The organism is Nonomuraea diastatica (genome assembly GCF_004349015.1).
Taxonomy (GTDB): Bacteria; Actinomycetota; Actinomycetes; order Streptosporangiales; family Streptosporangiaceae; genus Nonomuraea; species Nonomuraea diastatica.
Genome location: NZ_SMKP01000001.1, coordinates 1 through 54370, shown reverse-complemented (window position 1 = coordinate 54370; position 54370 = coordinate 1). Strand labels below are relative to the sequence as shown.

The window sequence follows — 54370 nt, the reverse complement described above, 5'->3', positions numbered from 1 at the left end:
GCCACGGTGCCGCCGAGCACGACGGCCACGGCGGCGACGGACAACAGCGCGACCCGGCCCTTGCCGCCGCTCGACGAGGCGCCGGGGAGCAGCTCGTCGTCACGGCGGGCCTTGCGGCGGCCGCGGGGCCCCTCAGGGCCGCCGGGGCCGGAGTCGGCCGACCAGCCGGAGCCCAGGAACCCGGTTTCCGTGTTGGCCCAGGCCGGCGCCTGGGCGGCGGTCGGCGCTCCGGCCACCTTGACGTCGCCGGGCTCGGGCGGGCCGCTGCCGTGGACGGGGCCGGAGGGTGCGTCGAACCTGGCGGTACGGTCATCGGGCTCGTCGAAGAACCCGGAACGATCCGCGGGGGCGTCGAAGGATGCGGTCCGGTCGTCCTGCTCCCCTGATGGCCCCCCGAACGGCCCGGACCTGTCGCCCGATGCGAACGGATCAGGACGGTCTCCTGGCGCGCCGAGCGGGCCAGGCGGGTTCGCAGGGCCGCCGAACGGCTGGTGGGCCGGGTCGCCGAACCGCCCGTCGTCCGCGGGACGGCTGAAGGCGCTCGCATGGCCCGACCCCGGGGCCCCGGGAGCCGGCATGCCGGCGGGGCCGCCGAACACGGCCGTCTGGTCGGCGGGATCGCCCATCGGGCCTGCGCCAGGTCCGTTGAAGGGTCGGTCGGCGGGCGGGCCCCACTCGGACGGGCGGGCGAACGCGCCCGTCGTCTCCATCGGCCCGGCCTCGTCGCCCCTCTGAGGCGGCTGGAACGGGCTCCTGGAGTCGGTGGCCGGCGGGAAGCCGGCGGGGGTTGCGGGCAGCGCGAAGGCTCCGGTGGTCTCGAAGGGCTCGGACTGCGGCGTGCGCGGCGGCGGTGCGTCCGTACGCCGTGGCATGGGAGCCCACTGGCCCGTCACCTCGGGCTGATCCGGCAGAGAAGGCCAGCCTGGCTGCTCGACCTCCTCGTCAGGACCCCAGAATGCGCTGCCGTTCCCCCGTTCGTCCCCGTCTTCGGATCCACCTGTGCCGTGGCGGCCCATGGCTGCCCTTTCTCCCGGTTACAGTGGCCGCCAATCTTCATAACACCTTCACTACGCCGCTGTCACAACAATCCCGTTAGTCACGCCCTAAATCCGGAAACTTTCACGCAAATCGGGACAAGTAATCACTCAAAGTGATCCCAGCCGCGACGCCCGACCTCCCGGCCATACACCACGACGCCGGAACCTTCGACCACGCGGCCCACGACCTGCCACGATTCGGGCAGGCGTACCTCTGCGGGGAATACCGCCGCGAGCGCGTGATCCTCACCCCCCGTGAGCACCCACTCCAGCGGATCGGCCCCCACCTCCTTAGCCGCCACCGCCACGGGCTCCGCCACGGCGAACGCCTGGGGATCCAGCTCGATCCGCACCCCACTGGCCTCGGCGACGTGGCCGAGGTCCTGCAGCAGCCCGTCACTGACGTCGAGCATCGCGCCGGCCCCCAGCTCGGCCGCCCGCGGCCCCATCGTGTAGGGAGGGGACGGCCTGCGATGCGCGGCCACGACCTCCTCCAAGGCCGCAGAGCCCGCCGGCGGGCCCTTCTCCAGCAGCGCCCATCCGGCCGCCGCGTAGCCGAGCCGGCCCGTCACGGCCACCACGTGCCCCGGCCTGGCCCCCGAGCGGAGCACGGGAGCACGCCCCTCCAGATCGCCCAGCGCGGTCACCCCGATGACGACCTGGTCACACCGGGTGACGTCGCCGCCGGCCACACTGGCGCCGACCACGGCACACTCGTCGCGAAACCCGTCGGTCAGCTCGTCGAGCCAGGTCAGGGGCAGGTCGGCGGGGATGCCGAGCCCCACCACGATCGAGGTGGGGACGGCGCCCATGGCGGCGACGTCGGCGAGGTTCTGGGCCGCGGCCTTGCGCCCCACGTCATAACCGCCGGACCAGTCACGGCGGAAGTGCCGGCCCTCCAGCAGCAGGTCGGTCGAGACCACGACACGCCTGTCGGGCGCCGCCACCACGGCGGCGTCGTCACCCGGCCCGAGTATCACCGCCGCACCCTGGGGAAGGCGTCCGGTAATACGATTTACCACACCGAATTCGCCGAGATCTCCGACTGTGATGACGCACCTCCTGACGCACACAGGGTACGGTTACCCATCGGCGTGATCCAATCGCCCGGGAGGACGTAATGGTGCAGGCCTACATCCTTATTCAGACCGAGGTAGGCAAGGCCGCTGCCGTGGCCCACGAGATTTCCGGCATCCCCGGGGTCACTCAGGCAGAAGACGTGACAGGGCCCTACGACGTGATCGTGCGCGCGGAGGCCAACAACGTCGACGAGCTGGGCAAGCTCGTCGTCGCGCAGATTCAGGCGGTGGAGGGGATCACGCGTACCCTGACGTGTCCGATCGTCCACATCTGAAGGTAGTAGTCGTCGCATGCGTGCCGCCGCCGTCCTGTTCGTTCTCCTGACGCTCGCCGGGTGCGGCACGGTGCGGGTCGATCCGCCCACGCCGCAGGGGGAAGCGGTGGCCGCGTGCGACAAGCTGGCCGGGCTGCTGCCCGAGACCCTCGACGGTGACGAACGCGGCACGTCCACGCCCGAGTCACCATACGTCGGCGTCTGGGGCGAAGGAGCCATCGCGCTGCGCTGCGGGGTGGGCCGCCCGGTCAGGATGGCACCCACCGACCAGCTCCAGGAGATCGGCGGCGTGGGCTGGTTCGCCGATCCCGAGAGGCCCACGTTGTTCACCGCGGTGACCGACACCGCGTACGTGGAGGTCACCGTCGGAGGCGAGCACGTCGCCGCCGAGGTGCTCACGGACCTGTCGAAACCGATAGCCCAGATGTCGCCTCGATGACCCGCCAGGTCCACGTCGTCGTTCAGCGAAGCCCCGCCGACCGGGCCAGCGCGAGCTGGATGAGCCGGTCGACCAGCGCCGGGTAGGGCAGGCCTGAGGCGGCCCAGAGCTGCGGCGCCACCGACAACGACGTGAACCCCGGCATGGTGTTGATCTCGTTGAAGACCAGCCCGCTGTCAGGCGTGTAGAAGAAGTCCACCCGCGCGAGCCCTTCGCATTCGAGCGCCTCGAACGCGCGCACCGCCATCGCCCGAAGCTCCTCGGCCGTCTCGGCCGGGATGCCGGCGGGCACGGTGAGCGACATCTGGTCGGGGTAGTATTTCGCCTCGAAGTCGAAGAACTCCTGCCCGCCCTCGACCCTGACCTCGCCGGGGATCGACGCCGCGGCCGGCTCGTCGCCGGGCGACTCCAGCACCGCGCACTCGATCTCGCGGCCGGCGATGGCGGCCTCGATGAGCACCTTCGGATCGTGCTGCCTGGCGGCCTCCACCGCCGCCTCCAGCTCGGACCGGTCGGACGCCTTGGAGATGCCCTGCGAGGAACCGGCCCTGGCGGGCTTGACGAACACCGGGAAACCGAGCGACTCGGCCTCCTTGACCACACGCTCCCGGTCGAGCCGCCAGTCGCGGTCGCGGACGACGACGTAACGGCCGATGGGCAGGCCCGCGGCGGCCATCACGGTCTTCATGTGAGCCTTGTCCATGCCGACGGCGCTGGCCAGCACACCCGAGCCTACGTAACGCACACCGGCCATCTCCAGCAGGCCCTGGATCGTGCCGTCCTCGGCGAACGGGCCGTGCATCACCGGGAACACCACGTCGACCGAGCCGAGCTCCACCGGGATGCTGCCCGCATCGTACGCCACCAGCGCGTTGCCGCCCGACGGCAGTGCCAGCGCCGCGCCCGCGCCGTCGACGACCGGCAGCTCGCCCGACTCGATGGCGAACCGCTGGTCGGAGGTGGCCAGCACCCATCTGCCGTCCTGAGCGATCCCAATGGGGATCACCTCGTATTTGCTCCTGTCGATCGCATCCAGAACGCTGCCCGCGCCCATCAGGGACACGGCGTGCTCAGAATTGCGACCTCCGAAAACGACGGCGACGCGTGGCTTACTCATGGTGTCCGAATCTACCGGGGTGTCCCTGTCACAGCGAGCCGAGCACGCCGTAATCAGGCCTTTCTCTTATACGCCGTAACGCTCGGGTTTGGGCGAGCGTGACATCAGCAACATGCCCGCCTCCGCCGGCGACATGCCGTCGTGCACCACTCCGACGACGACCTCGGTGATCGGCATCTCCACGTCGTGCTTCCTGGCCAGCTCCAGCACGGACTCGCAGGACTTCACGCCCTCCGCCGTCTGCTTGGTGGCGGCGACGACCTCGTCGAGCGTCATGCCCCTGCCGAGGTTCTCGCCGAACGTACGATTACGCGACAGCGGCGACGTGCACGTGGCCACCAGATCGCCCATCCCGGCCAGCCCCGCGAACGTGTGGGCGTCGGCGCCGAGCGCCGCGCCCAGCCGGGAGATCTCGGCCAGCCCTCTGGTGATGAGCATGGCGCTGACGTTGTCGCCCATGCCCATGCCCGCCGAGACGCCGACGGCCAGCGCGATCACGTTCTTCACCGCGCCGCCCAGCTCCACGCCGACGACATCGGGATTGGTGTATGGGCGGAACCACGGCGGAAGGTGGCAGGCCGACTGGAGACGGGCGGCGACGGACTCGTCAGCGCATGCGACGACGGTGGCGGCGGGCTGACGCATGGCGATCTCCTTGGCCAGGTTGGGCCCGGAGACGACCGCGACGCGCTCTTCCTGCACCTCGGCGACTTCGCGGATCACTTCGCTCATCCGCTTGGTCGTGCCCAGCTCGATGCCTTTCATCAGGCTGACCAGCACCGCACGAGGCGGGAGGTGCTCGCGCCAGCGGGCCAGATTGGGCCGAAGCCGCTGTGACGGCACGGCCAGCACCACGAAGTCGGCCCCGTCGAGCGCCCGCGCGGCGTCGGTCGTGGCGCGCAGCGTCGCCGGCAACTCGATGCCCGGCAGATAGTCGGGGTTGCCGTGATCACGGTCGATCGCCTCGACCAGCTCCTCCCTGCGTCCCCACAGCGTCACCTCGTTGCCGGCCTCCGCCAAGATCATGGCGAACGTCGTGCCCCACGAGCCTGTGCCGAAAACGGCCACCTTTGTCATGCCATCACCGTCCGGCGGGGTCGTAGGGAGTTTCCGGTGCCTTCTCGCCGCGCAGCTCCGCGAGCTGCACAGTGATCGCCGCCATGATGTCGGCCGTCGCCTCACGCAACACGGCCGCGTGCGGTGGCCGGCCCGCGTATTTCGACAGATCGACCGGCGGCCCCACGCTGACGCGGAACGTCTTGCGCGGGAACAGCCTGGGCTTCTTCTCCCCGTAGGGGAGCAGCTCATGCGCTCCCCAATGGGCGATTGGGATGACCGGCGCGCCGCTCTGCAACGCCAGCCGGGCCGCGCCCGTCTTGCCCACCATGGGCCACAGGCCGGGGTCGCGGGTGCAGGTGCCCTCCGGGTAGAACATGATCGCGCACCCGTCGGCCAGCCGCTCGGCCGAGACCTGCAGCGACCTGGCCGCCTCGTTGCTGCCGCGGTCGACCGGGATGGCCAGCAACGCCGCCACGGCCCGGCCCAGGAACGGCACCCTGAACAGCGCGGACTTGGCGAGGATTACCGGCCAGCGCCCGTTGTTGTAGAGGAGGTGCGACAGCAGAACAGGGTCGGCCCAGGAGAGATGGTTGGTCGCGATGATCACGCCGCCGGTGCGGGGGATGCGCTCCCCGCCGCGCCAGTCCTTCTTGACCAGGAGCCGGGAGAGCGGTTTCACCACGACTACGGCCAGGGTTTCCCAGAAACGCGACGGTCGCGTGGGGCGGCTCATGGTCTCCTCCAACACCTGCGGGATGCGCCCCAAGTCTCCCGGTTGGCCGCTCGGGATGTCGAGGCGCGATGCTTAAGCGTATGAGCATCCGGTGGTCACTGGTGATTCCGGTGAAGACGCTGGTCGCGGCGAAGACCCGGCTCGCCGCGGCGACAGGGCCGCATCGCACCAGGCTGGCCGTGGCCGTCGCCTGCGACACCGTGGCGGCGGCGCTTTCGTGCCCGCGGGTGGCGCGGGTGATCGTGGTGACCGCCGACCCGGCCGCCGCGGGCCCCCTCGCCGGGCTCGGGGCCGAGGTGGTGCACGACCCCGATCGCGGGCTGAACACCGCGCTCCGCACCGGAGCCGCCCACGCCGTACGCGTCGCGCCCGGCGACGCGGTGGGCGCGCTCCAGGCCGACCTGCCCGCCCTGCGGCCGGCCGAACTCGGCCTGGCGCTGAAGGCAGCCGCCGAGTTCGACCAGGCTTTCGTGCCCGACGCGCTCGACGTGGGGACGACCTTCTACGGTGTGCTCCCGGGGACACCGTTCACCCCCAGGTTCGGCGGAGAGTCGCGGGCCAAGCACCTGGCCGCCGGGGCCAAAGAGCTGGCCGTGCCGGGAATCGACTCGGTGCGCCGCGACGTCGACACACCCAATGACCTGCGCGCGGCCGTCGCCCTCGGGCTCGGCCGGCACACTGCGGCGGTGGTCAGGGAGCTGTGGCCGGACACATGACCGGGACGGCGGTCAGGGAGCGGCGGCCGTCCTCATGACGGCGGGCGCGGTGACCACCGCCAGGTGCGACAGGAAGCGCATGCTGGCGTTGGCCCGGCCGAGCAGGTGACCTGGGGTGATGCGCTGGCGGTAGCTGAGCTGGGCGATGCCGAAGATCGCGCTGACCACGCCGAACAACGACGCGGCCACCGGGAAGATCAGCAGCCGCCAGCCGGGGCCGGTCGCCAGCGCGGGCAGGTAGAGCACGGTGGCCAGTGCCGCGGAGCCGTACAGGGTGCGGCCGGTGCCGAGGCAGGTCGTGACGCGGGCCACCAGCGCGGCGCCCGCCAGTGAGCCCACGGCGGCGGCCGACTGCAGCAGGCCGTACTGCGCTGCGCCGACACCGAACTCCTTGACCAGGTAGAGGGGCAGGCCGACGAGGCAGACGGAGTTGGCGGTCATGGCCAGCGCGCCGCCTACCGCGATCCTGCGCAGCACCGGCTCTCCCGCGACGAATCTCAGGCCCTCCGCGACCTCGTGGCGCAGGGATCGTTCGCTGCGCCGCGCCGCCTCCCTCGCCCGTACGCCCGTCAGCAGAAGCGCGGAGACGAGATAGCTGACGGCGTGGGCGAGCAGGGCGATCGGGGCGGTGAGCGCCGCCACCGCCCAGCCGCCGACGCCGGGCCCGGCGAGCAGGGAGACGTTCTTGGTGATCTCCAGTACGCCGTTGCCGCGTTCGAGCCGCTCCTTGGGCACGATGGCGGGCAGCAGGCTCATGTGGGCGACGTCGAAGAACACCGTGCCGGCACCGAGCACAGCGCGACGGCGTAGAGCTGGGGCAGCGTGAGCACGCCCAGCCAGGCGGCCACGGGGACCGACAGGAGCGCCACGCCGCGTACGACGTCGGCCCAGATGATGATCGGGCGGCGCCGTGACCAGTCCACCCACACGCCGGCGGGCAGCCCGATCAGGAGGAACGCGAGCATCTGGGCGGCCGACAGCAGGCCGAGATCGAAGGCGCCGGCGTCGAGCGTGAGCAGCGCGGTCAGCGGCAGGGCCACCACGGTGATCTGGGTGCCCATCTGGGTGATGCCATTGGCCCAGGCGAACAGCGCGAAGTCGCCTCTGCGTTCCATGATGGGCGATCCGCGCGACCTGCGCGGGCGGGGACAAACGATTATTGGACCGCCTGGCGTGGCCGCCTTACGCTGGTCCTCGTGCAGGCGACGGTGCGTAGTTTCGACGAGGCCACTCGCTCGGGCACGGTGTTCCTCGATGACGGAACCGTGCTGGAGTTCGGCAAGCCCGCCTTCGACGCGGGGCCGCTGCTGTTGCTGCGCACGGGGCAGCGGGTCAATCTCGTGACGTCCGGCGGCGAGATCACTTACATCACGCTCTCCACTTTCCCGGTGCCCGGCGCTTAAATGCGGACGCCCGGGCCGGACGGCCCGGGCGTGGTCCGCTGAGTTTACTTTTTCTTGCCGATTTTCTTGCCGCCCTCGTTCACCAGCTCTTTGAAATCGGAGCCGGGACGGAACTTCGGCGCCCAGCTCTCCGCGACGTTGATTTCTGCGCCGGTCGACGGATTGCGCGCCGTGCGGGCGGGCTTGTTCACCATCTCGAACGCGCCGAAGCCGGTGATCGAGACCTTGTCGCCGCTGGCCACGGCCTTCTGGATGGCGTCGACGACCGCGTTCACGGCCTCGGTGGCCGTCTTCCTGTCGCCCACCCGATCCGCGATGGCCTCGACGAGTTCACGCTTGTTCATGAAAGTCCTGCTCCCCCAGTTACGGCTCGGGGCTCCAGTTTACGTGTTTGACGGAGAAACCCCTTACGGGCTCGAAAGTAGGCGGGATCGCAGGGGAACTCAATCACCGGGCGCGTTTTCCGCACTTCGTGGCGTGTCGGGAGGCTCGTCAAGGGAGGCCAGAAACGAGTCGAGGCGGAGCGCGGCCCTTTTCGGATCGCGCTTCGCAAGGTCACAAATCGACAGATAGCGGCGCGCTATCCGTTCCTTGCCGGCGGCGGGGAGCATGCGGACGCGGCGGTGCGCCTCGCGCAACCGCCGCGCCAGTTCGTCGTCCTCTAGACGGTCGTCGGCAGCCATGGCTGCCGACCATTCTCGTATGCCGCCACATCGCCGGCGTGACGCAGGGTCAACCCGATGTCGTCGAGGCCCTCCATGAGCCGCCAGCGGGTGTAGTCGTCGATCTCGAAAGCGATGACCTCGTCCGCCCAGCGGACCTGGCGTTCCCGCAGGTCGACGGTGATTTCGAGCTTCGGGTCCGCCTCGACGGCCGACTGCAGGCCCGCCACCTTGTCGCCGGGCAGGACGACCGGCAGCAGGCCCATCTTGGTGGAGTTGTTGCGGAAGATGTCACCGAACCTGGCGGCGATCACGACGCGGAACCCGTACTGCTGGAGCGCCCAGACAGCGTGTTCGCGCGAGGAGCCGGTGCCGAAGTCGGGGCCGGAGACCAGGATCGAGGCGCCCTCGTAAGCGGCGTCGTTGAGGACGAACTCCGGGTCCTCACGCCAGGCCGCGAACAGGCCGTTCTCGAAGCCGGTGCGGCTGACCTGCTTGAGCCAGACGGCCGGGATGATCTGGTCGGTGTCGACGTTGCTGCGGCGCAGCGGCACAGCCGTACCGGTGTGGGTGATGAAGGCTTCCATCGATTTTCCTTACGGGTCTACAGGTCTGAAGGTCTGCGCGGGAAGTGCGTCGGTGAGGCGGCCTGGCCGGATCACCGTGACCGCGTCAGAGGTCTGCACCGGGAAGTGCGTCGGTGAGGCGGCCTGGCCGGATCACCGTGACCGCGTCAGAGGTCTGCACCGGGAAGTGCGTCGGTGAGGCGGCCTGGCCGGATCACCGTGACCGCGTCAGAGGTCTGCGGGAGCGGTGAGGCGGCCGGTCACCGCGGTTGCGGCGGCGACCTGTGGCGACACCAGATGGGTGCGGCCACCCTTGCCCTGGCGGCCCTCGAAGTTGCGGTTGGAGGTCGAGGCGCTGCGCTCGCCCGGCTTGAGCGTGTCGGGGTTCATGCCCAGGCACATCGAGCAGCCTGCCTCGCGCCACTCGGCGCCCGCGGCCTTGAACACCTCGTGCAGCCCCTCCTCCTCGGCCTGCAGCTTGACCTGCATCGAGCCGGGGACGATCAGCGTGCGGGTCTTCACCTGGCGGCCGCGCAGGATCTCGGCGGCCGAACGCAGGTCCTCGATGCGGCCGTTGGTGCACGAGCCGACGAACACCGTGTCGACCTCGATCTCGCGCAGCGGCGTGCCCGCGCTGAGGCCCATGTAGTCGAGCGCGCGTTCGGCCGCCGAGCGGGCGACCGGATCGGCGAAGGAGCCGGGACTCGGCACGGACTCGGCGAGCGGCAGGCCCTGGCCGGGGTTGGTGCCCCACGTGACGTAGGGGGTCAGCGTCGAGGCGTCGATCTCCACGACCTTGTCGAACACGGCGTCGTCGTCGGTGCGCAGCGACTTCCAGTATTCGGCGGCCTGGTCCCACGCCTCGCCCTGCGGCGCGTGCGGGCGCCCCTTGAGGTAGGCGAACGTGGTGTCGTCCGGCGCGATCATGCCGGCGCGGGCGCCCGCCTCGATCGACATGTTGCACACCGTCATGCGGCCCTCCATGGAGAGCTTGCGCACCGCCTCGCCGCGGTATTCGACGATGTAGCCCTGGCCGCCACCGGTGCCGATCTTGGAGATGATCGCCAGGATCAGGTCCTTGGCCGTGACGCCGGGAGGCAGCTCGCCCGAGACCTCGATGGCCATCGTCTTCGGCCGGTAGGCGGGCAGCGTCTGGGTGGCCAGCACGTGCTCGACCTCGGAGGTGCCGATGCCGAACGCGATGCCGCCGAACGCGCCGTGCGTCGAGGTGTGGGAGTCGCCACAGACGATCGTCATGCCCGGCTGCGTCAGGCCGAACTGCGGCCCGATGATGTGCACCACGCCCTGCCCGGCGTCGCCCATCGGGTGGAGCCTGATGCCGAACTCGGCGGCGTTCTTGCGCAGCGTCTCGACCTGTTTCTTGGACACCGGGTCGGCGATCGGCCCGAGCACGGTCGGCACGTTGTGGTCTTCGGTGGCGATCGTGAGATCGGGACGCCGCACCTTCCGGCCGGCGAGACGGAGCCCGTCGAACGCCTGCGGGCTGGTCACCTCATGGATGAGGTGCAGGTCGATGTAGAGCAGGTCGGGCTCGCCGTCGGCGCGCCTGACGACGTGCTGCTCCCAGACCTTCTCGGCCAGTGTGCGGCCCATGTGATCTCCTCCTGCATAGAGCGATGCGACGCATCGCGGCTCAGTCGCTCGGATCCGGTCTCTTCCCTCGTCGCTGCGGTCGCCCCGTTCCCTGCGCTCCTCAGTCCAGAGACCGGTGCTCCCTCGCGGGAGAACCTTTGTGACTTGCCTTCTCACATGTCGAGACGGCAGTATCGTCCTATGGACAACTCTAGCGGAGTCGGAGTACTCGACAAGGCAGTTCTTGTACTCAATGCTCTCGAAGCGGGACCCGCTTCACTGGCGCAGCTCGTCCAGGCCACCGGTCTGGCCCGTCCCACGGCCCATCGGCTGGCCGTCGCACTTGAGCACCACCGCATCGTGAGCCGCGACACGCAGGGCCGTTTCGTGCTGGGCCCGCGGCTCTCCGAGTTGTCCACCGCGGCCGGCGAGGACCGGCTGCTGGCGGTGGCCTCCCCCGTGCTGATGCAGCTCAGAGACCTGACCGGGGAGAGCGCGCAGCTCTATCGCCGGCAGGGCGACGAACGCGTCTGTGTCGCGGCGGCGGAGCGGGCCAGCGGCCTGCGCGACACGGTTCCCGTGGGCTCGGCGCTGCCCATGACGGCGGGCTCGGCGGCGCAGATCCTGCTCGCCTGGGAGGAGCCCGACCGGCTGCACCGCGGGCTGCGCGGTGCGAAGTTCACCGCCGCCACGCTCGCGTCCGTGCGCCGCAGGGGCTGGGCCCACAGCGTCGGTGAGCGGGAACAGGGAGTGGCCAGCGTCTCCGCTCCCATAAGGGGCAGCGGAGGCAAGGTGATCGCGGCCGTGTCGGTCTCCGGGCCCATCGAGCGGCTCACGCGGGCCCCCGGGCGGTTGCACGCGGTGCCCGTCATGGCGGCGGCCGAACGCATCACCGAGGCGATGCGCCGCACGTCATGATCGGCTGTCATGATCGGCGAAACCAGGTATTTCTGGGGCCGACAGCCTCGCGGGCGCATTAGCCTGAGTGCGTGACAGATCGCATCGAGGTAGCCGCCACTGAGCTGCGACCCCTGCTCGAAGAGTTCATCATGTGGGCGCGTGCGAACGCGCCCGGAAGCGACCCCGAGCTCGTGGGGCCTGCCGCACTCTGGCACCGTCTCGCCTTCTCGCAGGATCTCGGCACGTGGAAGCGTGCCGACCTGCGTAACCTGCTGCTCGACCGCATGCCCAAGGTCGTGGAGGATCCCGACGCCGCCGCCGACGGGATGCTCCCGGCCGTCGACGCCTACCTCACGTTCCTCTCGCAGACCGGCAGGCTCGCCAAGGGCTCCGACTCCCTCGCCGATCTGCAGGCCGAGCTCGACGACGTCGAAGACGAGTTCGTCGACCTGATGGAGGAGCTGATCGACGACACCGAGGGCGAGGAGGACGAGGAGGAGACCGGCGATCTCGGCGACTTCGAGATGTTCGCCGACGAGCTGGCCGAGCTCGACACGATCAGGCTGCGGCCCGACTCCGAGCTGGCCGCGGCCGCCCGCGAGGCGCCGCTCATCGCCAAGGCCCGCGACCTGGCCGTGTGGGTGGGCTCGGGCCGCCGCGTGGGCGAGGACACCCTGCTCAGCGACGCCGAAGTCGAGGAGGCGCTGGCGGCCGTCGGGCTGCCCAGGCCCGAGACCGAGGGCCCGGTCGCCGAGTCCGTCCCCTACCTGTGGAACATCTGGAACCTGGCCGTCGATCTGGAGTTCCTCGAGCCGGGTGACGCCAACACGGTGGCGGTCCAGGACGACACGTCGGAGTGGCCGTTCGACGACGACGAGGACGTGCTCGACGCCTGGATGCTCGGGCTGCACTCGGTCGACTACGGCGATCCTGAGCTCGACGACGACGATCTCACGATGGCGCTGGCGGGCCTGACCCGCGGCCTGCTGGTCAGGCTCCTGCTGGCCGGCGGCTCCCGCGACCTCGACGAGCTGGGCCAGGAGCTGGCCGAGGCCGCCGCCGACCTCGACGAGCTCGGATCGGACGCGTGGGAGGCGGCGGGCGACCCGCTGGCGCCCGCGATCGACTGGCTGATCGGCTACGGCATGGTCGAGGTCGACGGCAAGGCCCTCAGGCTGACACCGCTCGGCACCGAGGGGGTCGTCCACCTGGTCGACGACGCCGACATCGAGGTCGACGCCAGACCGGCGATCGAATCCATGAGCGCCCACGAGCTGCTGGCACTCAGCGCCGAACTGCCCGAGGACGAGGCCGACGCCGAGTTCGCCGCCTGGATGCGGCTGCGCGAGCCGGGAAGGGCCGCCGAGGAGCTGCTGGAGGCGGCGGGCGAGGACGAGAGCGACGCGCTGATCAGGGTGCAGGCGGCCAGCGTGGTCGGCACCCTGGGCGAGGCCGCCATCCCGGCCTGGCGGGAGGCGCTCAAGCAGCCCACGCTGCGCCCGTACGCGGCCACCCACCTCAGCCAGCTGGAGGTCGAGGGGGCGCCCGAGCCGACACAGGACGACACGCACTGGCTGATCCTCGACATGTGGACCATCTCGGCCGGGCTGGGCCGGTCGGAGTTCGTGAGCAGCCTGCAGGACATCGGCCCCGACATGGTCGGCAACCTGCTGGAGGTGATCTGGAAGATCCCGCACGCGCACGTGGAGGAGCTGCTGGATCTGATCTCGCAGGTGCATCCGGACAAGCAGGTGGCCAAGGCCGCCCGGCGAGCGCTCTTCAAGGCCCGCTCCCTGTGACCTGCCCGCCCGCCGAAGGCCCTCACCCCACGGTGAGGGCCTTCGGCGTCCGCGATGGGCCCTTCCTACCGCGGTTGAGCCCTCCCGACCGTGGTGGGGCCCTCGCCGTTCCGTGGTGGGCCTTCCGCTCGATGCGGCCCGTGGCTGGACGATCGCTTTCCGCGCAGCACAGCCGTCGCTCCCGACGTGCCCCTGGCAGGACGCCGCACCTGGCCGGACGATCAGGCGGCACCACACCTGGCCGGGTGAGCAGGCGGCGCCGCACGTGGCCGGGGCACCTCCCAGCCTTTACGCTGACGGCGGCCGCCCCCACCCGCCGCACGGGGCCGGCCCCCGTCCGGGGGAACGCTCCTGCGGTTCGCGGGGCGGGCACCGTGACGTGCGCGCTGTGGGCCGATCGCGTGAGAGCCGGCGACCGGCGGAATATCCCCGGAGCGAAACCTCGGCGGAAAAGAAGAACTCCGGAGCGAAATCGCGCCGGAGCGATGATGCAGACGTAGTCCCGACCGGATTCGAACCGGCGCTACCGCCTTGAGAGGGCGGCGTCCTGGGCCACTAGACGACGGGACCTTCGCTGGCTTGTGACAGTGGTAGTCCCGACCGGATTCGAACCGGCGCTACCGCCTTGAGAGGGCGGCGTCCTGGGCCACTAGACGACGGGACCCTGTCCACAAGCGGATGTGCCGGGATTCCCCGGCGACGCGCGTAACTCTACCGCACCCCGGAGACCACAACCAAACCACTTAGCGGCCCATCAGATCGGGCCTGTGGTGGCGTACCCAGTCGCCCATCCGGCCGCGCTGCCACAGCGCGTCGAACTCGCCGAGCGGGATCGTCACCTCCGGACGGCCCGTCGCCGGGTCAACGGGGACGCGGGACAGCCGGTCGCGCATCCAGCCGGGGATCTGGGGCGGGACCATGCGTTCGCCCCAGCCGATGAGCCCCACCGAGCGCAGCGCCGGGGCGCGCACCCGCACCCCACCCGGCCGGCCGACGCTCCGGGGGTTGGCAAGCTGGGTGTCGACGACATCGATCCGGGTGATGTCGGGCCAGCGAAGGTGCACGCGGAAGCCGAGCGAGTCGGTCAGCTCGACGCCCTCCGCGGTGAAGCGGACGACGGTGCCCGAGCTCACGCGGCGATGTTTGGCGGCGAGGACGGCGAACAGCGCGCCGGTGCCCAGCGCGCCTATGGCGATGCCCAGCAGGGTGCTACCGGTGAAGATGGCTCCGAGCAGCAGGATGACGACGAAGAAGAGCACGAGGGGCGCGGCGAACGGGGCGACGAAGCGGGGGAAACTCCCCGCGCGAATCCGAAATTCCTCCATAAGCCGGGCGACTTTACCGCACCGGCTTGGTGCCTCATTGGTCTCTGATCACCCCCTCCAACCATCCCCCGAATCACCACCGATCCGGCGCGATCCCCACCCCTCGCCCTACATCACCACCCAAACCTTGCTGATCCCACACATCACCACCGAACCACGCGCTCGTCCGTCAACCGACGCCACATCACCATCAGCCCTGGCTTCACCCGGCCGTCGCACCGCGTCGCCGTTCCAACGGCTGATCCGTCAGCCGTTGAGCAGCCCGCGGCGGTATGCCTCGGCGACGGCGGAGGCGCGGTCGCGGACGTCGAGCTTGGCGTAGACGTGCAACAGGTGTGTCTTGACGCTGGCCTCGCTGATGAACAGGTCGGCCGCCGCCTCCTTGTTCGTCGCTCCCCCGGCAACCAGGCGCAGCACCTCGAGTTCGCGCTTGCTCAGCCTGCCCCGGGTGGGCCTGCGCAGGTCGTTGGCCAGACGCCCGGCCACGGAGGGCGCGAGCACGGTCTCGCCCTCGTGGGTGGCGCGGACGGCTCGGACCAGTTCGTCGGGCGGGGCGTCCTTCAGCAGGTAGCCGCTGGCTCCGGCTTCGAGGGCCGGCAGGACGTCGGTGTCGAACGTGGTGAGCACCAGCACCCGCGGCCCGGTGCCGGAGAGCTCGCGGATGGCGCTGACGCCGTCCATGCCGGGCATGCGCAGATCCATGAGGACGACGTCCGGCCGGAGCTCGGCGGCCAGGCGCACGGCCTGTGCCCCGTCGGCCGCCTCTCCGACGACCTCCATGTCGGGCTCACCCCCGAGGGCCGCGCGCAGGCCGTCGCGCACGATCGGATGGTCGTCCGCTATCAGCAGCCTCAGCCGCATCGTGCTCCCTTCGTGGGGTGGTCGTCCGCCGTCAACGTGGATCATCCTTCCCCCGCGGGATGGCGGGCACGGACACGGCGACGGCCGTGCCCTGGCCGGGCTCGGACTCGATCGCCAGCGTGCCGCCCACGCCGCGCGCCCGCTGACGCATGCCGTCGAGGCCGAACCCGTCAGCGGGCGTCTGCGGGTCGAAGCCGGCTCCATCGTCCCGGATGTCGAGAAGCACGGATTCGTCGGTGTAGGAGAGCGTGAGGGCCGTTCTGGTGGCGCGTGCGTGCTTGGCGACGTTGGCCAGCGCCTCCTGGGCGACGCGGAACAGCGCCGCCTCCACGTCGGCGGCCAGCGCGACCGGGGTGCCGGTGATCTCCAGGGCGAGGCCGACGCCCGACGACTCGGACCAGGATCGGGCCATGCGGTCGACGGCCTCGGGCAGCCGGGAGTCCTCCAGCTGCTCGGGGCGTAGGGCGCGCACGGACCTGCGGGCCTCGGACAGGCTGCGGCGGGCCAGTTCGGCGGCCTGGTCGAGGTGGCGGCGGGCGGGGCCGTCGGAGACGCGGGCGGCGGCGTGGAGCCGGCCGATCAGCGCGACGAGGTCCTGGGCGACCGTGTCGTGGATCTCACCGGCCATGCGGTGCCGCTCGTCCAGCACGCCGGCGCTCCTGGCCCGGTCGAGCAGGCGGGCGTTCAGCTCGGCGTTCTCCTCCATGGCGGCGCGCAGCCGCTCGACCAGGCGGCGGCGTTTGTCGTGCTCCGCGGAGACGTACCAGCCGGCGATGGCCAGCGGCAGGGCCACGGCGGCGATCACGCTGAGCTGGGAGCCACGGGCGCCAGGGCTCGCCTGCGCCGCCACGCTGACCACGGCGGTCACCGTCACGCCCAGCATGACCAGCCGGGCGGGCAACATCCCGATGGCGAGCGGGTAGCCGACCGAGGCGAACACCATGAAGGCGGCGTGTCCGGCGGCCAGGGCCCCGGCGAGGGCGATGAGCACCAGGTAGTGGCCCACGACGAGCACGCGGTGCGTGTCGCGGCGCGAATGGAGCCAGGCGATCGGCGCCAGCCACACGGCGGCGGCCGGCACGAGCACGGGCCAGCCGGGCATCCACGCCGGGGCGGGGCCGTCGCCGCCCATGACGGCGGCCGCGATCGCGGAGACCGCGAGCAGTGCGTAGGCGAGCGCCAGAAAGACCCAGCGCTCACGCCCGTCGAGCCGGCTCATGGGTCAAGCCTGGCATGACATCAACCGATCGGTGGATGCCGGGCGTCGACCGCACGTCGAGCCTGGCGGGCGATGTGCGGGCCGGCGCGCTCGGGGAGCATCGCCTCATGAGCAATCCGAGCAGACGAAAGATGTTCCAGTACGCCGCGGTCGCGGGTGCGAGCGCCGCCACCGCAACGGCCGGCGCCACGATCGCGCCCAAGCGTGAGGAGGTGACCACGTTCGTCTTCGTGACCGGCGCGAACGGCACGGCCTCGGCCGATGCGGAGCTGACGATGCGCGGCCACCGTTCCGTCGGCGTGAACCTGCCCGGGCACGGCCCCGCCGAGCAGTTCACCCGCGCCTACCAGACGCCGCAGGACATGAACAAGCTGGCCACGATGCCGTCGCCGGTGGCGGGCGTGACGCTGGACGACTACGTCGAGGCGACGGTGGACACCGTGCGCAGGGTCTCCGAGTACGGGCCGGTGATCCTGGTCGGCGGCAGCCTGGGCGGCGCGGCGATCACGAAGGCGGCCGACGAGGTGCCCGACCTGATCGACCGGCTCGTCTACGACACGGCCTACTGCTGCACCAACCTGAAGTCGCCGGCCGAGTATCTGGAGACGCCCGAGGGCAAGCCGAGCCTGTCGGGCAACATCGTGCCCGGCGTGATCGCCGACCCCCGGGTGATCAAGGCGATCCGCGTCAACTGGCGCACGAACGACAAGAAGTTCCTGGACGGCGTCAAGGCGGCGTACATGGCCGAGGCCGGCGATGGCGAGTTTCTCGCCATGCTGAACTCGCTGCTGCCCGACGAGTCCATGCAGGTGCCGAACGCCGACGGCCGGGGGCACAAGGACAAGTGGGGGCGGGTGCCCCGTGTCTACATCAGGCACTCGCGTGACCGGGTGATCCCGATCGCGCTGCAGGACCGGATGATCAGGGAGGCGGACGCCGCGACGCCGAAGAACAGGTTCAAGGTCTTCACGGTGAACACCTCGCATGCGCCGACCGCCAAGGCGTATCAGCAGATCACCGAAATTCTGCACCGGCTGGCGAAATAAAAAGGACGCCTCACGGGAAGGCGTCCATCAATGCTGGGGTACCAGGACTCGAACCTAGACTAACTGAACCAGAATCAGTCGTGCTGCCAATTACACCATACCCCACCGTGGCGAACCCTCTGGGGCGCGCTCCGGCGATGTCCGAAAGAATAGCCCAGCCAGAGGGGTAAGACCAAAACGAACGGCCAACCCGTCCTCCGCCGCCTGCGGCACCGGCCCGGTCATGCCAAGCTGAAGGGGACAAAACACCACGTGGAGGAGCCCGAGCGTTGGCCGAGAATCCGTTCTTCGCCCCTAGTGATCTGCCCTACCAGCTGCCGCGGTTCGCGGACGTTCGCGAGGAGCACTACGTGCCCGCTTTCGAGCGGGGCATGGTCGAGCAACTGGCCGAGGTCGACGCGATCGCCGGCAGCCCAGAGCCGCCGACCTTCGACAACACGATCGCCGCACTCGAACGATCGGGGCGGATCCTCGATCGCACGGCCACGACCTTCTTCAGCATCGCCGCCTCCAACTCCACCGACGGCATCATGGGGATCGAGAAGCAGATCTCCTCTCAGCTGACCAGGCACAGCGACGCGATCCGGCTCAACCGGGCGTTGTGGGCGCGCATCAAGCGGGTGGCCACGGACGACCCGGAGGAGTCCTGGCTGCTGGAGAAATACCGCGACGACTTCATCAGGGCCGGCGCCGACCTGTCGGAGACCGAGCAGGGCCGGCTGCGCGAGCTCAACGAGGAGTTGTCGAAGCTCTCCACGGAGTTCGCGCAGAGCCTGCTGAAGGCGTCGACCAAGTCGGCGCTGGTGGTGACGGACCGCAAGGAGCTCGACGGCCTTGACGAGGCCAAGATCGAGTCGCTGCGCAAGGACGACGGCACGTACGCCCTGCCGCTGCTGAACTTCACCAACCAGCCGGGCCTCGCCCAGCTGACCAACCGTGACGTACGCCGCAGGCTGTACGACCTGAGCGTGGGCCGGGCGCCGGGCAACTTCGGCCGGGCCACCAGGATGGCGGCGCTGCGCGCCGAGCGGGCGGCGCTGCTCGGCTTCCCCGACCACGCCGCCTACACGGTGGCCGACCAGACCGCCAAGACCGTCGAGGCGGTCGAGGAGATGCTCGGCCAGCTCGTCGGCCCGGCCGTGCGCAACGCGTACAAGGAGGCGGAGGCGCTGGCCGAGCAGGCCGGATTCGCGATCGAGCCGTGGGACTGGTCGTACTACGCGGAGAAGGTCCGCCAGGCCCGCTACGACTTCGACGGCGCCGCGATGCGGCCCTACTTCGAGCTGGGCCGGGTCTATCGCGACGGCATCTTCTTCGCCGCCGGCAAGCTGTACGGGATCACCTTCACCGAGCGGCCCGACCTGAGCGGTTACCACCCCGACGTGACCGTCTTCGAGGTGTTCGACGAGGACGGGAGCGGGCTGGGGCTGTTCGTGCTCGACCCGTACGCCAGGGCGGGCAAGCGCGGCGGCGCGTGGATGAACAACCTGGTCGACCAGTCGTTCCTGTTCGGGCAGCTGCCCGTGGTGATGAACAACCTCAACGTCACCAAGCCCGCCTCGGGGCCGACGCTGCTGACGTACGACGAGGTCAACACGGCCTTCCACGAGTTCGGCCACGCGCTGCACGGGCTGTTCTCCCACGTGCGCTACCCGCGCGTGTCCGGCACCAGCGTGCCCCGCGACTTCGTGGAATATCCGTCGCAGGTCAACGAGATGTGGGTGACCTGGCCCGACGTCCTGGCCAACTATGCCAAGCACCACGAGACGGGCGAGCCCATGCCGGCGGAGCTGGTGGAGAAACTGACGGCGGCGGAGAAGTTCAACCAGGGCTTCAAGACTGTCGAGTATCTGGCCGCCACGCTGCTCGACTGGGCCTGGCACAGGCTGCCGCCGGGAGAGACCGTCGACGACCCCGAGGCGTTCGAGGCCGCCGCCCTGGAGGCCGCTCAGGTCGCCGTGCCGCTGATCAAACCGCGTTACCGTACGAACTACTTCGCGCACATCTTCGCCGGCGGCTACAGCGCCGGCTACTACTCCTACATCTGGAGCGAGGTGCTCGACGCGGAGAGCGTGGAGTGGTTCAAGGAGAACGGCGGGCTCACCAGGGCGAACGGAGACCATTTCCGCCGTGAGCTGCTCTCCAGGGGCGGGAGCATCGACCCGCTGACCGCGTTCCGCAACTTCCGCGGCCGCGAGCCGAGCATCCAGCCGCTGCTCGCCCGCCGCGGGCTCGTCTAGCCGAGGCGCGCAGTGGGCCTGACCGTCTCGGCGGCCCACTGCGCGCCTCGCGTTCCGGCTCCGATCCCCGGGCCGCGCGGGCGGCGCCGAGGCCCCGGGCGGCCGGTGCCCTGGGGCAGCCGGTGCCCTGGGGCAACCGGTGCCGCCGGGGCCGGGGGCCCGCTGGGCCCGCCGGGGGCTCTGCGCCGCCGTCAGCCTCGCAGGCGCGCTAGTGCGGCGCGCAGGCGCTCCTGGCTGCGCTCGCGGCCGAGCACCTCGATCGACTCGAACAGCGGCAGGCCCACCGTCCGGCCCGTGATCGCCACGCGCACAGGGGCCTGGGCCTTGCCCAGCTTGAGCCCCTGGGCCGCGCCGACCTCCTCCAGCGCCTGCTTCAGCGACTCAGGGTCCCAGCTCACCGGCTCAAGGCGGTCGAGATAGCCGGTGAGGATCTCCAGCGGGGAGTTCTTCATCGCTTTGTCCCAGGACGCCTGGTCGAAGACCGGCTCTTCGAGGAAGAGGAAGTCGACGTTCTGCCGGATCTCCGACAGCACCGCGATGCGGGTCTGCGCCAGCGCGGCGACCCTGCTGAACAGCTCGTGGTCCCACGACGGGTCGAGGAAGGGCTCGCAGCGCTCCTCGAAGACCTCCAGCGGCAGCGCACGGATGTATTCGCCGTTGAACGCCCGCAGCTTCTTCTCGTCGAAGAACGCGTTGGACGGGTTGACGTCCTCCAGGCTGAACAACTGCACCATCTCCGACCACGGCATGATCTCGCGGTCGTCCCCCGGGCCCCAGCCGAGCAGCATGAGGTAGTTGACCATGGCCTCGGCGAGGTAGCCCTCCTGGCGGTAATCCTCCAGGGCCACCTTGTCGCGGCGCTTGGAGAGCTTTTTCCGCTGTTCGTTGACGATGACCGGCAGGTGCGCCCAGACCGGCGGCGTCGCGCCGAGCGCGGGCCACAGAAGCTCCTGCCGGGCCGCGTTGGGCAGGTGCTCCTCGCCGCGGGCGACGTGGGTGATGGACTGCGTGATGTCGTCGACGGCGTTGGCCAGCACGTAGAGAGGCGAACCGTCGCTGCGCGCGATCACGAAGTCTTCCTGGGCTTTGTTGGGGAACTCGACCCTGCCCCTGACGACGTCGTCGACGACCGTGACGCCCTCGTCGGGGGTGCGGAAGCGGACCGCGCCGGCGGCGAGCCCGCGCTCGCGGCAGTGGCCGTCATAGCCCTTGTCCTTCGAGCCGGTGCGCTCCTGCACCTGCTCACGGGTGCAGTCGCAGTGGTAGGCCTTGCCGTCGGCCAGCAGCTTGGCCACCGCCTCGCGGTGTTGCGGCTCGTTGGCCGACTGGAAGTAGGGGCCCTCGAACACCGGGTTGGTGCCGTTGATGCCGAGCCAGTCGAGCGCCGCGATGATGCCCTCGGTCCACTCGGGCCGGTTGCGGGAGGCGTCGGTGTCCTCGATGCGCAGGATGAACCGCCCCTGGGCGCGTTCGGCGACCGCCCAGTTGAACAGCGCGGCGCGGGCGCTGCCCACATGGAACATGCCGGTAGGGGAAGGGGCGAACCGCACCCGTACGTCAGTCACGGGATACCACCTTGTTCGTGAGTGTGCCGATGCCTTCGATGCCGACGCTGACCTCGTCGCCGATCTCGAGCGGGCCGACGCCGGCCGGGGTGCCGGTCAGGATGACGTCGCCGGGGATCAGTGTCATGACCGCGCTGACGTAGGCCACCAGCGCAGGGATGTCGTGGATGAGCTGGCTGGTGCGCCCGCTCTGCCGGATCTCGCCGTTGACCGTGGTCGTCAACGCGAGGTCGGCCGCGTCGAGGTCGGTCTGGATCCACGGCCCGAGCGGGCAGAACGTGTCGAAACCCTTGGCCCTGGTGAACTGCACGTCCTTCTTCTGCAGGTCACGGGCGGTGACGTCGTTGGCGCACGTGTAGCCGAAGATGACGTCCTTGACCCGCTCGACCGGCACCTCGCGGCAGAGCCGGCCGATCACCACGGCCAGCTCGCCTTCGTAGTCGACGCGGTCGGACAGCGTCGTCGGGTAGGCGATGTCCTCGCCGTGGCCGATCACGGAGGTGGACGGCTTCATGAAGATGAGCGGCTCATCGGGCACCTGGTTGCCCAGCTCAGCCGCGTGCTCGGCGTAGTTTCTGCCGATGGCGACCACTTTGCTCGGCAACATCGGGGCCAGCAGCTTCACCTGGGCCAGCGGGAACCGCTCGCCGGTGAACTGCACCTGGCCGAACGGGTGACCGGCGACCATGGAGACGAATTCCTCGCCCGGACCGCCTTCGACCACGCCGAACGACACGCCTTCGCCTGTGGAGAACCTCGCTATACGCACCCGACAAGGCTATCGCCGCCGCCGGTGGAGTCCGCCCATCTCGGCCGTCCGCCACCAGGCACAGGCCAGGATTCGCCGTCAAATAAGCCAAAAGTCCGTTTTGGCGGGTATCAGTCGTGTGCTGTGGGTTAGCTGCCTCTGATAGCGACACATCGGGGGCGACAGATGGACACGATGTCAAACACAGGGACGGGTGCCGTACCGCGGGCGCGGACTCATGAGGGCGGCTCGGCCACCTCATTGGTCACCGACAAGGGCACCACGAGCATCGACGACGGGGTGGTCGCCAAGATCGCCGGACTCGCGGCGCGCGAGGTGTCCGGCGTGCACGCCATGGGCGCGGGCGCGGCGCGGGCGTTCGGCAGCATGAAGGGGATCGTCGGCGGGGACACCAGCCTGTCCCAGGGCGTGTCGGTCGAGGTCGGCGAACGGCAGGCCGCGGTGGACCTGGACCTGGTGGCCGACTACGGCACCGCGATCCCGGACCTGGCCGCGGCCGTGCGGCGCAACGTGATCGCGGCGATCGAGCGGATGTGCGGGCTGGAGGTGACCGAGGTCAACATCCGCGTCGACGACGTCCACCTGCCCGGCCAGGAGCGGGGCAAGGACCGGGACACCGGCGAGCAGCGGGACACGGAGCAGGAACCCAGGGTCCAATGACCACTCCGGAGGACGGCCCCGACGACGGCCCGAGACCCGGCCGGCCGGAGGAGCCGGGCACGGAGCCCGCCCCTAGGCCCGCCACCGCCGCAGCCGACCCCGGTGACCGGGACCGGGAGCAGCCCGGCACGAAGCCCGACCCTGGCCCCGCCACCGCAGCCGGTGCCTGGCCGGCCGGTGCCGAGTCGGCCCGTACTGGGCCGGCCGGTGCCGGGTCTGACGGCGATCGAGACGGGGGCGGCCAGGCGCGGCTGATCGCTCAGCGGGTACGGGCCTGCTCGGGCGTGATCGGGTTGTCCGGGGGGCCGTTCGGGACGGTGGCCACGTACATGCCGGGCGAACGGCTCCTGGGCGTGTCGGTCAATGACCGCGAGGTGGAGATCGCCATCGTCGCCAGGATGGACCGCCCGCTGCCGGAGACCGCCGAAGAGGTACGGCAGGCCGTGGCGGACCTGGCCGACGGCCGCAGGGTGAACGTGCGTATCGACGACATCGTGGAGGAACCATGAACAACGCCCACTGGCCGACGCTGATCGGCCTGGCCGTCGGCATCATCCTCGGCCTGACGGCGGCGTTCGGCGGGCTGACCGCGTTCCTGCTCGTCCTAGTGCTCGGCGCGGCCGGCTTCGTCGTCGGCCGGGTCGTCGAGACCGGCGAGGTGAACCTGTCGAGCCTGTCCACGAGGCGGAGATGACCGACGTCACGCCGGCGGAGGGCACGGCCACCGTGACGGTGCCCGCGCAGCGCCGCGCTCCGCAGCCGCCGCCGGAGGGGCGGGGCCGCACCGAGGTCGCGGACCAGGTGGTGCTCAAGATCGCGTGTGTCGCGGCCGCGGAGGTTCCGGACGTGCGCGAGGTGCACACCAGGACCGCGCCGTGGGGGCGTTCGTCGAGCGCCGAGGTGCGGGGCGGCCGGGCCACCATCCGCCTGCACGTGGGGATCGCCTACCCGGTGCAGTTGCGCGTCGTGGCCGCCCGGCTGCGGGAGCACGTGAGCCGCCGCGTCGCCGTGCAGACCGGGCTGGAGGTCAGCCGACTCGACGTGATCGTGACCGACCTGGGCGGTGGACCGCGATGACCACGCAGGAGATGTGCACCGTACCTCCCGACGACGAGGGTGGCGCGCACCGGGCCGAGCCGCCGCGGCGGGTCGGCACAGGAGACAGCACCGCCCGCAGAACCGCCGACAGGGCGGCGGTGCGGGCGTTCCGGCCGCGGCGCAGGATCCCCGCCATCGTGGTGAGCGTCCTGCTCACGCTCCTCGGTCTGCTCGTCGCCGCCGAGACGATCTCGGGGCTCGTCGGCCGGCCGCTGCGCCTGGTGCCCTACGACGGGATGCTCTCGTGGGCGTCCGCGACGCCGTGGTCGGATCCGCTGTTCCTGCTCTCCTCGGCCGTGGTGACGCTGCTCGGGCTGGCCCTGCTGGCGGTCGCGCTGGTGCCGGGACGGCCGAGCATGGTGCCCGCGCGCAGCGGCGACCCCGGCCTGGTCATCGGCCTGCGGACCAGGACCGTCACCAAAGCCCTCGCCCACGCGGCCGAGGAGGTGCCTGGCGTGCACGCGGCGCGCGCCAGGATGCGCGGGCACACGGTCGTCGTCACGGCGGCCACGTCCGGGTGGGACAAGGAACGTTTCGGCGAGGAGGTGCGCGACGCCGTGCTGACCCGGCTCGCGGCGCTGGAGCCCGTGGAGCCGTACCGGGTGGTCGTGAACGTCAAGGAGTCCAGATGAGGGGGAAGATCGGCCGGGCCAACCGGTGGGGGCTGGCGCTGGTCGGGCTGGTGCTGACGGTGCTGGGCGGTCTCGCGCTGGCCCGCGGGCTGGGCGCGTTCGGCACGGCCGGCACTCCGATCGCGGACGGCGGCGTGCGCGGGTTCTTCGCGCGTACCAGCCCGTGGAGTTGGTGGGTCGTCGCGGTCGTGGCCCTCGCCGTCGCGCTGTCGGCGCTGTGGTGGTTGCTCGCGCAGGCGCGCGCGGAGCCGCGCGGCCCGCTGCGCGTCGAGTCGGGGCCGACGGGGGTGACCGAGGTGTCGCCCGGCGGCATGGCGCAGGCGGTGGCCGACGACGTCGCGTCGGGCCCGTCCGTGCTGAGCGCCCACGCCGACCTCGTGGACGCGCGCGGCGCCCCCTCCGTACGGCTGCGCGTGGTCGCCGACGAGTCGGCCCCGCTGCACGAGCTCAGCGGGCACCTGTCCGCGGTGGTGCTGCGGCACGTACGCGACGCGCTGGAGCGGGATCAGGTACCGGCGATCGCCCGCGTTAGCCTGGAACCCTCACCTTCGCCGCACCGGGTGGTGCGCTGACGAGAGGGGCTCTGTGGTGTCCGTCGTGAAGATCAACGTGCTGACCGTGCCCGCCGACATGCGTACGGAGCTGGAACAACGGTTCTCGAAGCGGGCAGGGATGGTGGAGTCGGCCGACGGGTTCGAGTGGTTCGAGTTGCTCAGGCCGGTGGAGGGCACCGAGCGCTATCTCGTCTACACCCGCTGGCGCAGCGAGGAGGACTTCCAGAACTGGCAGCAGGGCCAGGCGTTCCAGCGCGGGCACGCCCAGGCCGCGCAGGGGCAGGGGCACGGCCACGGGCAGGGCCCCGCGGCGACCGGCTCGGAGGTGTGGTCGTTCGAGGTGGCGGAGAGCGCCAGCCCGAAGGGCTGAGCACGCTCAGGCGTCGAGCGGGTTGCGCGCGATGCGGTCGATGATGCCGTCGCGGACGAACCCGCCGGCGAAGCTCGACGGCTTGCGCGCGCCCTGGTCGGCGATGCACGCACTGAACTCCTTGGCGATCTCCAGCCGCGGGTGGCGCGCCAGCACCTCGGCGCGCACCCCCTCGGGGAGCTCGTCGGTGCGCCGGCCCGAGATGTCCATGCCGGTCGAGAGCTCCAGTAGGTGTCCCTCCGGGTCGTCCTCCACCGGCACCTCGGCCCACATGTGCCGGATGATCACCTCGGCCGCGCGTTCCCTGCGCTCCGGCGACCAGCCGGCGCCGGCGCAGAAGGCCCAGGCCACGTGCCCGCCCGCCTCTTCGTACGGCACCGTGTGGCTGTCGTACTCGGCGACCAGGCCGATGTCGTGCAGCATGGCCGCCACGTACAACAGCTCGGCGTCGAAGGCGATGGAGTGCGCCTGGCCGTGGGCGGCGGCGAACAGGTAGGCGCGGATCGAGTGGTTGAGCAGCGAGGGCGTGTGGTAGCGCGTGGCCACTTCGAGCGCGCCGCGGCAGGCGGGCGTGTCGGGGATCACCAGGTCGTCGAATCTCACGGCACCAGCATCTCCTTCCCGCGCCGGCTCCGCCAGCCGGGGCACCGGCGCCACATCGAGCGGCTAACGAATCGGACACTCGGCTTGACCCGGTGATCGCGAGAGCGAAAGCATGTGCCGCCCTCATTGTTCTGTCCGGAAGGAACTGGCGTGCGCCGGTTTGCGTTACCTCTTGCCCTCACGCTCACCCTCGGCGGGTTAGCCGGCCCCGCTCAGGCCGGCGCTCAGACCGGAGTCCAGGCCAGTGCTCAGGCCGACGGGGTGACCCGCACCGCGGAGTGCCAAGGCGACTGGCTGCCCGGCACGCCCACGGCCACCGACGTCATGAAAGGTGAGATCTCGCTGGTCGGGTTGCCCGCGTACAAGATCGGCAAGAAGATCGACTGGTCGGGCAGCCCGTACAAGAACCGCTCGTGGGAGTACGTGTTCCAGTCGCTGCGCTGGATGGGCACGCTGGTCGTCGAGTACGAGAACACCGGCGAGCAACGCTACCTGGATCGTGCCACCGAGATCACCAAGGACTGGGTGGCGAAGAACAAACGAGGGGCGCGCGGCACGAAGCCGTACGTGTGGAAGGACCACCCGGTCTCGCTGCGCACGCAGCCGCTGCTCTGCCTGAGCCGGCACGTCGACGCCGGCTGGCTGAAGGACAGCCTGGCCGACCACGCCAAGCTCCTGTCGGACTCCCGGCTGTACAAGAAGGGCCACAACCACGGCATCGACCAGGACATCGCGCTCCTGGGTATCGGCTGCAGGTACGGCCGCACGGACTGGGCGAACCTGGCCTCCCGCCGGCTGACCGGCACCGTGAAGCTCGACGTCGACAGCCAGGGCGCGCTCATGGAGCAGGCCCCGCGCTACGCGGTCTACGTGTACGGCCGGCTCCAGGTCGCGACGGCCGGCATGAAGGCGTGCAAGCGGAAGGTGCCCGGCGAGATCACCAAGCGGGCCGAGGCGCTGAAGGACTTCATCGCCCACTCGACCATGCCCAACGGCTACATGGTGCCCATCGGCGACGGCAGCGCCGACACCGAGCCGAAGATGGACGTGGGGACGCCGAAGCAGGAGGTCAGGACCTACCGCGCCGGTTACGTCTTCGGGCGCACGGCCTGGGGCGAGCGGGATTCGGCGTACTACTCGATCCGGTTCGGGCCCGGCATGAAGTACCACGGCCACGAGGACCACCTGGGCGTGACGTACTACGCGAAGGGGCGCGACATCCTGGTGGACGGCGGGTTCCACTCGTACGAGAAGAGCGCCTACCGCTACTGGACGCTCTCCCCCGAGGCGCACAACGTGCCCACGGTGGTGGGCGGCAAGTTCCGGCCCCGCACGCCGAGCAAGCTCGTCAAGACGTCCTACGGCAAGGACCGGCAGGCGTTCAGGCTGACGGACAAGGCGTACGGCGCGAGCCGTACCAGGTCGGTGCTGGTGAACCACGGCGACGACCTGATGGCGGTGCTGGACACCGCCTCCGGCGGCAAGAAGGTCAGGAACGTGTGGCGTTTCGACCCGTCGCTGAAGCTGGTCTCGAAGGGCGGCGGCACGGTGGTGCTGGGCGACGGGAACTTCAAGGTCACGCTGCTGCAGTTGTCGTCGTGCGACCGGGCCGGCGGGCAGAAGGTGGAGCGCGGCGGCAAGCTGGGCTGGGTGTCGCCGACGTACCTGTCGAAGAAGCGCACGAACGTCGTGGTGTCGTCGTCGGCCAGGTCGCTGCTGACGGTGATCGTGCCGGGCACCGACTCGCCGAAGGTGTCGTGCTCCGGCGGGAAGGTCACGGTCGAGGGCGTGTCGTTCCCCTCCGACCTGTTCTAGCGGCGGGCGCAGGGAGCCCCGGGCTCCCTGCGCCGCTCAGGCCGTCAGGAGACCTCCCTGCCCGCGCGGAGCAGGCCGTACGTCACCGCCTGCTCCAGAGCCTGCCACGAGGCGTCGATGATGTTCTCCGCCACCCCGACCGTGGCCCATTCGGAGGTCTCGTCGCTGGAGGTGATGAGGACCCGCGTGATGGCGTCGGTGCCGTGGGTGCCTTCGAGGATGCGGACCTTGTAGTCGACCAGCTCCAGCTTCGCCAGCTCGGGGTAGAGCTGCTCCAGGCCCAGGCGCACCGCCTTGTCCAGGGCGTTGACGGGGCCGTTGCCCTCGCCGGTGGCGACGATGCGCTCGCCCTTGGCGTGCAGCTTGACGGTGGCCTCGCTGACCAGCTCACCGCCCTTCGTGCGCTCGACGATGACGCGCCAGGACTCGACCTCGAAGTGCCGCCTGCGGGAACCGTGCAGGGTGTCGCGCAGCAGCAGCTCGAACGACGCGTCGGCGGCCTCGAACGTGAAGCCCTTGGACTCGAGGTCCTTGACCCGCTCGACGAGGGTCTTGGTGGTGTCGGGGGTCAGCTCGTAGCCCAGCTCCCTGCCCTTGAGCTCGACCGAGGCCCGGCCCGCCATGTCGGAGACGAGCATGCGCATGTCATTGCCGACGGCGGCGGGGTCGATGTGCTGGTAGAGGTTGGGGTCGACCTTGATGGCGCTGGCGTGCAGGCCGGCCTTGTGGGCGAAGGCTGACGTGCCGACGTAGGGGGCGTGGGAGTTGGGCGTGACGTTGGTGACCTCGGTGATCGCGTGGGCGATGCGGGTCATGTCGGCCAGCGCCTCCTGCGGCACCAGGTCGAAGCCGCGTTTGAGCTGGAGGTTGGCCACGACGGTGAAGAGGTTGGCGTTGCCGGAGCGCTCGCCGTAGCCGTTGGCGCAACCCTGCACGTGGGTGGCGCCGGCCTTGACCGCGGCCAGGGTGTTGGCGACGGCGCAGCCCGTGTCGTCGTGGCAGTGAATGCCGACGCGGGCGCTGGTCTGGACGGCCTCATGGACGATCTCGGCGAGCTCGTCGGGGAGCATGCCGCCGTTGGTGTCGCACAGGGCGATGACGTCGGCCCCGGCCTCGGCGGCGGTCCTGATGACCTCCAGCGCGTAGGCTGGGTTGGACGTGTAGCCGTCGAAGAAGTGCTCGGCGTCGAGGAAGACTCGCTGTCCCTCCGCACGAAGGTGAGAGACCGTGTCGCGGATCATCGCGAGGTTCTCCTGGAGAGTCGTGCGGAGGGCCAGCTCCACGTGCCGGTCGTGGCTCTTGGCGACAAGGGTCACGACCGGCGCGGCGGATTCGCGCAAAGCGGCCACCAAGGGGTCGTCGGCTGCCTTCACACCGGCCCGGCGGGTCGCGCCGAACGCGGCTAGTTGCGCGTGTTTCAGGTCGAGCTCTGTTCGAGCCTGCCTGAAGAACTCTGTGTCCTTGGGATTGGCGCCCGGCCAGCCCCCTTCGATGAAGCCCACGCCCAGGCCGTCCAGATGCCGCGCGACGGCGATCTTGTCGGCGACGGTGAGGTTGAGCCCCTCCTGTTGCGCGCCGTCACGCAGCGTCGTGTCGTATACGTGGAAGCGGTCGTCGGCCATGGGTGTTCTCTTCTCTCCGGAAGGCCCGCGCTGGGTGTGGTCGTTTCTGGAAAACAAAAAGACCCCTCACGGACGTGAGAGGTCTGCGCGCTGGCGGTGTCCTTTGTCAGCCAGCGCGCCTGCCGATAATGAGCAGACCGTAGAACATGATGCTCACCAGTCTGCCATACGGATTCACCATCTGGCACGCGGGTCTCACCGAGTGGACATCCGTGTCGTGCGGGGCGTCACACGGCGACGCCGTCGCCACCGGTGATGGCGTGTTCGAGTGCCGCCGCGTCGAACACCTCGTTGCCCAGCATCCGCCCGTCGAGCAGCACGGTGGGCGTGCCCTGGATGCGCGCCTTCGCCGTCTGCTCCAGGTGCGCCTTCGCGTACGACTGCGACCTGATGCACTCGTCCACCGCCGCCCCGGCCTTCCTGGCCGCGCCGGCCAGTTCCCCGACGGTGAACCCTGAGGCCACGCCGTGCGGCGCGGGCTGCATGGCGTACAGCTGGTCTCTGAAGGCCAGCCAGTTGTCCTCGGGGACGCAGCGGGCGGCCGCGGCGGCGCGGATGGAGTTGGAGCGCATGGGCTCGGCCCTGAAGATCGTCACCGGATGGAAGACGATCTTGACCTTGCCCTCCCTCGCCAGGCGCTGAAGCGTGTCGTCCACGCTGTCGTGCATCTTCTTGCACACGGGGCAGTCGAAGTCCTCGTACAGATCGAGCACGGGAGCCTGGCTCGACCGGTCCGCCAGGACCATGGACCCGTCCACCTGCCGGGTCAGCCGCACCTCGCCGGACGACACGCCCGGCTCCGCGAACGCCAGCACCCCGATAACGGCGATCACCGCGCACGCGACCGCCACCGCCACCAACCGCTTCACCATGCCACTCTCATCTCGTTGATCGCGCAGACCCTATCGGAAACAGAAACAATGGCGGCATGAAGGCATACCTCCTTGACCCTGTCATCGCGCGATACGTATTCGAGCACAGCACGCCGCCCGATCCTCTGCTGGAGAGGCTGGAGAAGGAGTCGGCGGAGGCGACCGGAGAAGACGCGGTCAAGCAGATCTCACCCGACCAGGGCGGCTTCCTCACCATGATCACCCAGATCATGGCGCCCAAGGTGGCCGTGGAGGTGGGGACGTTCACCGGCTACTCGTCCGTGTGCATCGCCCGCGGGTTGTCCGGCGGGCGGCTGCACTGCTTCGACGTGAGCGAGGAGTGGACGTCCATGGCGCGCCGCTACTGGCAGGAGGCCGGCGTCGCCGACCGGGTGACGCTCACCCTCGGACCCGCCCTGGAGACGCTCGCCGCGTTCGACGAGACGATCGACCTGGCCTTCCTCGACGCCGACAAGGGAAACTACCCCGGCTACTACGAGCTGCTCATCACCCGCATGCGGCCCGGCGGGCTGCTCGTCGTGGACAACACGCTGCGCCGGGGGCACGTCGCCGATCCTGGGCGCGACGAGGCCACGACCGTGGACATCCGACGGTTCAACGACCTGGTGATCAAGGATCCGCGGGTGACGGTGTACATGCTGCCCGTCGCGGACGGGATGACCATGATCAGAAAGAGATAGCCGTACCACGGAATCGCCGCCCGGCGGAGGCGCCAGGCCCTACGCTTGGTGATCTCGTGACTACAAGAGGACGGCGGCATGGTCAGGCCACTCGAAGAGCGTTTCCGCACGGCCCGCGACTTGTTTCCCGAATATCGGGTGGAGACGGTCAAGGGCCGCATCGTGGTGAACGAGTCCGGCACCTGGCAGCACAACACGATCCTCTTCCGGCTGCTGCTGCAGCTGACCGGCGCTGCGGCCGGGCGGGGCTGGGAGATCTGGCCCAACATCACCGTCTATCTCGGCGAACACGCCGACCGGTACGTCCCCGACCTGACCGTGGTGCCGGCCGCTCCGAGGATGCACGAGGAGCACGCCGTGCACGGCGACGCGACGTTGCTGCTGGCCGACGTCGTCTCGGCTGGCAGCGGCTATGACGACTATTACGTCAAGCCCTGCGGCTACGCCCCCGCCAGGGTGCCGCTCTACCTGGTGATCGACCCGTTCCAGCGGTCGGTCAAGCTCTTCTGCGACCCCTCCGGCGGGGCCTACGCCACGGAGATCGTGGTGGCCGCGGGCGAGCCGCTGCCGCTGCCCGATCCGTGGGGGCTGGCCGTCGACACATCGCGGCTGATGTGACCCCCGGGAGCGCCGCCCCCGGGGATCACCCGGCTAGACGATCTTGTGCACCCAGTGGTGGGAGTCGGGGCGGGAGCCGTACTGGATGCCGACCAGTTCGTCACGCACCCGCATGGTGACCGGCCCGGGGGCGCCGTCGGCCACCGTCCAGGAACGGTCGGCACCCCCGACGGTGCCGACCGGCGTCACCACGGCCGCCGTCCCGCACGCGAACACCTCCGTGAGCTCGCCCGACTCGCAGCCCGCCTGCCATTCCTCGACCGAGACGAGCCGCTCCTCAGTCTCCAGGCCGAGGTCGCCGGCCAGGTGCAGGATCGAGTCCCGGGTGATGCCGGGCAGCAGGGTGCCGGTCAGCGCGGGGGTGACGAGCTTGTCGCCGACGACGAAGAACAGGTTCATTCCGCCCATCTCCTCGACGTACCTGTGCTCGTGGGCGTCCAGCCACACCACCTGGTCGCAGCCGTTCTCGACCGCCTGCCGCTGCGCCACGAACGCGGCCGCGTAGTTGCCGCCGCACTTCGCGAAGCCGGTGCCACCGGGGGCGGCGCGGGTGTACTCGGTCGAGAGCCAGACCGAGACGGGCTTGAGTCCGCCGGTGAAGTAGGAGGCCGCGGGAGAGGCGATGACCATGTACTTGTAGGACTTGGACGGGTAGTTGACGCCGAGCCCCGCCTGCGTGGCGATCATGAAGGGCCGCAGGTAGAGGCTGTGGCCCTCGGTGGTCGGCACCCACTCCCTGTCGGTCTGCACGAGAAGCTCCAGCGATTCGACGAACGTCTCCTCGGGCAGCTCGGGCATGGCCATGCGGGCCGCGGAGCGGTTGAAGCGGCCCGCGTTCGCGTACGGGCGGAAGGTCACGATCGAGCCCGTGGCCTGCCGGTAGGCCTTGAGCCCCTCGAACAGCTCCTGGGCGTAGTGGAAGACCGACGTGGCCGGGTCCAGGGAGAGCGGCCCGTACGGCATGAGCCGGGCGTCGTGCCAGCCCTCGCCCTCGGTGTAGTCGATCGAGATCATGTGGTCGGTGAAGGTCTGCCCGAAACCGGGGTTCGCCAGTACCTGCTCCCGCTCGGCCGCGGTGCGAGCGTGGTCGGATAGCTGCACGTCGAAGCTGAGCTTCCGAGCGATGGTCATGACGGCGGTCCTTTTCTCTGCGAATCTACGAAACGTGCGGTGACCGCGAACGGCCGGGGGGCCGCGGAGGTGCGGTGTCGAGCGGAGCCACCCGGAAAGGGCAGCCCGTACTTCCTATTGTCTCGCTATATGGGATGGCAAGCGGCCGTTGGGATGGTTAGGCCGTCGGCACGCGAAAAAGCGCCTGGCGGTCCGTGTCGGATCGCCAGGCGCTCGCGGGGCTAGGCGGTCCTAGCCGGATACTCGTGCGGTGATGTCGTCACCGATCTCGTGGGTGCCGCGACCGGGACGCCGCTCGACGATGTCGGCGGCGACCGCCTGCTCGACCCTGGCCGCCTCCGTGTGCAGGCCGAGGTGGTCGAGGAGCATGGCGACGGACAGGATGGTCGCGGTCGGGTCGGCCTTGCCCTGCCCGGCGATGTCGGGGGCGCTGCCGTGCACCGGCTCGAACATGCTGGGCGCGGTGCGCTCGGGGTTGATGTTGCCGCTGGCCGCCAGGCCGATGCCGCCGGCGATGGCCGCGCCGAGGTCGGTGATGATGTCGCCGAACAGGTTGTCGGTGACGACCACGTCGAACCGCTCGGGCTGGCTCACGAAGAACATCGAGGCCGCGTCGATGTGGGCGTAGTCGGTGGCGACCTCGGGGTATTCGCCGGCCACGCGGTCGACCGTGCGCTGCCACAGGTCGCCGGCGTAGGTGAGGACGTTGGTCTTGTGGACCAGGGTGAGCTTCTTGCGCGGCCGCGACCGCGCCTTCTCGAACGCGTAGCGCACCACGCGCTCGACGCCGTGGGCGGTGTTGAGCGACTCCTGCGTGGCGATCTCGTGAAGGGTGCCGCGCCGCATGACGCCGCCGGTGCCGGCGTAGAGGCCTTCGGTGCCCTCACGGACGACGATCATGTCGATGTCGTCGGCCGACGAGCCGGCCAGCGGGCTCGGCACGCCGGGGAACAGCTTGACCGGGCGGAGGTTGACGTAGTGGTCGAACGCGAAGCGGAGCCGCAGCAGCAGGTCGCGCTCGAGGACGCCGGGCGGCACGCTGGGGTCGCCGACCGCGCCGAGCAGGATCGCGTCGTAACCGCGCAGCTCCTCGAGCACCGCGTCGGGCAGAGTCTCGCCGGTGCGGTGATAGCGGGCTGCCCCCAGGTCGTAGTGGGTGGGCTCGATCTTGGTGCCCACGGCCTCCAGGACCTTGAGTCCTTCGGCCACGACCTCGGCGCCGATGCCGTCACCCGGAATGACGGCCAAGCGGATGTTACGCGACTCCATGGGTGGTTACCTTACCGGCTCGTCTCGTCTGACGAACACATCATCTCAGCTTGCGGACGTTTCGGGCGGTCTGGGACACGCGCGGACGTCGCGCCCCGGCCACATCCGGGCGCTAGTGGCCGGAACCCTGCGGAGCGCCGCCGTTGTCCCTGCGGTCCAGCGCGGTCTGCACGGCCTCGGCGGCCTCGTCGTCGTGCTCTTCCGCACGGTTCCAGGCATACATCTCGTACATGTGACTCATCTCATTTCGCGGATGCGTTCCGATGGAAAGCCGGACTCCGGTCACGAATCCGGGCGAGTCTGCTCTCGTGGTCCGGGGTCACGGACTGGAGGAAGGGTCTTAACGGCCGACACAGCGCCACTCACCGCGGCGAGTCGTCGACCTGCCCTAACAGGCCCCGCCGCGGCAGGTAATAAGTACGAGCACCTGGCGCATCTCCGCTACAGTACCTCAGCCGTCTCGTTGGACGTCCTAGCATCTTGCATGCTGAGACACACGAGGCCGCCGCCCCAGGCGGGGCGGCGGCCTCGTGTGACAGGGAAGGGTCAGTCCTCCAGGTCGACCGAGCGGCCGCTCTCGGCGCCGATCTCGGCCACGATCTGGTCGACCACGTCGGCCGGGATCGCGGTGTCGACGGTCAGCGCGATGAGCGCCTTGCCGCCCTTGACCGACCTGGCCACCTGCATCGAGGCGATGTTGATGCCGTGCTCGCCGAGGAGGCGGCCGACCACGCCCACGATGCCGGGACGGTCGGTGTAGGTGAAGAACGACAGGTGGGCCGTTGGCTCGATCTCCATCTCGTAGCCGTTGACCTCGACGATCTTCGTGATCTGGCGAGGGCCGGAGAGCGTGCCCGACACCGAGACGTGGCGGCCGTCGGCCAGCACGCCCCGCACGGTCACCACGTTGCGCCAGTCGGGGCTCTCCGAGCTGGTCACCAGCTCGACGTTCATGCCGCGGTCCTTGGCCAGCAGCGGCGCGTTGACGTAGGTGACCTGCTCCTCGATCACGTCGGCGAACACGCCCTTCAGCGCGGCCAGCTCGATGACCCGGACGTCCTGCGCGGCGATCTCGCCGCGCACCTCGACGTCGAGCTTGGTGGCGACCTCACCGGCCAGCGCGGTGAACACCCGGCCCAGCTTCTCGGCCAGCGGCAGGCCCGGCTTGACGTCCTCGGCCACCACGCCGCCCTGGACGTTGACGGCGTCGGGCACGAACTCGCCCGCCAGCGCCAGCTTCACGCTCCGCGCGACCTGGGTGCCGGCCTTCTCCTGGGCCTCATGGGTGGAGGCGCCCAGGTGCGGCGTGGCGACGACCTGGTCGAGCTCGAACAGCGGGCTGTCGGTGCACGGCTCCTTGGCGTAGACGTCGAGGCCCGCCCCGGCGACCCGCCCTTCCTTGATCGCGGCGTAGAGCGCGGCCTCGTCGATGATGCCGCCGCGGGCGACGTTGATGATGCGCACGGAGGGCTTGACCTCGTGCAGTTCCTTGTCGCCGATGAGACCGACGGTCTCCTTGGTCTTCGGCGGATGCAGCGTGATGAAGTCGGACTTCTTCAGCAGCTCATCGAAGCCGACCAGCTTGACACCCAGCTGCGCGGCGCGGGCCGGTGGCAGGTAGGGGTCATAGGCGAGGATCTCGACACCGAACGGCAGCAGTCGCTGCGCCACGAGCTGGCCGATCTTGCCGAAGCCGACGATGCCGACGATCTTCTCGTCGAGCTCGACACCGGTGTATTTCGACCGCTTCCACTCGCCGTTCTTCAGCGCGGCGTGCGCCTGGGCCGTGTTGCGCGCGCTGCCCAGGATGAGCGCGATGGTCTGCTCGGCGGCGCTGGTGATGTTGGAGGTCGGCGCGTTGACGACCATGACACCGGCCTTGGTGGCGGCCTCGACGTCGACGTTGTCGAGGCCGACGCCGGCGCGGGCGACCACGCGTAGCTTCGGCGCCGCGGCGATGGCCTCGGCGTCGACCTTCGTGGCGGAGCGGACGATCAGGGCGTCCACGCCGGCGAGTGCGGGCAGCAGCTGGGAACGGTCGGCGCCGTCGGTGTGGCGGACCTCGAAATCAGCGCCGAGCACGGCGAGGCCGGCCTCGGACAGCTCCTCTGCGACCAGAACGACGGGCTTGTTCACGGGTGTGGATCCTCCGGGACAGGCGGGCTTCGGGGGCCTCGTCACGCGTCCGGCCCCCGACGGTCCCACAGAGTCTAACGGTCGCTTGTGAACGCGTTCACGAGGGACCCATGATGTGAGACAGGGGCGGCCGTACCCACCCAGCGCCAAACTCATCCATATCGCGGCCGTCTTTGTCTTGATCGGGAGATTTCTTCGCCATTAGCCTGATAAGCCGTGGCCGACTACCTATGGTTCGTCATATGAGCATCGGGAATCCTGCGCTTGCCGACGTGCTCGCCCAGCATGGCACCCCCCATCGCCTGCTGGGCGCTCTCGCCGACGGTGGAGTCCTGGTGGCAGTACGAACAGACCGTTCGGTCGTCCTGGGGACGACACAAGCCGGTGACCGGGTCCTGCTCGGCTACACCGGCCCTGCCACCTATGCCCGGCACCGCGGCAGCCATTCCCTGTCGGCGTGTGACGCCGACACCATCCTGGACATCCAGCGCGTCACCGGCGTGCGGGAGATCGTGATCGACGCGGCCGGACCAGCCGCCGCGGCCGTGCCCATCGACGACCTCCAGCGCTTCCTCACCTCGACGCGCAGCGGTCCGACGCCCGTACTGTCGGGAGCGGCGCCCGCCGCCTACGCGACGGGCGCCATGGCCACCGTCTCGCGCGGTGCCGCGCTGGCCCAGGCCGCACCCCCCTCCACGCAGGTGCCCGCGTTCCCGTGGGTGCCCGCGCCCCGGCCGCACCTGTCGGGGCCCATGCAGCAGGTGGACCCCGGCTACCGGCGGTGCACGCACCCGATCCTGCCCGCGCTGCGGCAGGCGATCGCGCAACTGCTCATGGACTTCCCGCTCGTGCACCACGTGTGGATCTCCGAGGCGCGCACCGCGTCGGGAGCTCCCGGGATCATGCTGCACGTGAAGGTGCACATGTCCGCCGCCGAGGACGTCGTACGCGACCTGCACCGCCTGGTGCGGGCCCGGCTGCCGCAGTTCGCGGCGTCCGGCGCGCCGATCCTCATGGCCAGGGTGGCCGACACGCACAGTGAACGCCGGATGATCGAGATCGGCGCGCACGTGGTGTGCGCCGACGTCCGCGACTGACCCACGTGCGCGGCGCCCGGGTGACCGCGCGCGCCGCCACGCCGGGAACTGGGCCCTACCGAACAACGCTCTGTTCGGCTTCAATGAGGGCATGATCGCACCGGCGGCGAGCGCCTCCACGGTGCCCCGGGGTGTACGCGTCGGCTACGGTGTGGGCTCGTTCTGCACCGCCACCGTGGGCGCCGTGCCCGGGCTGCTCCTGCTGTACTACATGACGAACTTCCTGGCCGTTCCCGCGTGGCTGGCCGGGGTGGTCGTGACCGCGCCCAAGGCCTGGGACCTCGTGATCAATCCGCTGGTCGGCCGCTGGTCCGACCGGACCAGATCGCGGCTCGGCCCGCGCAGGCCCTGGCTGCTCGCCGGCGCCTGCACGCTGCCGATCGCGTTCTTCCTGGTGTTCGCCGGGCCGCCGCTGACCGGCGTCCCCGCCGCGCTGTACGTCGGGGTGTGCTTCCTGGCCACGGCGACGGCGTACGCGCTGTTCGAGGTGCCGTACAAGGCGATGCCCGGAGAGATGACGCACGACTACCACGAGCGTACCTCGCTGCTCCAGTGGCGGATGATCTTCATCGGCGCGGCCACCGCCATCAGCGGCGTGCTGGCCCCGGCCATCGTCACCAGCCAGGGCGGCGACGGCACGCTCGGCAGCTACCGGCTGATGGCCGCCACGATCGCGGCCATCCTGCTGGTCTCGATGCTGGGCTCGTTCTTCGGCACCAGCCGCGCCCCGATGACCGGCGCGCCGGAGCCCGACCGGGGCGGGTGGCGGGAACAGTTCGCGGCGGTCAAGGGCAACGCGCCGTTCCTCTGGATCACGGCGCTGGCGTGCACGCAGATGCTGGCCGTCAGCATGATGCTGGCGGCGGCGCCGTACTTCGCCACCTACACGATCGGCACGCCGGACGCCACGCAGACGTTGTTCGCGGTGCTGGTGGGCCCGATGCTGCTGACGATGCCGCTGTGGGTGCGGTTGTCCAAGCGGTTCGACAAACGCGGCGCGATGGTGCTGGCCGCGCTGATGTTCGGGGGCGGCACCGCGGCGGCCATGGCCACCCCGCTGTTCGGCTCGCTGTACGCGCACGTGACGATCCTCGTCGTCGGCGTGGGCATCGCGGGCGTGCAACTGCTGCTGTTCTCCATGCTGGCGGACGTCATCGCGGTGGACGCGGCGAAGACTGGCAAGCGCAGGGCGGGCGTGCTGACCGGGTTGTGGACGGCCATCGAGAGCGGGGTCAGCTCGTTCGGCGCGCTGATCTTCGGCGTCATCCTGTCGCTCGGCGGCTTCATCGAGTCGGAGCCGAGCAGGCCGGTCGAGCAGCCGGAGAGCGCGGTGACGGCGGTGCTCATCGGGCAGACCACGGTCCCCGCTCTGATCATTCTGGCGTCGGTGGTGATGACGCTGAGATACCGCCTCACGCCACCGGGCGCGCCAGAACCGGACGCGTCCGCGTAACGGCCCGGCCGGCATATCGCTCGGTTCCGCGCGGGCCTGCTCGCCGGCGCCGCCAGACCGCAGCCCGTGCCTGATCGGCATCGATACGAGCATGCATACCGAGCATGGCCAGGGCGACCGATCCGCGTATTCTGGACAGGGAGCGCGGTTCAGGCCGATACTCGCTACATGAGCTCCACGCTTCCGCCCTTTCGTGCCTCGGATGGGGAACGCGACCGTGCGATCGACGAGCTCAGAGATCGCGCCGTAGAGGGGCGTATCTCCCACGACACGTTCGTGGGCAGGGTCGATCAGGTGCTCAGGGCGCGCAACCGCCACGAGCTCGACGAGGTGGTGGCCGACCTGCCGCGCCGGGCGACGCTCAGGCAGCGGCTGACCGACGCCGTGGCGGCGGTGTCGGAGTTCACCTCCAGGGTGCAGTCGGCGTGGCGGCGGCCCCGACTGCCCCGGCTGGCGCTGCCCGACGACGACCGGCTGCGTTACGTGGTGGGCAGGGGGTCGGCCTGCGACCTCGTGTTGTCGGACCTGACGGTCTCCCGCGTGCACGCCGAGCTGCGGCGCGAGAGCGACGGGTGGCTGCTGGTCGACCTGGGCTCGCTCAACGGCACCCGGCTCAACGGGTGGCGGCTGGTCGGGCCCGCCCGGGTCAGGTCGGGCGACGAGATCGCGTTCGGAGACTGCGGTTTCCTGCTCACGTCGAGCCTGCCATCCGTCTGACCCGCTCCACCATATTCCGATAACTCCTTACTCCGAAAATCCACGCTGCGGCAAATCCAGTCTCGGCAAATCCAGGCTCCAATAAATACGGAGATTTGCGGATTACAGGCTGACGGTGCTGCTCCATGCTGCAGGCGATCCCCCAGTCATTTGGAGACCCCATGCGGCGCACCTCAGCATCCCTCGTCGCGGGCGCGCTCGTCGCGGCCCTCGCGTGGGCGTCCAGCCCCTCCTCACCGGCCGTCGCGCTCGACCCCTCGGCGGGTGTGGCCGACCTGACCCAGGACCTCAACCAGATCCTCAGCGACTCGCGGCTCACGATCGCCAGGGCGGGCGTCGTCGTCAAGAGCGCGGAGACCGGCGAGGAGCTGTACGCCACAGACGCCGGCAAGCTGCTGATCCCGGCGTCCAACACCAAGCTGTTCACCTCGGCCGCGGCGGCCGAGACGCTCGGGCTCGACTACCGCTTCGCCACCAGCGTGCTGAGCACCGGGCGCAAGGCCGGCAAGGTGCTGACCGGCGACCTGGTGCTGCGCGGCACCGGCGACCCGACCATGCTGGCCGAGGACTACGACGCGCTGGCCGCCAAGGTGGCCGGCGCGGGCGTCAAGGTCGTCACCGGCAAGCTCGTGGCCGACGACACCTGGTTCGACGCGCGGCGGCTCGGCAACGACTGGGCCTGGGACGACGAGACCGCGTACTACGCGGCCCCGATCTCGGCCCTGACCGCCTCCCCCGACAAGGACTACGACGCCGGCTCGGTGATCGTCGCGGTGACGGCGGAGAACGGCGAGGTCAAGGTGACCACCACGCCGGACACCGGCTACCTGAAGATCGTCAATCGGGCGACGGCGGGCGCCGAGACCGACGTGCTCATCGAGCGGCAGCACGGCACCCGCACCGTCGTGGTCACCGGTACGGTCGCGGACCCATACCAGGAGTGGGTGGCCGTCGACGACCCCACGGCCTACGTCTCCTCGCTCTTCCGTGATTCGCTGACCAGGCACGGCGTCAAGGTGCTCGGCCGCACGGTGACCGGCGCGGCGCCCGAGGGCGCCAAGGAGCTGGCCGCGCACGAGTCGATGACGCTGGGCGAGTTGCTGGTGCCGTTCATGAAGCTGAGCAACAACATCCACGCCGAGATCCTCACCAAGGCCATGGGCCGCAAGGCGGCGAACCAGGGCACGTGGGCGGCCGGCCTCAAGGTCACCACCGACTTCGCCAAGGCCAACGGGGTGCAGGTGATCAACATGCGTGACGGCTCGGGACTGTCGCGCCGCGACGGTTTCTCGCCCGGTTCGATCGTGCAGTTCCTGTCGGCCGTACGCGGCAAGCCGTGGTTCGGCACCTGGTACGAGTCGCTGCCCATCGCGGGCGACGCCGAGCGCTTCGTCGGCGGCACGCTGCGCAGCCGGATGCGCGACACCCCTGCCGCGGGCAACGTGCATGCCAAAACGGGCTCGCTGACCGGGGTCACGGCGTTGTCCGGCTACGTCACCAGCGCCGACGGCGAACCGCTGATCTTCTCGATCATGTTGAACCAGTATCTGTCGGGCTCGCCGAAGGACATCGAGGACAAGATCGCCGTACGCCTCGCCCAGTTCTCCCGTACCGCGGCGGGCGGCGACCCCGTCCAGCTCCGCACCACGGACCCGGGCCCGGCGGGCGACCTGGAGTGCTCCTGGATGAAGCCCGCGCAGTGCTGATCATCCGGTAGCGGCTGATCACCCTGTAAGGGGACGCGGCGGCCTCCTGACGCGCAGGGGGCCGCAGCGGTTTACCCCGATAACGCGGGCTGCATCACGATTCAGCCACTTGGAGCGGTCTTTTCAGGACATAGCCAACCTTGGAGCGCCAGAATGCGATTCGACCTTGTGTGGCGACCGCCCACCCGGAGGAGAGAATGCGCAGACAGCTCAAGGCATGGGCCTGCCTCGGGAGTCTGGCTGCGCTGACCTTCCCCGCACCGGCCGCGCAGGCAGCCACGAGCGCGCAGGCCTGCCGGGTGGCCGCGGCCAAACCCACGGTCTCCCACGGCTTCGTCAGCGGCACGGCCACCAGGTCGGGCTGCTCCGGCAAGGCACTGCTCCGGGTGCGCATCGCGCTGGCCGTGTCCGGCCCTGACCGGGTCGTCAAGAGCGGCTCCAAGACCGTCAGGACCGGATCGGTCACCGCGCGGGTGCGCTGCACCACCACCCCGCGCACCTACCACGTGATCGCGCTCGACGCCAAGGGGCGCACAGCCAAGTCACGCACGGCGCGACTGGCGTGCGGCAAGTTCGCCTCGGCGGACGAGGAGGCGCTCGTCAAGCTCACCAACAAGGCGCGGGCCGGGAACGACTGCAAGCCCCTCATCCACCACCCCAGGCTGCACCTCGCCGCCGACCGCCACTCGGCGGACATGGCGGCCAAGGGGCGTCTCAAGCACACCTCCGACGGGCGCACGTTCGGGGAGCGCATCAAGGCGGTCGGCTTCCCCTACAGCCTGATCGCCGAGAACGTCGCCATGGGCTACCCCGCCGCCGCCACGGTGCTCAAGGACTGGCTGAAGAGCCCAGGCCACCGCAAGAACATCCTCAACTGCTCGTTCACCCACATCGGCGTCGGATACATTGCCGAGAAACAGGCCTGGACCCAGATCTTCGCCGCTCGTTGAAGCCAAGGGAGCGTCGGGCTTCACCGGCCCCAGCGCCGGTTCCCCACCGCACGCCCACACGCTTCCCTCCGGGCGGGCCCGGCCGCGCCTCCCCCCGCACAAAGGACCGCGGCCGGGCCCGCGTCTCCCCTCCGGTCTCAGGCCCGGTCGGAGAAGCGGGCCAGCACCAGCGACTCGACCACGCCGACGACCGCGTACGCGAGGATGGACACGGCCGTGACCACCACGATGTCCGCCCACACCTCGTCGTAGCGGAATCCGCCGATCGCCCGCAGGATCTCCGCGCCGATCCCTTCGCCGGTGGCCAGCCATTCGGCGATGAGCGCGCCGATGATCGAGGCCGGCACCGAGATCCTGGCCGAGGCGAAGACCGCGGGCATCGCGGTCGGCACGGCCACCTTGCGCAGGACGGTCATGCGGGTGCCGCCGTAGGCCATGACCAGGTCGGTGGCCTGCGGCGAGGCCGATCTCAGCCCGAAGACGATGTTCACCAGCGCGGGGAAGAACACCACGATGCCGCCGATGACGGCGACGCCCACCAGGTCCCTGCCGAAGATCAGCGTGATCAGCGGCGTCATCACCACGAGCGGCACCGAGCGCAGCAGCATCGCGACCGGCATGAACGTCTGCTCCACGGTCCTGAACAACACGAACATGACCGCGACGGCCATCGCGGCGACCATCCCCGAGGCGAATCCGATGGCGGCGTCCCTGACGGTGATGCCCAGCGCGCCGAACACGGCCTCGCGGTGGGCCTCCGACGCGGTCAGATAGTCCCACACCTGGGGCGGGCGCTTGCCGACGAGCGGGCTGATGCCGAACGCCTCCAGCGCCAGCCACCACGCGGCCACGACGATGACCACGCAGGGCGCGAGTGGCCCGACGACCCGCAGGATGGTCCGGCCGATCACTGCGCCTCGCCTTTCGACCACGGGGTGACCACACGGGCGACGAGCGCGACGACGGCGTACCCGAGACCGGCGATCAGCCCGGCCACGAGCGCCAGCCCCCATGTCCGCGGCACCTGGAACTGCTGCTGCGAGATCATCAGGGAGACGCCGAGCCCCTGGTCGTTGCTGCCGAGGTATTCGCCGATGATCGCGCCGAGCAGCGCGGAGGGTGCGGAGATCCTCAGGCCGGCGAACGTGCTGGGCAGGGCCGAGATGACCTGCACGTAGCGGAGCCTGGCCAGGCGGCCGCCGCCGTAGACGGTGACGAGGTCGAGGCCGGCCTGGTCGGCAGAGCGCAGCCCGAGCAGGGCGCCGATGAGCGTGGTGAAGAAGACGGAGATGGCGGCCAGGAACACCACGGTGGCCTCGCCGCCGAAGACGACCAGCACGACGGGGCCGATGGCGAGCAGCGGGACGCAGTAGCTGATCACGGCGAGCTGGGTGGCGACGGCTTCGAGCCGCGGCACGAGCAACACCAACAGCGCCACGCCGATGGCCAGCCCGTTGCCCCACAGGAAGCCCTGCGCCGCCGCGGACACGGTGGCAGTGACGTTGGGGCCGTAGAAGGCCCAGCCGTCGTCGCCCATCGCGGCCAGCACGGCCCACGGCGTGGGCACCGCGCCGCCGCCGGCGAACACCGTCACGGCCAGCAGCCACCACAGCACGACGAGGGCGACGACACCGGCCAGTCCCTGCGCCCGTCTCATGATCCGTGCCCGAACAGCAGGTCGCTGAGGTGGTCGTGGAGGGCGTGGAACTCCCGCGTGCGCATCATGCCGGGCGTGCGCGGGCGCGGCAGGCCGATCTCCACCAGCTCGACGATCCGGCCGGGGCGCGGGCTCATGACGGCGACCACGTCCGACAGGAAGATCGCCTCGCCGATCCCGTGGGTGACCATCAACGTGGTGGCGGGCTTCTCCGTCCAGATGCGCAGCAGCTCCAGGTTGAGCCGCTGCCTGGTCATGTCGTCAAGGGCGCCGAACGGCTCGTCGAGCAGCAGCACGCTGGGCTTGACGACGAGCGCGCGGGCGATGGAGACGCGCTGGCGCATGCCGCCCGACAGTTCGGCGGGCCTGGCCTTCTCGAACCCTTCGAGGCCGACCAGCTTGATCAGGTCGTTGATGACGCCGGGCTCGGGCCTGATCCCGGCGACCTCCAGCGGCAGCCGGATGTTGGCGGCGACGCTCCTCCAGGCCAGCAGGGCCGAGTCCTGGAAGGCGATGCCGAGGTGGTGGCTCCTGCGCAGCTCGGCGGGCGTCTCGCCGTTCACCCGGATCTCGCCGCTGGTGGGCTGCTCCAGCCCGGCGAGCATGCGCAACACCGTCGACTTGCCGCAGCCGGACGGGCCGAGCAACGACAGGAACGAGCCCTTCGGCGTACGGAGGTCCACGCCGTCGACGGCGGTCAGGCCCTTGCCGAACGTCTTGCTCAGCCCGGTGACGCGGATGCCTGCGCTGTGTTCATCGATGGCCTCGACAAGCTCGCTCATGACAACTTCAGGCTCGGGTCGGCCTTGTAGACCTCGTCCAGTACGGTCAGGTCGAACAGTTGCTCGGCCTTGACGCTCAGGCCGGCCTTGGCCAGCGAGGCGATGTTCTGCTCGATCAGCTCGGGCGTCATCGTGAACAGGCCGTTGGCCTTGACGTCGGGGGTGACGACGAGCTCGTTCTGCATCTTGGCCTCCTCGGTCTGCTCCTCGACGTCGAGGTTCTGGTCCTTGCCGTAGACGGTGGCGGCCAGCTCGGCCGACCTGGCCGGGTCGGCGACGGCGTCCTTCCAGCCCTTGATCTCGGCCGTCAGGAACGCCTTGAGCTTGTCGCGCTCGTTGTCGATGGTCTCCTGGGTGACCGTGAACGTCTCGGCGACCAGCGGCAGGCCGGCGTCGGCGAGCAGCAGGTGGGTGGCGTCGTGGCCCTCCATCTTCAGCCGTACGGGGCCGCTGGTGACGAAGCCGACGTAGCCGTCGAGCTGCCCGGAGGTCAACATCGAGGGGTCGGACTGGAACGGCACCCGCGTCACGCTGCCCTCGTCGATGCCGTTGGCCTTGAGCAGCGCGTTCCAGACCAGCTCGTTGGAGTCCTGGACGCCGATCTTCTTGCCGGGCAGGTCCTTGGCGCTCTCGATCGGGTTCTTGCTCAGGGAGATGATGGCGAACGGGTTCTTCTGGAAGGTCGCGCCGACGATCTTCAGCGGGGCGCCCTGCAACACGGCGGGGGCGGTGATGGTGGGCGCGGACAGGCCCGCCCAGCAGCGCCCGGTGGCCAGTCCCGACTCGACCGAGGTGCCGGAGCCGCCGCCCGACAGCAGCTCGACCTGGGAGAATCCGGCTGCCTTGTAGTAGCCGTTGTTGTCGGCGAAGTATTCGCCGGCGAACTCGACGTTCTTCTTCCAGGAGAGCTGGAGTTTGATCGAGCCCAGCCCGCCGCCGGAGGAGGAGCCGCCCGGCGAGCCGCTGTCGCCGCAGGCGGCCAGACCGAGCGCCAGACCGGCCAGACCTGTCGTCCGCAGGAACGCGCGACGGTCGAAGGTAGCCATGATTCTCCTTGAGCGGCCGTGAAGATGCAGGTCAGGACGTTATCTACCGATTATTACCATCAAGTGACGGTATTTTCGGACTTCTGGCCCGGTGGATGGCCTTCGCGCGGGATGGCGGGAAAACCGCTGGCGACCCCTGTAGGTCCCTACGAGAGCACGGGGCGAGGACCGTAGATCCCTCCAGCGGCCCGAGGGCTCAGGTAGCGTCGGGCGTGAAATGAGACTCGACGGAATCCCCCTTTGGGACGGTACCGAACTTCGCGGCCCTGTCGATCTGAGCTGGGAGCCCGACCGGATCACCGACGTGAGCCCCGCCGCGCCCCGCCACGACGACCTGTGCGTCATCCCCGGCCTGGTGGACACGCACGTCCACCTGATCGGCCACGCCGGCCCCGGCGACCCGCCCGACTTCGCGACGTGGCCGCTGGTCACCACGCGCGACGAGCAGGTGCTGCACGGCGTGGCCCACGCCCAGCGGGCCATGCGGCACGGCGTCACGACACTGCGCGACCTGGCGGGCGACGAGGCCCAGGTCGCGCTGCGCCGGGCCTTCGACGCCGGGGTGCTGCAGGGGCCGCGCGTCCAGGTGCACGGCGTGGTGGGGATGACCGCCGGGCACAACGACCTGTTCGTGCCGCCCGCGTCCCCGCTGCGCAAGCCCACGGCCGACGGGCCCGACGAGTGCCGCAAGCTCGTACGCACCTGGGCCAGGGCGGGCATGGACGGCATCAAGCTCACCACCAGCGGCGGCGTGCTGTCGATCGGCGACAGGAACGCCTGGCGCAACTACACCCGCGACGAGATCAGAGCCGTCGTGGACGAGGCGCACGCGCTCGGCATGCCGGTGGCCTCCCACGCCCACTCCGAGGAGGGCATCCGGGTGGCCGTCGAGGAGGGCGTCGACTCGATCGAGCACGGCACCCTCATGAGCACCGACCTGGCCGAGGTCCTGGCCGCCCGCCGCACCCCCGTGGCGCCGACCCTGCTCATCAACGAGGCCATCGCCGAAGGCCGCGTCCCGGTCACCCCCGAGGCCAGGGCCAAGGCCGCCGAGCTCGTCGCCACCCGTGACGTGCTGCTCGCCCAGGCGGCCGCGCTCGGGGTGCGGTTCGTGCTGGGCACCGACGCGAACGGCCACCACGTGCAGTTCGGCGACCAGCTCGCCGAGGTCCGCCACATGGCCAGGATCCTCGGCATGGACGCCGCGTCGGCGCTGCGCGCGGCCACCTCGGACGCGGCCGACTCGATCGGCCTGCCCGTGGGCAGGATCGCGCCAGGGCTGGGCGCCGACCTCATCGTGCTGCGCGGCCGGCCGTGGGAGCGCATCGACGACCTGGCCACCGGCAACATCGTGGCCGTCGTGTCACGGGGCGCCGTCGTCGCGGGCGGGCTGCCCTGACCGCAGCGCCAGATAGAGGTCCGTACGGTCGCGCATCGACGACATGCGCCGCCCGGTGAGCTCCTCGATCCGCTGCATCCGGTAACGCAGCGTGTTGACGTGGACGTACAGCTCGTCGGCCGTGCGCTGCCACGACCCGCAGGTCTCCAGGAAGAGATCGAGCGTGCGCAGCAGCTCGGAGCCGTGCCGCGCGTCGTAGTCCTCGACGGGCGCCAGCAGACGGTCGCGGAACGACCTGCGCACGCCGGCCGGCAGCGAGGCCAGGAGCAGGTCGAAGCTGTCGATGTCGGCCACCGACATGATCGACACCGGCCCGGGACCGCCCCTGGCCGACTCCATGCCGCGCATGGCCGTCTCCAGCGCCTCGCCGAGCTGCGACACGCTGGCCGCCATCTCGCTGATGCCGGCCGCGATGCTTATTGCCGAGTTTGTCCCCTTGCTCATCCCCGGGCTGATCCCCGGGCGCCCGGCGACCAGCCCGCGCAGCTCGTCGGCCAGGCTCTTGCGTGAGGCCCGGCCGTTGACCAGCACGATCGCCTCGCGCGGCGTGCCGCCGACGATCAGGTGCCGTCCCTTTCTTGCCAGGCCCTCGTGCAGCAGCTCCGGCAGGTCGTGCTCGGGGCCGCCGGTCTGGGTGACCGCCATGGCCGCGGTCGGCAGGCCGGGGTCGGCGCCGAGCAGCCGCATATGCGCCGAGACCTCGCCGGGCGGAATCTGGCCGAGGACGTCGAGCAGCGTCTGCGCCCTGACCCGCTCGGCCCTGCGCTGCTCGGCGGCGAACCCCTCGACGGTCACCACCTCGGTGATCGCGCCGAACGACTGGTCGGGAGCGGCCAGCAGCAGAGGCAGCCGGCGCAGCTCGCACGCCTTGACCAGCTCCCGCGGCAGCTCGCCGAGCACGATCAGGCCCACGACCAGGCCGGCGGCGTCGCTGGCCCACAGCGCGTCGGCGAAGCGCTCGCAGTCGGGCGGCTCGGAGTACCACACGCCGCTGGTCAGGACGAGGTCGCCGGACTGCAGGTAGCGGCGGGGATCGGGCAGGTCGGTCGGGTAGGCGCGCCGGATCTCGCGGTCGAGCGCGGCATCACCTGTCACCAGCGTCAGCCGCAGGTCGTCGCGTGCGAGCAGATCCGCCAGCCTCATGAAATCCGATGGTATGCCAGGCCGCATGGACGGCCGCCGCAATCCGTACCACGGACGGCAGCGGAGCGGCTCGCCCAGAGGGAGGTTTCCGCACGGAAATCCCTGCGAGAGTTCAGAGGTTCGCACGATATCTGCCGGGCCGGGTGGTCCGGTTTACTCGGTGCCATGCGTCCCAAGGCGGAACTCCACCTGCACATCGAAGGCACCCTTGAGCCCGAGCTCGTCGTCGACCTGGCCAGGCGTAACCGAATCGAGCTGCCGGCCTTCGACGTGGAGGCCGTCCGCGCCCGCAACGACTTCGCCGACCTGCGCTCGTTCCTGGACGTCTACTACGACAACCTGGCGGTCCTGCGTACCGAGGAGGATTTCCACGACCTGGCCGCCGCCTACCTGCGGCGGGCCGCCGCGCAGGGCGTGCGGCACGCGGAGATCTTCTTCGACCCGCAGGCGCACACGAGCCGGGGCGTGCCGCTGGAGGCGGTGTTCGGCGGGTTGTCGGCGGCGCTGCGCGACGGCGAGGTGCCCGCCGCGCTGATCCTGTGTTTCCTGCGTGACCGGGGCGCGGAGGAGGCGGAGCGGACGCTGCGGGCGGCGCTGCCGTTCCGTGAGCATTTCATCGGGGTGGGGCTCGACTCGGCGGAAGTGGGCTATCCGCCGTCGTTGTTCCGGCGGGTCTTCGACATCGCCGCCGCAGAAGGCCTGCACCGGGTGGCGCACGCGGGCGAGGAGGGCGGGCCCGACTACGTGTGGGAGGCGCTCGACGTGCTGGGGGTGGAGCGGGTGGACCACGGCATCAGGGCGATGGAGGACCCGCAGCTCGTGGCCAGGCTGAGGGAGGAGCGCATCCCGCTGACCGTGTGCCCGCTGTCGAACGTGCGGCTGCGGGTGGTGCCGTCCCTGCGCGACCACATCCTGCCCGCGATGCTGGACGAAGGGCTGGTCGTGACGGTCAACTCCGACGATCCCGCCTACTTCGGCGGTTACGTCGAGGACAACTACGAAGCCTTGCGGCGGGAGCTGGGAATGACCGGCGAGCAGCTCGACCGGATCGCCCGCAACTCCTTCGCCGCGGCCTTCGCGTACGACCCCCGGCACGGTGGAGGGGCCCGCCCCGCAGGACAGGCCCCTCATCATTACTCACCAGCTGAGACGTGACCTAGCCGATGTTGCACTCCCTGTGCTCGTGGCTGAGCACGTGGTTCAGGACGTTGTCGAGACCGACGCCGGCCAGCAGGCCCTGGGCGTTCTGCTGGTTGTCGACCTCCCTGCCGATGCTGCCGTCACCGCAGATGAGAACGATCTTCACCTCGCGGTCGTGATCGCGGTCGTCGTACGTCGCCGCGAGCGCGGAGCCGCCGGACATGAGCAGCCCTCCGACGAGCCCGGCCAGGATGAGCCCCGATTTGTACATGTCTTATCCCCTCTGGTACCTAATGACTACTCTCCGTAGCTACCGGGAAGTGTTTGCCCTGCCCCGCTCGTCGACAAACTCGTGCGATTTCGTTCTTGACCTGCACGAAAGCAGCGCCTGGCAAAGCCGTGCCGGAGATCGTCCCGCTTGACGATCACGTGTGCTTCACAGGGCCGGCCTTACCATCCGAGGCCGGGCACGACAAAGGGGGTCCACCTCGCAAGACGGACCCCCCGTTGCGCACACGCGGCCGGGCACGACACAGGAGCCCGCCCTCTTGGACGGACCCCTGGCGCCCAGCGGCTGAAGAAGTGACTTCAGCCGATGTTGCACTCCCTGTGCTCGTGGCTGAGCACGTGGTTCAGGGTGTTGCCGATGCTGATGCCGAGAATGCCGCTGGCGTTCTGGTGGTTGTCGACGCGCTGACCGATGCTTCCATCACCGCAGATGAGAACGATCTTCACATCGCCGTCGCGGCCGTCGTTGAACGTCGCCGCGTACGCGGAGCCGCCGGACATGAGCAGCCCTCCGACGAGCCCGGCCAGGATGAGGCCTGATTTGTACATGTTATCTCCTCTGGTACCTATTGACTACTCTCCGTAGCTACCGGGGTGAGATCTGCCCTGCCGCCTTCTTCAACAAACTCCGGCGTTTCGTTCTTGACGTGCGTGAAAGCAGCGCCTGGCATAGCCGTGCCGATGAACATCCGGCTTGACGATCAGATGTGCTCCCGGGAGGAGCGGGCGATGATCACGTGACCTTTCCGCGACCATGGCGCGCGCCCGCCCGTGGCCCCAGACTGGTGCCTGTCACGGGAGGCAGTCATGATCGCAGACACCGGATCGTCCAGCACCGCGACCCGCGAACGGCGCACCGAACTCGACGCCATGCGCGCTCTCGTGGTCGTCGGGCTGGTGTTCTTCCACGCGTCACTGGTGTTCGACTCGCGCGACGACTTCTACGTCAAGAACGCGGAGACGACCGACATCACGTTCATCATCGCGGCGCTCTGCGTGATCTGGGCGATGCCGCTGCTCTTCCTCATCGCCGGGCTGGGAGCGTGGCACTCCCTGCGCCGCCGGGGGCCCGGCGGGTTCGCCGTGGAACGATTAGCGCGGCTGGGCGTGCCGCTGCTGTTCGCCCTGGTCACGATGTTGCCGGTGCCTCAGTGGCTGCGGCTGCGGGCCGACCCCGGCTATCACGAGTCCTACCTGGAGTTCCTACCGAAGTTCTTCGCCGTGCGGCCGGATCCGGGCGACTTCCCGTTCCTCGTGGAGGGGGCATACTTCGAGACCGGACACCTGTGGTTCGTGGTGCTGCTGCTGACCTTCTCGCTCGTGCTCGCACCGCTGGTGCGGTGGGTGCCGCGTGGCTGGGCGCTGCGCTCGCGCGAACGCCTGGTCGCGTTCTCCCAGCCGCGTGGCGCGATCCTGCTGCTCGGCCTGCCGATCGCGGCGATCTGCGCGATCGCCGGCCTCGAGGAGGCGTTCGGCGGCTGGGACCGCTGGGCGTACCTGGTGTTCTTCCTGTACGGCTTCCTGCTCGTGACCGATCCCGTCTTCCGCGCGGCGATGCGGCGCAACCGGCGGATCGCGGCCGTCGTGGGCGCCCTGCTGATGGTGGTGGGGGTGCCGGGCTTCATCATCGCGGGCGACGCCCCCGGCGCGGACGCGTTCACGGACCTGACCCCGCTCGCGGTCGGGATGCGCACGTTGTACGGGCTGGCCGGATGGTGCTGGCTGGTCGCGATCCTCGGCGCCCTCGATCGCCCGCGCCCCGCCCCGGCACCCGCCGGGCCGCCGAACGGGCTCCCGGCCCACGTGCCCGCCCACGTGCCCGCCTATCTGGCCGCCGCCGTGCTGCCGCTCTACATCCTGCACCAGCCGATCGTCGTGGCCGTGGCCTTCTTCGTGGTCGGCTGGCAGGCGCCGATCCTGGTCGAGTACGTGGTGATCGTGGCCTTGTCGCTGGTGCTGACGGTCGCCGTCTACGACGTGCTGGTGCGCAGGACGCGGGTGACCAGGTTCCTGTTCGGGATGCGGGAGCCTACGCGACGGTGAGGACGACCGGGCCGTCGCCGGTGATGGCGACGGTGTGCTCGACGTGCACGCTCCTGCTGCCGTCGCCCGAGCACACCGACCACCCGTCGTCGGCCATGTAGTAGGCGTCACCGCCGCCGGCCATCAGGCTCGGCTCGATCGCGATGACCAGGCCGGGCCGCAGCCGCAGGCCACGGCCCCTGCGCGCCTCGTTGGGCACGAACGGCGACTCGTGCATGGCCCGCCCGATGCCGTGGCCGCCGAAGTCGTTCTGCATTCCGTAGCCGGCCCCGCGCCCGACCGTGGACATGGCGTGCCCGATGTCGCCCATCCTGCCGCCGGGCAGGGCCGCCTCGATGCCCGCGGCCAGCGTCTCCTCGGCGACCTTGATCAGCTTGAGGTCTTCCTCGCGGGCGTGCCCGACCGTGAAGCTGACGGTGCCGTCGGCGTGCCAGCCGTCGATGTACGCGCCGCAGTCGACGCTGATCAGGTCGCCGTCCCGCAGCCGGTACGACGTCGGCAGGCCGTGCAGCATCACCCCGTTGACCGAGGTGCAGATCACCCCTGGGTATGGCGTCGCGCCGAACGAAGGGTGATAGCCGAGGAACGATCCCCCCGCGCCGGCCTCCTCGATGACGGTCCTGGCCACCTCGTCGAGCTGCTTCAGCGTCACCCCGATGCCGGCCCGCTCCCGCACCGCCGCGTGGACGCCGGCGACGACCTTGCCCGCCTCCCGCATCGCGGCTATCTCTCCGGCTGACTTGAGCTCGATCACAACGCCTCCTCGTCGATAACTATACCGGTATTATTATCACAGCCGCTCGCGCCGAGTACGTATCCGGGCGAAGGAGGTGGTTGAGCGCATGACGGTGCCGTCGTCGTGCGTCCGCCGCAATCCGGCGAACATCCGGGTCCTGGACGCCTCGGCCCCCCACCCGCGGAATCCGTACGACCTGCTCCCTTTCCGACATGGCCCGCGATCACGCATGGGAATCGCCTTTCCCGTCACTCGGAAAAAGGCCCGCAGGCCGCGGGGCTTGAGGACCCGGTGGCCCTCGGCGATGGCCCGAAACGGGGTCGGTCGAGCAAATGCGGGACGAACCCCTGGGTCACGACGCCGGAAAAGGCAGAACATATGCGGATCCGTCACGCATCGCCATGCCGCAGCCCGCTCGCGCGCCACTCAACCGGGCCATCCGAGCGTCAGATCGTGATGACGACTTTCCCTCTGGCGTGCCCCTGTTCGAGATAGCCGACGGCCTCGGGAACCTCGCTCAACGGGTAGGTCCGGTCGATGACGGGGGCGATTTCCTGCGATTCGAGCAATCGGCGCAGGAGGACGAGGTCGTCGCCGTTCTCCTTCATCAGGAGTGAGACCAGCTTCTGGCGTACGAACAGGGACAACACGAGAAGCCGGACTATACGGCCCATGACCCCGATCCAGGGGCCGCCCGAGCCGCTGTTGTGCACGAAGGTACCGCGCGGAGTGAGTACGCGCCTGCAGGCAGATAACGAGTGATTCGCAATATTGTCGAGAATGAGGTCATATTTCCCCGCGCTTCGCGTGAAATCCACCTTGGTGTAGTCGATGACGTGGTCGGCGCCGATCGACCGGACCAGATCCAGGTTGCGCCCGCTGCACACGGCCGTCACCTCGGCCCCGAAAACCTTGGCGAGTTGCACCGCGAACGTCCCCACCCCGCCGGAGGCGCCGTTCACCAGCACCCTGCGCCCGCCGACCTGCGTTTTGTCGCGGATGCCCTGTAACGCGGTCAGGGCCGCCGTGGGCACCGCCGCCGCCTCCTCGTACGTCAGTCCGGCCGGTTTCCGCGCCACCAGCCCGCCCTCGGGCACGGTGACGTATTCGGCGAACGCCCCCTTGCACACGCCGTACACCTCGTCGCCGGGCTGGAACCGGGTGACGTTCTTGCCCACCGCTTCGACCTGCCCCGCCAGGTCGAAGCCGAGCACGTGCGCCTTGGGCCGGGTCAGCCCGGCCATGGCACGGAAGACGTACGGCGAGCCTCGCATGAAGTGCCAGTCACCTGGGTTGACCGAGGCCGCGCGCACGCGGATGAGCACCCCGTCGTCGCCGGCCTCCGGCTTGCCGACCTCCTGGAGCTCGAGCACGTCGGGCGCGCCGTAGGCGCGATAGCGGATGGCCTTCATGGATCTCCTTGATTTTTCACGTGTAAGATATCTCTTACACGTGAAAATAACACTCCCTGAGTCTGCGCACAATGCGCGGTTTGTGAACGTCCGCCGCCACGACGCACGGTTCGCGTCAGACAGCCAACGCGGCGGTCAGCACCCCGGGCACAGGCCGAGGCGCGGTCGGCTGGGCAAGGCGCGGTCGGTGGAGCCGGGTGCTGGGCGCGGCGGTCAGCGGAGCGCGGTGCTGGGCGCGCGGCCGGTCAGCACCCCGGGTACAGCCCGAGCGGGGCGGGCGGTGGCAGCGGGTCGGCGCCTTCGGCGGAGTCGGCGGG

57 protein-coding genes and 3 tRNA genes (1 of these 60 cut by a window edge) are annotated in these 54370 nt (G+C 70.0%); 26 read left to right on the top strand and 34 right to left on the bottom strand.

From position 1 onward, the window contains the following. Together E1294_RS00300 and E1294_RS00295 are read right to left on the bottom strand one after the other, a co-directional pair. Window positions 1–872 carry the 5' portion of a hypothetical protein gene (locus E1294_RS00300; RefSeq protein ID WP_132503569.1) on the bottom strand. The gene continues 748 nt to the left of window position 1, outside the view, so only the first 872 of its 1620 coding nucleotides appear in the window; it begins with the start codon at window positions 870–872; the stop codon falls past the left edge of the window. Between the two features lie 269 nt (window positions 873–1141). After that, window positions 1142–2110 carry a thiamine-phosphate kinase gene (locus tag E1294_RS00295; protein WP_281284348.1) on the bottom strand — a complete coding sequence of 323 codons (969 nt, stop codon included), beginning with the start codon at window positions 2108–2110 and terminating at the stop codon, window positions 1142–1144. A 47-nt stretch (window positions 2111–2157) separates the two neighbouring features. On the opposite strand from E1294_RS00295, the gene E1294_RS00290 reads away from it, so the two are divergent. Continuing rightward, window positions 2158–2391 carry an Lrp/AsnC family transcriptional regulator gene (locus E1294_RS00290; RefSeq protein WP_132503568.1) on the top strand — a complete coding sequence of 78 codons (234 nt, stop codon included), beginning with the start codon at window positions 2158–2160 and terminating at the stop codon, window positions 2389–2391. A gap of 16 nt (window positions 2392–2407) precedes the next feature. Beyond that, entirely contained in the window at window positions 2408–2830 is a 423-nt protein-coding gene (locus tag E1294_RS00285) for a DUF3515 family protein (RefSeq protein WP_132503567.1), read from the top strand. 22 nt (window positions 2831–2852) lie between these two features. Here E1294_RS00285 and E1294_RS00280 read toward each other — a convergent pair whose 3' ends face one another. The 3 genes from E1294_RS00280 to E1294_RS00270 all read right to left on the bottom strand — a co-directional run bounded on the left by E1294_RS00280 (window position 2853) and on the right by E1294_RS00270 (window position 5739). Then, window positions 2853–3947 carry a D-alanine--D-alanine ligase family protein gene (locus tag E1294_RS00280; RefSeq protein ID WP_132503566.1) on the bottom strand — a complete coding sequence of 365 codons (1095 nt, stop codon included), beginning with the start codon at window positions 3945–3947 and terminating at the stop codon, window positions 2853–2855. 66 nt (window positions 3948–4013) lie between these two features. Then, window positions 4014–5024, bottom strand: a complete 1011-nt coding sequence (locus tag E1294_RS00275; protein WP_132503565.1) for an NAD(P)H-dependent glycerol-3-phosphate dehydrogenase — start codon at window positions 5022–5024, stop codon at window positions 4014–4016. Window positions 5025–5028: 4 nt separating this feature from the next. Then, entirely contained in the window at window positions 5029–5739 is a 711-nt protein-coding gene (locus E1294_RS00270) for a lysophospholipid acyltransferase family protein (protein ID WP_132503564.1), read from the bottom strand. 80 nt (window positions 5740–5819) lie between these two features. On the opposite strand from E1294_RS00270, the gene cofC reads away from it, so the two are divergent. Next, window positions 5820–6455, top strand: coding sequence for a 2-phospho-L-lactate guanylyltransferase (cofC, locus tag E1294_RS00265; protein ID WP_132503563.1), 636 nt, complete (start codon window positions 5820–5822; stop codon window positions 6453–6455). A gap of 12 nt (window positions 6456–6467) precedes the next feature. On the opposite strand, the gene E1294_RS00260 is transcribed toward cofC, so the two are convergent. Then, window positions 6468–7250, bottom strand: coding sequence for an MFS transporter (locus E1294_RS00260; protein ID WP_132503562.1), 783 nt, complete (start codon window positions 7248–7250; stop codon window positions 6468–6470). After that, complete coding sequence (locus tag E1294_RS00255; protein ID WP_132503561.1) at window positions 7208–7570, bottom strand: MFS transporter; 363 nt, start codon at window positions 7568–7570, stop codon at window positions 7208–7210. Before E1294_RS00255 ends, E1294_RS00260 begins: the two co-directional genes overlap by 43 nt. Before the next feature lie 81 nt (window positions 7571–7651). On the opposite strand from E1294_RS00255, the gene E1294_RS00250 reads away from it, so the two are divergent. Beyond that, window positions 7652–7858 (top strand): hypothetical protein, encoded by a 207-nt coding sequence (locus E1294_RS00250; RefSeq protein WP_132503560.1) that lies wholly within the window; start codon window positions 7652–7654, stop codon window positions 7856–7858. A gap of 44 nt (window positions 7859–7902) precedes the next feature. Here the strand turns inward: E1294_RS00250 and E1294_RS00245 are convergent, their stop codons facing one another. The 4 genes from E1294_RS00245 to leuC form a co-directional block, all read right to left on the bottom strand. Continuing rightward, entirely contained in the window at window positions 7903–8202 is a 300-nt protein-coding gene (locus E1294_RS00245; protein WP_132334500.1) for an HU family DNA-binding protein, read from the bottom strand. 99 nt (window positions 8203–8301) lie between these two features. Beyond that, window positions 8302–8541 carry an SCO5555 family protein gene (locus E1294_RS00240; RefSeq protein WP_132503559.1) on the bottom strand — a complete coding sequence of 80 codons (240 nt, stop codon included), beginning with the start codon at window positions 8539–8541 and terminating at the stop codon, window positions 8302–8304. Beyond that, entirely contained in the window at window positions 8520–9107 is a 588-nt protein-coding gene (leuD, locus tag E1294_RS00235; protein WP_132503558.1) for a 3-isopropylmalate dehydratase small subunit, read from the bottom strand. Before leuD ends, E1294_RS00240 begins: the two co-directional genes overlap by 22 nt. A 207-nt stretch (window positions 9108–9314) precedes the next feature. Next, window positions 9315–10700, bottom strand: a complete 1386-nt coding sequence (leuC, locus tag E1294_RS00230; protein WP_132503557.1) for a 3-isopropylmalate dehydratase large subunit — start codon at window positions 10698–10700, stop codon at window positions 9315–9317. Window positions 10701–10880: 180 nt separating this feature from the next. On the opposite strand from leuC, the gene E1294_RS00225 reads away from it, so the two are divergent. Together E1294_RS00225 and E1294_RS00220 are read left to right on the top strand one after the other, a co-directional pair. Beyond that, complete coding sequence (locus E1294_RS00225; protein ID WP_020543978.1) at window positions 10881–11597, top strand: IclR family transcriptional regulator; 717 nt, start codon at window positions 10881–10883, stop codon at window positions 11595–11597. Between the two features lie 71 nt (window positions 11598–11668). After that, window positions 11669–13378, top strand: coding sequence for a hypothetical protein (locus E1294_RS00220; RefSeq protein WP_132503556.1), 1710 nt, complete (start codon window positions 11669–11671; stop codon window positions 13376–13378). Window positions 13379–13875: 497 nt separating this feature from the next. Here E1294_RS00220 and E1294_RS00215 read toward each other — a convergent pair. From E1294_RS00215 to E1294_RS00195, 5 genes are all read right to left on the bottom strand, one after another. Further along, window positions 13876–13948 (bottom strand) — tRNA-Glu (locus E1294_RS00215). 18 nt (window positions 13949–13966) lie between these two features. Further along, a tRNA-Glu gene (locus E1294_RS00210) sits at window positions 13967–14042 on the bottom strand. 79 nt (window positions 14043–14121) lie between these two features. Then, complete coding sequence (locus tag E1294_RS00205) at window positions 14122–14703, bottom strand: hypothetical protein (protein ID WP_132503555.1); 582 nt, start codon at window positions 14701–14703, stop codon at window positions 14122–14124. 246 nt (window positions 14704–14949) lie between these two features. Continuing rightward, window positions 14950–15564, bottom strand: coding sequence for a response regulator (locus E1294_RS00200; protein ID WP_132503554.1), 615 nt, complete (start codon window positions 15562–15564; stop codon window positions 14950–14952). Between the two features lie 31 nt (window positions 15565–15595). Beyond that, entirely contained in the window at window positions 15596–16783 is a 1188-nt protein-coding gene (locus E1294_RS00195) for a sensor histidine kinase (RefSeq protein WP_132503553.1), read from the bottom strand. A 14-nt stretch (window positions 16784–16797) separates the two neighbouring features. Here E1294_RS00195 and E1294_RS00190 point away from each other — a divergent pair, with 14 nt between their 5' ends. Further along, window positions 16798–17829 carry an alpha/beta hydrolase gene (locus tag E1294_RS00190; protein ID WP_246082723.1) on the top strand — a complete coding sequence of 344 codons (1032 nt, stop codon included), beginning with the start codon at window positions 16798–16800 and terminating at the stop codon, window positions 17827–17829. Window positions 17830–17862: 33 nt separating this feature from the next. On the opposite strand, the gene E1294_RS00185 is transcribed toward E1294_RS00190, so the two are convergent. Beyond that, a tRNA-Gln gene (locus tag E1294_RS00185) sits at window positions 17863–17934 on the bottom strand. A gap of 164 nt (window positions 17935–18098) precedes the next feature. Here E1294_RS00185 and E1294_RS00180 point away from each other — a divergent pair. Further along, window positions 18099–20069 (top strand): M3 family metallopeptidase, encoded by a 1971-nt coding sequence (locus tag E1294_RS00180; RefSeq protein ID WP_132503552.1) that lies wholly within the window; start codon window positions 18099–18101, stop codon window positions 20067–20069. Between the two features lie 191 nt (window positions 20070–20260). Here the strand turns inward: E1294_RS00180 and gltX are convergent, their stop codons facing one another. Both gltX and E1294_RS00170 read right to left on the bottom strand, forming a co-directional pair. Next, on the bottom strand, window positions 20261–21592 hold the full coding sequence (gene gltX, locus E1294_RS00175; RefSeq protein ID WP_246082730.1) for a glutamate--tRNA ligase: 1332 nt from the start codon (window positions 21590–21592) through the stop codon (window positions 20261–20263). Between the two features lie 34 nt (window positions 21593–21626). Then, window positions 21627–22403 carry a fumarylacetoacetate hydrolase family protein gene (locus E1294_RS00170; protein ID WP_132503550.1) on the bottom strand — a complete coding sequence of 259 codons (777 nt, stop codon included), beginning with the start codon at window positions 22401–22403 and terminating at the stop codon, window positions 21627–21629. A gap of 174 nt (window positions 22404–22577) precedes the next feature. On the opposite strand from E1294_RS00170, the gene E1294_RS00165 reads away from it, so the two are divergent. Genes E1294_RS00165 through E1294_RS00135 form a run of 7 tightly spaced genes read left to right on the top strand, consistent with a single transcriptional unit; the run spans window position 22578 to window position 25717 of the window. Next, window positions 22578–23063, top strand: coding sequence for an Asp23/Gls24 family envelope stress response protein (locus E1294_RS00165; RefSeq protein ID WP_132503549.1), 486 nt, complete (start codon window positions 22578–22580; stop codon window positions 23061–23063). Beyond that, a complete protein-coding gene (locus tag E1294_RS55360; RefSeq protein ID WP_246082722.1) occupies window positions 23060–23572 on the top strand; it encodes a hypothetical protein in 513 nt (170 codons plus the stop codon). The genes E1294_RS00165 and E1294_RS55360 overlap by 4 nt, the downstream gene beginning before the upstream one ends. Then, window positions 23569–23757: a DUF2273 domain-containing protein gene (locus E1294_RS00155; RefSeq protein WP_132334488.1), complete on the top strand. Its 189-nt coding sequence runs from the start codon at window positions 23569–23571 to the stop codon at window positions 23755–23757. The genes E1294_RS55360 and E1294_RS00155 overlap by 4 nt, the downstream gene beginning before the upstream one ends. Continuing rightward, window positions 23754–24140, top strand: coding sequence for an Asp23/Gls24 family envelope stress response protein (locus E1294_RS00150; RefSeq protein WP_132503548.1), 387 nt, complete (start codon window positions 23754–23756; stop codon window positions 24138–24140). Before E1294_RS00155 ends, E1294_RS00150 begins: the two co-directional genes overlap by 4 nt. Continuing rightward, complete coding sequence (locus tag E1294_RS00145; RefSeq protein WP_132503547.1) at window positions 24137–24793, top strand: DUF6286 domain-containing protein; 657 nt, start codon at window positions 24137–24139, stop codon at window positions 24791–24793. Before E1294_RS00150 ends, E1294_RS00145 begins: the two co-directional genes overlap by 4 nt. Next, window positions 24790–25365 (top strand): hypothetical protein, encoded by a 576-nt coding sequence (locus tag E1294_RS00140; protein WP_132503546.1) that lies wholly within the window; start codon window positions 24790–24792, stop codon window positions 25363–25365. The genes E1294_RS00145 and E1294_RS00140 overlap by 4 nt, the downstream gene beginning before the upstream one ends. 13 nt (window positions 25366–25378) lie before the next feature. Beyond that, the gene (locus E1294_RS00135; protein WP_220447484.1) at window positions 25379–25717 is read left to right on the top strand and encodes an antibiotic biosynthesis monooxygenase family protein; all 339 of its coding nucleotides are present in this window, start codon (window positions 25379–25381) and stop codon (window positions 25715–25717) included. Window positions 25718–25723: 6 nt separating this feature from the next. Here E1294_RS00135 and E1294_RS00130 read toward each other — a convergent pair whose 3' ends face one another. Then, window positions 25724–26320, bottom strand: a complete 597-nt coding sequence (locus E1294_RS00130) for an HD domain-containing protein (RefSeq protein WP_132503544.1) — start codon at window positions 26318–26320, stop codon at window positions 25724–25726. A 150-nt stretch (window positions 26321–26470) separates the two neighbouring features. Here E1294_RS00130 and E1294_RS00125 point away from each other — a divergent pair, with 150 nt between their 5' ends. Then, a complete protein-coding gene (locus tag E1294_RS00125) occupies window positions 26471–28135 on the top strand; it encodes a heparinase II/III family protein (protein WP_132503543.1) in 1665 nt (554 codons plus the stop codon). Between the two features lie 44 nt (window positions 28136–28179). Here the strand turns inward: E1294_RS00125 and cimA are convergent, their stop codons facing one another. Both cimA and E1294_RS00115 read right to left on the bottom strand, forming a co-directional pair. Further along, window positions 28180–29757 carry a citramalate synthase gene (gene cimA, locus E1294_RS00120; protein ID WP_132503542.1) on the bottom strand — a complete coding sequence of 526 codons (1578 nt, stop codon included), beginning with the start codon at window positions 29755–29757 and terminating at the stop codon, window positions 28180–28182. Window positions 29758–29984: 227 nt separating this feature from the next. Further along, a complete protein-coding gene (locus E1294_RS00115) occupies window positions 29985–30629 on the bottom strand; it encodes a DsbA family protein (RefSeq protein ID WP_132503541.1) in 645 nt (214 codons plus the stop codon). A gap of 56 nt (window positions 30630–30685) precedes the next feature. Here E1294_RS00115 and E1294_RS00110 point away from each other — a divergent pair, with 56 nt between their 5' ends. Together E1294_RS00110 and E1294_RS00105 are read left to right on the top strand one after the other, a co-directional pair. After that, on the top strand, window positions 30686–31330 hold the full coding sequence (locus tag E1294_RS00110; protein WP_132503540.1) for an O-methyltransferase: 645 nt from the start codon (window positions 30686–30688) through the stop codon (window positions 31328–31330). A 78-nt stretch (window positions 31331–31408) separates the two neighbouring features. Next, window positions 31409–31948: a Uma2 family endonuclease gene (locus E1294_RS00105; protein ID WP_132503539.1), complete on the top strand. Its 540-nt coding sequence runs from the start codon at window positions 31409–31411 to the stop codon at window positions 31946–31948. 33 nt (window positions 31949–31981) lie between these two features. On the opposite strand, the gene E1294_RS00100 is transcribed toward E1294_RS00105, so the two are convergent. From E1294_RS00100 to serA, 3 genes are all read right to left on the bottom strand, one after another. Beyond that, entirely contained in the window at window positions 31982–33079 is a 1098-nt protein-coding gene (locus tag E1294_RS00100) for a branched-chain amino acid aminotransferase (protein ID WP_132503538.1), read from the bottom strand. Window positions 33080–33310: 231 nt separating this feature from the next. Next, complete coding sequence (locus E1294_RS00095; protein ID WP_132503537.1) at window positions 33311–34348, bottom strand: 3-isopropylmalate dehydrogenase; 1038 nt, start codon at window positions 34346–34348, stop codon at window positions 33311–33313. Window positions 34349–34894: 546 nt separating this feature from the next. Next, window positions 34895–36484 carry a phosphoglycerate dehydrogenase gene (serA, locus tag E1294_RS00090; RefSeq protein WP_132503536.1) on the bottom strand — a complete coding sequence of 530 codons (1590 nt, stop codon included), beginning with the start codon at window positions 36482–36484 and terminating at the stop codon, window positions 34895–34897. Between the two features lie 242 nt (window positions 36485–36726). On the opposite strand from serA, the gene E1294_RS00085 reads away from it, so the two are divergent. From E1294_RS00085 to E1294_RS00065, 5 genes are all read left to right on the top strand, one after another. Beyond that, window positions 36727–37581, top strand: coding sequence for a hypothetical protein (locus E1294_RS00085; protein ID WP_132503535.1), 855 nt, complete (start codon window positions 36727–36729; stop codon window positions 37579–37581). Window positions 37582–37672: 91 nt separating this feature from the next. Beyond that, window positions 37673–39034, top strand: coding sequence for an MFS transporter (locus tag E1294_RS00080; protein WP_132503534.1), 1362 nt, complete (start codon window positions 37673–37675; stop codon window positions 39032–39034). A gap of 168 nt (window positions 39035–39202) precedes the next feature. Then, window positions 39203–39751, top strand: coding sequence for an FHA domain-containing protein (locus tag E1294_RS00075; RefSeq protein WP_132503533.1), 549 nt, complete (start codon window positions 39203–39205; stop codon window positions 39749–39751). 161 nt (window positions 39752–39912) lie between these two features. Continuing rightward, the gene (gene dacB, locus E1294_RS00070; RefSeq protein WP_132503532.1) at window positions 39913–41457 is read left to right on the top strand and encodes a D-alanyl-D-alanine carboxypeptidase/D-alanyl-D-alanine endopeptidase; all 1545 of its coding nucleotides are present in this window, start codon (window positions 39913–39915) and stop codon (window positions 41455–41457) included. A 197-nt stretch (window positions 41458–41654) separates the two neighbouring features. Further along, window positions 41655–42407, top strand: a complete 753-nt coding sequence (locus E1294_RS00065) for a CAP domain-containing protein (RefSeq protein WP_132503531.1) — start codon at window positions 41655–41657, stop codon at window positions 42405–42407. A 137-nt stretch (window positions 42408–42544) separates the two neighbouring features. On the opposite strand, the gene E1294_RS00060 is transcribed toward E1294_RS00065, so the two are convergent. The 4 genes from E1294_RS00060 to E1294_RS00045 are packed head-to-tail and all read right to left on the bottom strand — an operon-like array spanning window position 42545 to window position 45892. Beyond that, complete coding sequence (locus E1294_RS00060) at window positions 42545–43318, bottom strand: ABC transporter permease (RefSeq protein WP_246082721.1); 774 nt, start codon at window positions 43316–43318, stop codon at window positions 42545–42547. Beyond that, window positions 43315–44064, bottom strand: coding sequence for an ABC transporter permease (locus E1294_RS00055; protein WP_132503529.1), 750 nt, complete (start codon window positions 44062–44064; stop codon window positions 43315–43317). Before E1294_RS00055 ends, E1294_RS00060 begins: the two co-directional genes overlap by 4 nt. Next, window positions 44061–44846: an ABC transporter ATP-binding protein gene (locus tag E1294_RS00050; protein WP_132503528.1), complete on the bottom strand. Its 786-nt coding sequence runs from the start codon at window positions 44844–44846 to the stop codon at window positions 44061–44063. The genes E1294_RS00055 and E1294_RS00050 overlap by 4 nt, the downstream gene beginning before the upstream one ends. Then, window positions 44843–45892, bottom strand: a complete 1050-nt coding sequence (locus tag E1294_RS00045; protein ID WP_132503527.1) for an ABC transporter substrate-binding protein — start codon at window positions 45890–45892, stop codon at window positions 44843–44845. Before E1294_RS00045 ends, E1294_RS00050 begins: the two co-directional genes overlap by 4 nt. 217 nt (window positions 45893–46109) lie before the next feature. Here E1294_RS00045 and E1294_RS00040 point away from each other — a divergent pair, with 217 nt between their 5' ends. Continuing rightward, window positions 46110–47291: a metal-dependent hydrolase family protein gene (locus E1294_RS00040; protein WP_132503526.1), complete on the top strand. Its 1182-nt coding sequence runs from the start codon at window positions 46110–46112 to the stop codon at window positions 47289–47291. Here E1294_RS00040 and E1294_RS00035 read toward each other — a convergent pair. Then, window positions 47256–48434, bottom strand: a complete 1179-nt coding sequence (locus E1294_RS00035) for a PucR family transcriptional regulator (protein WP_165977005.1) — start codon at window positions 48432–48434, stop codon at window positions 47256–47258. The two genes, E1294_RS00040 and E1294_RS00035, sit on opposite strands and share 36 nt — an antisense overlap. A gap of 165 nt (window positions 48435–48599) precedes the next feature. Between E1294_RS00035 and E1294_RS00030 the strand changes: the two genes are divergently transcribed. Next, entirely contained in the window at window positions 48600–49589 is a 990-nt protein-coding gene (locus tag E1294_RS00030) for an adenosine deaminase (RefSeq protein ID WP_132503524.1), read from the top strand. A 1-nt stretch (window position 49590) separates the two neighbouring features. On the opposite strand, the gene E1294_RS00025 is transcribed toward E1294_RS00030, so the two are convergent. Then, window positions 49591–49845, bottom strand: a complete 255-nt coding sequence (locus E1294_RS00025; protein ID WP_132503523.1) for a hypothetical protein — start codon at window positions 49843–49845, stop codon at window positions 49591–49593. 317 nt (window positions 49846–50162) lie between these two features. Then, window positions 50163–50411: a hypothetical protein gene (locus tag E1294_RS00020; protein ID WP_132503522.1), complete on the bottom strand. Its 249-nt coding sequence runs from the start codon at window positions 50409–50411 to the stop codon at window positions 50163–50165. Window positions 50412–50669: 258 nt separating this feature from the next. On the opposite strand from E1294_RS00020, the gene E1294_RS00015 reads away from it, so the two are divergent. Then, the gene (locus tag E1294_RS00015; protein WP_132503521.1) at window positions 50670–51905 is read left to right on the top strand and encodes an acyltransferase family protein; all 1236 of its coding nucleotides are present in this window, start codon (window positions 50670–50672) and stop codon (window positions 51903–51905) included. Here E1294_RS00015 and map read toward each other — a convergent pair. Next, a complete protein-coding gene (gene map, locus E1294_RS00010) occupies window positions 51892–52659 on the bottom strand; it encodes a type I methionyl aminopeptidase (protein ID WP_132503520.1) in 768 nt (255 codons plus the stop codon). The two genes, E1294_RS00015 and map, sit on opposite strands and share 14 nt — an antisense overlap. A gap of 428 nt (window positions 52660–53087) precedes the next feature. Beyond that, a complete protein-coding gene (locus tag E1294_RS00005; protein ID WP_132503519.1) occupies window positions 53088–54053 on the bottom strand; it encodes an NAD(P)-dependent alcohol dehydrogenase in 966 nt (321 codons plus the stop codon). Between the last annotated feature and the right edge of the window lie 317 nt (window positions 54054–54370).

Excerpts from the sequence above, each read along its gene's own strand:
- E1294_RS00290 (WP_132503568.1), top strand. The coding sequence starts at position 2,158 with ATGGTGCAGGCCTACATCCTTATTCAGACCGAGGTAGGCAAGGCCGCT.
- E1294_RS00285 (WP_132503567.1), top strand. The coding sequence starts at position 2,408 with ATGCGTGCCGCCGCCGTCCTGTTCGTTCTCCTGACGCTCGCCGGGTGC.
- E1294_RS00280 (WP_132503566.1), bottom strand. The coding sequence starts at position 3,947 with ATGAGTAAGCCACGCGTCGCCGTCGTTTTCGGAGGTCGCAATTCTGAG.
- E1294_RS00275 (WP_132503565.1), bottom strand. The coding sequence starts at position 5,024 with ATGACAAAGGTGGCCGTTTTCGGCACAGGCTCGTGGGGCACGACGTTC.
- E1294_RS00270 (WP_132503564.1), bottom strand. The coding sequence starts at position 5,739 with ATGAGCCGCCCCACGCGACCGTCGCGTTTCTGGGAAACCCTGGCCGTA.
- cofC (WP_132503563.1), top strand. The coding sequence starts at position 5,820 with ATGAGCATCCGGTGGTCACTGGTGATTCCGGTGAAGACGCTGGTCGCG.
- E1294_RS00255 (WP_132503561.1), bottom strand. The coding sequence starts at position 7,570 with ATGGAACGCAGAGGCGACTTCGCGCTGTTCGCCTGGGCCAATGGCATC.
- E1294_RS00245 (WP_132334500.1), bottom strand. The coding sequence starts at position 8,202 with ATGAACAAGCGTGAACTCGTCGAGGCCATCGCGGATCGGGTGGGCGAC.
- E1294_RS00240 (WP_132503559.1), bottom strand. The coding sequence starts at position 8,541 with ATGGCTGCCGACGACCGTCTAGAGGACGACGAACTGGCGCGGCGGTTG.
- leuD (WP_132503558.1), bottom strand. The coding sequence starts at position 9,107 with ATGGAAGCCTTCATCACCCACACCGGTACGGCTGTGCCGCTGCGCCGC.
- leuC (WP_132503557.1), bottom strand. The coding sequence starts at position 10,700 with ATGGGCCGCACACTGGCCGAGAAGGTCTGGGAGCAGCACGTCGTCAGG.
- E1294_RS00225 (WP_020543978.1), top strand. The coding sequence starts at position 10,881 with ATGGACAACTCTAGCGGAGTCGGAGTACTCGACAAGGCAGTTCTTGTA.
- E1294_RS00205 (WP_132503555.1), bottom strand. The coding sequence starts at position 14,703 with ATGGAGGAATTTCGGATTCGCGCGGGGAGTTTCCCCCGCTTCGTCGCC.
- E1294_RS00200 (WP_132503554.1), bottom strand. The coding sequence starts at position 15,564 with ATGCGGCTGAGGCTGCTGATAGCGGACGACCATCCGATCGTGCGCGAC.
- E1294_RS00195 (WP_132503553.1), bottom strand. The coding sequence starts at position 16,783 with ATGAGCCGGCTCGACGGGCGTGAGCGCTGGGTCTTTCTGGCGCTCGCC.
- E1294_RS00190 (WP_246082723.1), top strand. The coding sequence starts at position 16,798 with ATGACATCAACCGATCGGTGGATGCCGGGCGTCGACCGCACGTCGAGC.
- gltX (WP_246082730.1), bottom strand. The coding sequence starts at position 21,592 with ATGTTCCATGTGGGCAGCGCCCGCGCCGCGCTGTTCAACTGGGCGGTC.
- E1294_RS00165 (WP_132503549.1), top strand. The coding sequence starts at position 22,578 with ATGTCAAACACAGGGACGGGTGCCGTACCGCGGGCGCGGACTCATGAG.
- E1294_RS55360 (WP_246082722.1), top strand. The coding sequence starts at position 23,060 with ATGACCACTCCGGAGGACGGCCCCGACGACGGCCCGAGACCCGGCCGG.
- E1294_RS00155 (WP_132334488.1), top strand. The coding sequence starts at position 23,569 with ATGAACAACGCCCACTGGCCGACGCTGATCGGCCTGGCCGTCGGCATC.
- E1294_RS00150 (WP_132503548.1), top strand. The coding sequence starts at position 23,754 with ATGACCGACGTCACGCCGGCGGAGGGCACGGCCACCGTGACGGTGCCC.
- E1294_RS00145 (WP_132503547.1), top strand. The coding sequence starts at position 24,137 with ATGACCACGCAGGAGATGTGCACCGTACCTCCCGACGACGAGGGTGGC.
- E1294_RS00140 (WP_132503546.1), top strand. The coding sequence starts at position 24,790 with ATGAGGGGGAAGATCGGCCGGGCCAACCGGTGGGGGCTGGCGCTGGTC.
- cimA (WP_132503542.1), bottom strand. The coding sequence starts at position 29,757 with ATGGCCGACGACCGCTTCCACGTATACGACACGACGCTGCGTGACGGC.
- E1294_RS00115 (WP_132503541.1), bottom strand. The coding sequence starts at position 30,629 with ATGGTGAAGCGGTTGGTGGCGGTGGCGGTCGCGTGCGCGGTGATCGCC.
- E1294_RS00110 (WP_132503540.1), top strand. The coding sequence starts at position 30,686 with ATGAAGGCATACCTCCTTGACCCTGTCATCGCGCGATACGTATTCGAG.
- E1294_RS00105 (WP_132503539.1), top strand. The coding sequence starts at position 31,409 with ATGGTCAGGCCACTCGAAGAGCGTTTCCGCACGGCCCGCGACTTGTTT.
- E1294_RS00100 (WP_132503538.1), bottom strand. The coding sequence starts at position 33,079 with ATGACCATCGCTCGGAAGCTCAGCTTCGACGTGCAGCTATCCGACCAC.
- E1294_RS00095 (WP_132503537.1), bottom strand. The coding sequence starts at position 34,348 with ATGGAGTCGCGTAACATCCGCTTGGCCGTCATTCCGGGTGACGGCATC.
- E1294_RS00085 (WP_132503535.1), top strand. The coding sequence starts at position 36,727 with ATGAGCATCGGGAATCCTGCGCTTGCCGACGTGCTCGCCCAGCATGGC.
- E1294_RS00080 (WP_132503534.1), top strand. The coding sequence starts at position 37,673 with ATGATCGCACCGGCGGCGAGCGCCTCCACGGTGCCCCGGGGTGTACGC.
- E1294_RS00075 (WP_132503533.1), top strand. The coding sequence starts at position 39,203 with ATGAGCTCCACGCTTCCGCCCTTTCGTGCCTCGGATGGGGAACGCGAC.
- dacB (WP_132503532.1), top strand. The coding sequence starts at position 39,913 with ATGCGGCGCACCTCAGCATCCCTCGTCGCGGGCGCGCTCGTCGCGGCC.
- E1294_RS00065 (WP_132503531.1), top strand. The coding sequence starts at position 41,655 with ATGCGCAGACAGCTCAAGGCATGGGCCTGCCTCGGGAGTCTGGCTGCG.
- E1294_RS00055 (WP_132503529.1), bottom strand. The coding sequence starts at position 44,064 with ATGAGACGGGCGCAGGGACTGGCCGGTGTCGTCGCCCTCGTCGTGCTG.
- E1294_RS00050 (WP_132503528.1), bottom strand. The coding sequence starts at position 44,846 with ATGAGCGAGCTTGTCGAGGCCATCGATGAACACAGCGCAGGCATCCGC.
- E1294_RS00045 (WP_132503527.1), bottom strand. The coding sequence starts at position 45,892 with ATGGCTACCTTCGACCGTCGCGCGTTCCTGCGGACGACAGGTCTGGCC.
- E1294_RS00040 (WP_132503526.1), top strand. The coding sequence starts at position 46,110 with ATGAGACTCGACGGAATCCCCCTTTGGGACGGTACCGAACTTCGCGGC.
- E1294_RS00035 (WP_165977005.1), bottom strand. The coding sequence starts at position 48,434 with ATGAGGCTGGCGGATCTGCTCGCACGCGACGACCTGCGGCTGACGCTG.
- E1294_RS00030 (WP_132503524.1), top strand. The coding sequence starts at position 48,600 with ATGCGTCCCAAGGCGGAACTCCACCTGCACATCGAAGGCACCCTTGAG.
- E1294_RS00025 (WP_132503523.1), bottom strand. The coding sequence starts at position 49,845 with ATGTACAAATCGGGGCTCATCCTGGCCGGGCTCGTCGGAGGGCTGCTC.
- E1294_RS00020 (WP_132503522.1), bottom strand. The coding sequence starts at position 50,411 with ATGTACAAATCAGGCCTCATCCTGGCCGGGCTCGTCGGAGGGCTGCTC.
- E1294_RS00015 (WP_132503521.1), top strand. The coding sequence starts at position 50,670 with ATGATCGCAGACACCGGATCGTCCAGCACCGCGACCCGCGAACGGCGC.
- E1294_RS00005 (WP_132503519.1), bottom strand. The coding sequence starts at position 54,053 with ATGAAGGCCATCCGCTATCGCGCCTACGGCGCGCCCGACGTGCTCGAG.